General features: G+C 59.8%; 49 protein-coding genes and 3 pseudogenes (1 of these 52 only partly in view). 20 read left to right on the forward strand and 32 right to left on the reverse strand.

The window, feature by feature from the left end; translation table 11 throughout:
* Positions 1–83: 83 nt before the first annotated feature.
* A pseudogene (locus D8Y22_RS23545) lies at positions 84–224 on the forward strand (tyrosine-type recombinase/integrase); the annotation flags it as partial.
* A gap of 456 nt (positions 225–680) precedes the next feature.
* Here the strand turns inward: D8Y22_RS23545 and D8Y22_RS14785 are convergent.
* The 3 genes and pseudogenes from D8Y22_RS14785 to D8Y22_RS23400 form a co-directional block, all read right to left on the reverse strand.
* Positions 681–890 (reverse strand): hypothetical protein, encoded by a 210-nt coding sequence (locus tag D8Y22_RS14785; RefSeq protein ID WP_141465473.1) that lies wholly within the window; start codon positions 888–890, stop codon positions 681–683.
* A 12-nt stretch (positions 891–902) separates the two neighbouring features.
* Positions 903–1,151: pseudogene (locus tag D8Y22_RS23395) on the reverse strand (ParA family protein); the annotation flags it as partial.
* A 110-nt stretch (positions 1,152–1,261) separates the two neighbouring features.
* Positions 1,262–1,425: pseudogene (locus D8Y22_RS23400) on the reverse strand (ParA family protein); the annotation flags it as partial.
* A gap of 246 nt (positions 1,426–1,671) precedes the next feature.
* Here D8Y22_RS23400 and D8Y22_RS14800 point away from each other — a divergent pair.
* From D8Y22_RS14800 to D8Y22_RS14810, 3 genes are all read left to right on the forward strand, one after another.
* Entirely contained in the window at positions 1,672–1,932 is a 261-nt protein-coding gene (locus D8Y22_RS14800) for a PIN domain-containing protein (RefSeq protein WP_141465474.1), read from the forward strand.
* 116 nt (positions 1,933–2,048) lie between these two features.
* On the forward strand, positions 2,049–3,068 hold the full coding sequence (locus D8Y22_RS14805; protein WP_141465475.1) for a DUF1611 domain-containing protein: 1,020 nt from the start codon (positions 2,049–2,051) through the stop codon (positions 3,066–3,068).
* Between the two features lie 25 nt (positions 3,069–3,093).
* On the forward strand, positions 3,094–4,137 hold the full coding sequence (locus tag D8Y22_RS14810; protein ID WP_141465476.1) for a dipeptide epimerase: 1,044 nt from the start codon (positions 3,094–3,096) through the stop codon (positions 4,135–4,137).
* Between the two features lie 68 nt (positions 4,138–4,205).
* On the opposite strand, the gene D8Y22_RS14815 is transcribed toward D8Y22_RS14810, so the two are convergent.
* From D8Y22_RS14815 to D8Y22_RS14830, 4 genes are all read right to left on the reverse strand, one after another.
* Positions 4,206–4,709, reverse strand: coding sequence for an acyl-CoA dehydrogenase (locus tag D8Y22_RS14815; protein ID WP_141465477.1), 504 nt, complete (start codon positions 4,707–4,709; stop codon positions 4,206–4,208).
* Positions 4,706–5,701, reverse strand: coding sequence for a ParA family protein (locus tag D8Y22_RS14820; RefSeq protein ID WP_141465478.1), 996 nt, complete (start codon positions 5,699–5,701; stop codon positions 4,706–4,708). The genes D8Y22_RS14815 and D8Y22_RS14820 overlap by 4 nt, the downstream gene beginning before the upstream one ends.
* 1,343 nt (positions 5,702–7,044) lie before the next feature.
* The gene (locus D8Y22_RS14825; RefSeq protein WP_141465479.1) at positions 7,045–7,446 is read right to left on the reverse strand and encodes a VOC family protein; all 402 of its coding nucleotides are present in this window, start codon (positions 7,444–7,446) and stop codon (positions 7,045–7,047) included.
* Positions 7,447–7,669: 223 nt separating this feature from the next.
* The gene (locus D8Y22_RS14830) at positions 7,670–7,963 is read right to left on the reverse strand and encodes a PadR family transcriptional regulator (RefSeq protein WP_141465480.1); all 294 of its coding nucleotides are present in this window, start codon (positions 7,961–7,963) and stop codon (positions 7,670–7,672) included.
* A 129-nt stretch (positions 7,964–8,092) separates the two neighbouring features.
* Here D8Y22_RS14830 and D8Y22_RS14835 point away from each other — a divergent pair, with 129 nt between their 5' ends.
* Positions 8,093–9,397, forward strand: a complete 1,305-nt coding sequence (locus tag D8Y22_RS14835; RefSeq protein ID WP_141465481.1) for an MFS transporter — start codon at positions 8,093–8,095, stop codon at positions 9,395–9,397.
* Positions 9,398–9,620: 223 nt separating this feature from the next.
* Here D8Y22_RS14835 and D8Y22_RS14840 read toward each other — a convergent pair whose 3' ends face one another.
* The 3 genes from D8Y22_RS14840 to D8Y22_RS14850 form a co-directional block, all read right to left on the reverse strand.
* A complete protein-coding gene (locus D8Y22_RS14840) occupies positions 9,621–10,799 on the reverse strand; it encodes an acyl-CoA dehydrogenase family protein (RefSeq protein ID WP_141465482.1) in 1,179 nt (392 codons plus the stop codon).
* Position 10,800: 1 nt separating this feature from the next.
* A complete protein-coding gene (locus D8Y22_RS14845; RefSeq protein ID WP_141465483.1) occupies positions 10,801–12,003 on the reverse strand; it encodes an acyl-CoA dehydrogenase family protein in 1,203 nt (400 codons plus the stop codon).
* Positions 12,004–12,178: 175 nt separating this feature from the next.
* On the reverse strand, positions 12,179–13,723 hold the full coding sequence (locus tag D8Y22_RS14850) for a long-chain-fatty-acid--CoA ligase (protein WP_141465484.1): 1,545 nt from the start codon (positions 13,721–13,723) through the stop codon (positions 12,179–12,181).
* Between the two features lie 273 nt (positions 13,724–13,996).
* On the opposite strand from D8Y22_RS14850, the gene rdfA reads away from it, so the two are divergent.
* Positions 13,997–14,581: a rod-determining factor RdfA gene (gene rdfA, locus D8Y22_RS14855; protein WP_141465485.1), complete on the forward strand. Its 585-nt coding sequence runs from the start codon at positions 13,997–13,999 to the stop codon at positions 14,579–14,581.
* Positions 14,582–14,585: 4 nt separating this feature from the next.
* Positions 14,586–16,439, forward strand: a complete 1,854-nt coding sequence (locus D8Y22_RS14860) for an archaea-specific SMC-related protein (RefSeq protein WP_141465486.1) — start codon at positions 14,586–14,588, stop codon at positions 16,437–16,439.
* Between the two features lie 46 nt (positions 16,440–16,485).
* Here D8Y22_RS14860 and D8Y22_RS14865 read toward each other — a convergent pair whose 3' ends face one another.
* The 7 genes from D8Y22_RS14865 to D8Y22_RS14895 form a co-directional block, all read right to left on the reverse strand.
* Entirely contained in the window at positions 16,486–16,971 is a 486-nt protein-coding gene (locus tag D8Y22_RS14865) for an Lrp/AsnC family transcriptional regulator (protein WP_141465487.1), read from the reverse strand.
* Positions 16,972–17,037: 66 nt separating this feature from the next.
* Positions 17,038–17,841 (reverse strand): enoyl-CoA hydratase/isomerase family protein, encoded by an 804-nt coding sequence (locus D8Y22_RS14870; RefSeq protein WP_141465488.1) that lies wholly within the window; start codon positions 17,839–17,841, stop codon positions 17,038–17,040.
* 645 nt (positions 17,842–18,486) lie between these two features.
* Positions 18,487–20,031: a class I adenylate-forming enzyme family protein gene (locus D8Y22_RS14875; RefSeq protein WP_141465489.1), complete on the reverse strand. Its 1,545-nt coding sequence runs from the start codon at positions 20,029–20,031 to the stop codon at positions 18,487–18,489.
* Between the two features lie 90 nt (positions 20,032–20,121).
* A complete protein-coding gene (locus tag D8Y22_RS14880; RefSeq protein WP_141465490.1) occupies positions 20,122–20,895 on the reverse strand; it encodes an ABC transporter permease in 774 nt (257 codons plus the stop codon).
* Positions 20,892–21,749: an ABC transporter permease gene (locus D8Y22_RS14885; RefSeq protein ID WP_141465491.1), complete on the reverse strand. Its 858-nt coding sequence runs from the start codon at positions 21,747–21,749 to the stop codon at positions 20,892–20,894. Before D8Y22_RS14885 ends, D8Y22_RS14880 begins: the two co-directional genes overlap by 4 nt.
* A complete protein-coding gene (locus D8Y22_RS14890; RefSeq protein WP_141465492.1) occupies positions 21,746–22,798 on the reverse strand; it encodes an ABC transporter ATP-binding protein in 1,053 nt (350 codons plus the stop codon). Before D8Y22_RS14890 ends, D8Y22_RS14885 begins: the two co-directional genes overlap by 4 nt.
* Positions 22,799–22,803: 5 nt before the next feature.
* Complete coding sequence (locus D8Y22_RS14895) at positions 22,804–23,883, reverse strand: ABC transporter substrate-binding protein (protein WP_246084458.1); 1,080 nt, start codon at positions 23,881–23,883, stop codon at positions 22,804–22,806.
* 272 nt (positions 23,884–24,155) lie between these two features.
* Between D8Y22_RS14895 and D8Y22_RS14900 the strand changes: the two genes are divergently transcribed.
* Positions 24,156–25,238, forward strand: a complete 1,083-nt coding sequence (locus D8Y22_RS14900) for an ABC transporter substrate-binding protein (RefSeq protein ID WP_141465493.1) — start codon at positions 24,156–24,158, stop codon at positions 25,236–25,238.
* A gap of 74 nt (positions 25,239–25,312) precedes the next feature.
* Here the strand turns inward: D8Y22_RS14900 and D8Y22_RS14905 are convergent, their stop codons facing one another.
* From D8Y22_RS14905 to D8Y22_RS14915, 3 genes are all read right to left on the reverse strand, one after another.
* A complete protein-coding gene (locus D8Y22_RS14905) occupies positions 25,313–26,104 on the reverse strand; it encodes an enoyl-CoA hydratase/isomerase family protein (protein WP_141465494.1) in 792 nt (263 codons plus the stop codon).
* Between the two features lie 84 nt (positions 26,105–26,188).
* Positions 26,189–27,439 carry an acyl-CoA dehydrogenase family protein gene (locus D8Y22_RS14910; protein ID WP_141465495.1) on the reverse strand — a complete coding sequence of 417 codons (1,251 nt, stop codon included), beginning with the start codon at positions 27,437–27,439 and terminating at the stop codon, positions 26,189–26,191.
* 83 nt (positions 27,440–27,522) lie between these two features.
* The gene (locus tag D8Y22_RS14915; protein WP_141465496.1) at positions 27,523–28,542 is read right to left on the reverse strand and encodes a TIGR03617 family F420-dependent LLM class oxidoreductase; all 1,020 of its coding nucleotides are present in this window, start codon (positions 28,540–28,542) and stop codon (positions 27,523–27,525) included.
* A 327-nt stretch (positions 28,543–28,869) separates the two neighbouring features.
* On the opposite strand from D8Y22_RS14915, the gene D8Y22_RS14920 reads away from it, so the two are divergent.
* On the forward strand, positions 28,870–29,859 hold the full coding sequence (locus tag D8Y22_RS14920; protein ID WP_246084459.1) for an ABC transporter substrate-binding protein: 990 nt from the start codon (positions 28,870–28,872) through the stop codon (positions 29,857–29,859).
* A 129-nt stretch (positions 29,860–29,988) separates the two neighbouring features.
* On the forward strand, positions 29,989–31,191 hold the full coding sequence (locus D8Y22_RS14925; RefSeq protein ID WP_141465498.1) for an acyl-CoA dehydrogenase family protein: 1,203 nt from the start codon (positions 29,989–29,991) through the stop codon (positions 31,189–31,191).
* 123 nt (positions 31,192–31,314) lie between these two features.
* Here the strand turns inward: D8Y22_RS14925 and D8Y22_RS14930 are convergent, their stop codons facing one another.
* Entirely contained in the window at positions 31,315–32,430 is a 1,116-nt protein-coding gene (locus D8Y22_RS14930) for a phosphotransferase family protein (protein ID WP_141465499.1), read from the reverse strand.
* A gap of 138 nt (positions 32,431–32,568) precedes the next feature.
* Here D8Y22_RS14930 and D8Y22_RS14935 point away from each other — a divergent pair, with 138 nt between their 5' ends.
* Entirely contained in the window at positions 32,569–33,816 is a 1,248-nt protein-coding gene (locus D8Y22_RS14935) for an acyl-CoA dehydrogenase family protein (RefSeq protein ID WP_141465500.1), read from the forward strand.
* A gap of 148 nt (positions 33,817–33,964) precedes the next feature.
* On the opposite strand, the gene D8Y22_RS14940 is transcribed toward D8Y22_RS14935, so the two are convergent.
* The 3 genes from D8Y22_RS14940 to D8Y22_RS14950 all read right to left on the reverse strand — a co-directional run bounded on the left by D8Y22_RS14940 (position 33,965) and on the right by D8Y22_RS14950 (position 37,109).
* Complete coding sequence (locus D8Y22_RS14940) at positions 33,965–35,491, reverse strand: class I adenylate-forming enzyme family protein (protein WP_141465501.1); 1,527 nt, start codon at positions 35,489–35,491, stop codon at positions 33,965–33,967.
* A gap of 89 nt (positions 35,492–35,580) precedes the next feature.
* The gene (locus D8Y22_RS14945; protein ID WP_141465502.1) at positions 35,581–36,657 is read right to left on the reverse strand and encodes a phosphotransferase family protein; all 1,077 of its coding nucleotides are present in this window, start codon (positions 36,655–36,657) and stop codon (positions 35,581–35,583) included.
* Positions 36,654–37,109, reverse strand: coding sequence for a hypothetical protein (locus tag D8Y22_RS14950; protein ID WP_141465503.1), 456 nt, complete (start codon positions 37,107–37,109; stop codon positions 36,654–36,656). Before D8Y22_RS14950 ends, D8Y22_RS14945 begins: the two co-directional genes overlap by 4 nt.
* A 183-nt stretch (positions 37,110–37,292) precedes the next feature.
* On the opposite strand from D8Y22_RS14950, the gene D8Y22_RS14955 reads away from it, so the two are divergent.
* Positions 37,293–38,360 (forward strand): ABC transporter substrate-binding protein, encoded by a 1,068-nt coding sequence (locus tag D8Y22_RS14955; protein ID WP_141465504.1) that lies wholly within the window; start codon positions 37,293–37,295, stop codon positions 38,358–38,360.
* Between the two features lie 84 nt (positions 38,361–38,444).
* On the opposite strand, the gene D8Y22_RS14960 is transcribed toward D8Y22_RS14955, so the two are convergent.
* From D8Y22_RS14960 to D8Y22_RS14970, 3 genes are all read right to left on the reverse strand, one after another.
* Positions 38,445–39,218: an SDR family NAD(P)-dependent oxidoreductase gene (locus tag D8Y22_RS14960; RefSeq protein ID WP_141465505.1), complete on the reverse strand. Its 774-nt coding sequence runs from the start codon at positions 39,216–39,218 to the stop codon at positions 38,445–38,447.
* A gap of 171 nt (positions 39,219–39,389) precedes the next feature.
* Positions 39,390–40,382: an MBL fold metallo-hydrolase gene (locus D8Y22_RS14965; RefSeq protein ID WP_141465506.1), complete on the reverse strand. Its 993-nt coding sequence runs from the start codon at positions 40,380–40,382 to the stop codon at positions 39,390–39,392.
* A gap of 49 nt (positions 40,383–40,431) precedes the next feature.
* Positions 40,432–42,129, reverse strand: coding sequence for an acyl-CoA synthetase (locus tag D8Y22_RS14970; RefSeq protein ID WP_141465507.1), 1,698 nt, complete (start codon positions 42,127–42,129; stop codon positions 40,432–40,434).
* Positions 42,130–42,271: 142 nt separating this feature from the next.
* Here D8Y22_RS14970 and D8Y22_RS14975 point away from each other — a divergent pair, with 142 nt between their 5' ends.
* Positions 42,272–43,057 (forward strand): SDR family NAD(P)-dependent oxidoreductase, encoded by a 786-nt coding sequence (locus tag D8Y22_RS14975; protein WP_141465508.1) that lies wholly within the window; start codon positions 42,272–42,274, stop codon positions 43,055–43,057.
* 93 nt (positions 43,058–43,150) lie between these two features.
* Positions 43,151–44,212 carry an ABC transporter substrate-binding protein gene (locus D8Y22_RS14980; RefSeq protein ID WP_246084460.1) on the forward strand — a complete coding sequence of 354 codons (1,062 nt, stop codon included), beginning with the start codon at positions 43,151–43,153 and terminating at the stop codon, positions 44,210–44,212.
* Between the two features lie 75 nt (positions 44,213–44,287).
* Here D8Y22_RS14980 and D8Y22_RS14985 read toward each other — a convergent pair whose 3' ends face one another.
* Entirely contained in the window at positions 44,288–45,463 is a 1,176-nt protein-coding gene (locus tag D8Y22_RS14985; RefSeq protein ID WP_141465509.1) for a CaiB/BaiF CoA transferase family protein, read from the reverse strand.
* A gap of 75 nt (positions 45,464–45,538) precedes the next feature.
* The gene (locus tag D8Y22_RS14990; protein WP_141465510.1) at positions 45,539–46,327 is read right to left on the reverse strand and encodes an enoyl-CoA hydratase/isomerase family protein; all 789 of its coding nucleotides are present in this window, start codon (positions 46,325–46,327) and stop codon (positions 45,539–45,541) included.
* Between the two features lie 116 nt (positions 46,328–46,443).
* Here D8Y22_RS14990 and D8Y22_RS14995 point away from each other — a divergent pair, with 116 nt between their 5' ends.
* Entirely contained in the window at positions 46,444–47,442 is a 999-nt protein-coding gene (locus D8Y22_RS14995) for a TIGR04024 family LLM class F420-dependent oxidoreductase (protein WP_141465511.1), read from the forward strand.
* Between the two features lie 138 nt (positions 47,443–47,580).
* Positions 47,581–48,807: an acyl-CoA dehydrogenase family protein gene (locus D8Y22_RS15000; RefSeq protein ID WP_141465512.1), complete on the forward strand. Its 1,227-nt coding sequence runs from the start codon at positions 47,581–47,583 to the stop codon at positions 48,805–48,807.
* 20 nt (positions 48,808–48,827) lie between these two features.
* Here D8Y22_RS15000 and D8Y22_RS15005 read toward each other — a convergent pair whose 3' ends face one another.
* The 3 genes from D8Y22_RS15005 to D8Y22_RS15015 form a co-directional block, all read right to left on the reverse strand.
* Positions 48,828–50,405, reverse strand: a complete 1,578-nt coding sequence (locus tag D8Y22_RS15005) for a class I adenylate-forming enzyme family protein (protein WP_141465513.1) — start codon at positions 50,403–50,405, stop codon at positions 48,828–48,830.
* A gap of 154 nt (positions 50,406–50,559) precedes the next feature.
* On the reverse strand, positions 50,560–50,937 hold the full coding sequence (locus tag D8Y22_RS15010) for a metal-sulfur cluster assembly factor (protein ID WP_141465514.1): 378 nt from the start codon (positions 50,935–50,937) through the stop codon (positions 50,560–50,562).
* A complete protein-coding gene (locus D8Y22_RS15015; RefSeq protein WP_141465515.1) occupies positions 50,937–52,034 on the reverse strand; it encodes an amidohydrolase family protein in 1,098 nt (365 codons plus the stop codon). The genes D8Y22_RS15010 and D8Y22_RS15015 overlap by 1 nt, the downstream gene beginning before the upstream one ends.
* 233 nt (positions 52,035–52,267) lie before the next feature.
* Between D8Y22_RS15015 and D8Y22_RS15020 the strand changes: the two genes are divergently transcribed.
* The 4 genes from D8Y22_RS15020 to D8Y22_RS15035 all read left to right on the forward strand — a co-directional run.
* Positions 52,268–53,341: an ABC transporter substrate-binding protein gene (locus D8Y22_RS15020; protein WP_141465516.1), complete on the forward strand. Its 1,074-nt coding sequence runs from the start codon at positions 52,268–52,270 to the stop codon at positions 53,339–53,341.
* Positions 53,342–53,488: 147 nt separating this feature from the next.
* Positions 53,489–54,562, forward strand: a complete 1,074-nt coding sequence (locus D8Y22_RS15025) for an ABC transporter substrate-binding protein (protein ID WP_141465517.1) — start codon at positions 53,489–53,491, stop codon at positions 54,560–54,562.
* A gap of 163 nt (positions 54,563–54,725) precedes the next feature.
* Positions 54,726–55,892 carry an acyl-CoA dehydrogenase family protein gene (locus D8Y22_RS15030; RefSeq protein WP_141465518.1) on the forward strand — a complete coding sequence of 389 codons (1,167 nt, stop codon included), beginning with the start codon at positions 54,726–54,728 and terminating at the stop codon, positions 55,890–55,892.
* Between the two features lie 222 nt (positions 55,893–56,114).
* Positions 56,115–57,213, forward strand: the 5' portion of a protein-coding gene (locus D8Y22_RS15035) for an ABC transporter substrate-binding protein (protein ID WP_141465519.1). 269 nt of this gene lie beyond the right edge of the window; 1,099 of the gene's 1,368 nt are visible here — the first part of the coding sequence; the start codon lies at positions 56,115–56,117; its stop codon lies off the right edge, out of view.

Raw genomic sequence — 57,213 nt, forward strand, 5'->3', positions numbered from 1 at the left:
CTCCAGCAAACCCAGTCTCTTAGCCAATAGCTTCCCAATTAGGTACAGTCTCCGCTGAGATGCTACTTCACTCCGCCACTAAACTAGAACAGATGGCTGCAGAACAGGGTAGTAGCGATCCGCAGGTAGTCATGCGGAATTATCTTTCAGACTCACGATCTCGCCGCGTCCGCCGTGAATTCATGCGGGAACAGCTGGATGCAGCCTTCGGCGAGAGGAAATAACGGGCCACGCAGTCAGATGACGAGTTGTTTTTCGCCGTTTGAGTACTGGTATGACGGTCGAACATCCTCGAGGATATTCTTGACGATGTCCCAGGAGATCGCCGTTTGCTGCAGCCTAGTCTCTGAAGAGATGCTAATCTGAGGCTGATACTCCATTCGTGCTTACCCGACAGCATCGGGGTATTGCAAAGTGGTCGTGATTATTGGAGTAATCATGACCACTATGGATACTGCTAATCATCCCGAATTTGCCCACAAGAGAGACTCAAAGCCTATAAATTGACTTTGTAAACTTCATATTGCTATACAAAATTGTGGCTCTTGAAGGTTGAAACTACAGCGGGTTTAGCGGCCCTGTAGTGCGGAGATACAGGCGAATCAGTAAGTCGACACTGCTTCAGATCACCCCTCAATGACGAGAATCTCCTCTTTTCGAACTGCTTGATTCCAAGCGATTCACCTACTCACGCCGTGCTCGAGCACGAGTTCACCAACCCGTTCGGGTTCTTCGACTGCCAGCCGGAGTACAGCGTCGTGGAGTTCCCGTGTTTCTTCGTCAACGATATCATTCTCTGCGAGGAAGGGTCCAATCGATGTCTTAAGCTTTTTCTCGAAGTCATCCCACGTATTTGCTCGAGGCTGAGTTATCGTCGGCCTCGAGGTCATCGAACGGATTACTCATCGATCGATCCCTCCATTGGTGACGGTCGCTACAAGTTCCTCGTAGCACGCGATTTGGTCGTTCTCTAGATCGTAGTCCTGCAATGGCTGGTTTTCCTGGAGCGACTGTGAGAGCGCCGACCGATGCCGGATTCCTGGCTTCGGTGTCGCCAACTTGCCAGCATCGATCTGGTCGAACTCGTCAGCCGTTATCCGGACGAACTCAGGGACCGCCTCTTGGAGTGGCTGCCCAGGGTTGACCTCGTAATACTGTCGGACAGAAGTCAGTGACACGTCGGTCGCGAATTCGCGGCCGTCCTTACGGTGACGGCCGCAGTACTGCGACCGATCGTTGAATAGTTCTGTCCAACAGTATAACTAGCTGTATTCAGGTTCTTGTGTAGTTCTCGGTCTTCAGTCTGTGATCGATCCGGTCCGAAAGTTTGTTCGGTACGACGGCAAGCACGTCGACATCGATATACTCTCGAGCGGGTTCGATTAGCCGTTCTATTGTCCGTTTATAGCCGCCAATCGCACTCGAGCGTGCCGGGTTCGATCTCGAGAACTGGCCCTCGTACGCAGCTATTACCGACGCTGGTTATTCGGGTATCGCCCACACACTCCGCGAAAACCACGATATGACGCTTTCCGTATTTCTCGCGACGGTCGGCTCGCCGACCCCGATGCTGACGGGTCCTACCAGTGTGGTATCGACGACGAATCGATCATCGACGAACTCGAGTCCTACCTCAAGACCCTCGAACGTCGTCGTGGCCTCGCGGCGTCGATGATTCGAACCAAGCAGTCACGGTTGGCAACCTACGCCCGCCGGTATCGCGACGTCGACGGCCGGGCTGATCTGGTCGAACGTGTCACCACCGCGTCCGACGAAAGCGACGAGATCCGCCGTACGCTGTCGGTGTTCGACTGGTCACGGTCGGAACCCGACAACCCATCGCTGTCGAACGACCAGGTACGGCGGCTCTACGACGCTGCCGGCCAGCCGGCCGATGCACTCCTCGTACTCGCGCTGTGGCCTGGTGGATGATGACATACGCGACCGTAGACGGGTCCGCTTACACCGAGCGGTGTCACAAAGTGTCTATTACCTGCCAATTTCGGCGGACCCACGTATTTAAGACATACACTCGATTACCTCGAGACATGAACATCGCAATTCTCGCCCACGAGAAGTTTCCAGACCGGGCGAAGACGGCACTCGGTGTACTCCGGTACGGCGATTACGACGTTACTGCCGTTCTCGACCGGAACAACGACGGCTCTCGAGTCGGCAACTTCGTGTCGGACGTTCAGGACGCACCGATCGTCGCCGGAATGGACGACCTCGAGACGGACGAGATCGATGCGCTCTTGATCGGAATCGCGCCGATCGGCGGTAAGTTCGACGAAAGTTGGCGCGACGATGTCAGGACGGCGCTCGAGGGCGGTTGTGATGTCATTGCGGGGCTACACTACTTCCTCGAAACCGACGACGAATTCGCTCGGCTGGCGGCCGAACACGACTGTGAATTGCGGGACGTACGAAAGCCGCCTGCCGATCTGACGGTCGCGGATGGCGTCGCCGGTGAGGTCGATGCCGAGATCATCCTCACCGTCGGCACGGACTGTTCGGTCGGGAAGATGACTACGACGATGGAACTCGCTCGAGACGCGCGAGACGCCGGTTACGACGCTGCTGTCATCCCGACGGGCCAGACCGGCATCCTGATCGAAGGCTGGGGACACCCGATCGACCGGGTCGTCAGCGACTTCACCGCGGGCGCCGTCGAGGAGATGATCCTCGAAATCGGTGACGACCACGACTACCTCTTCGTCGAAGGCCAGGGTAGTATCGTCCATCCCGCTTACTCGGCGGTGACCTGTGGCATCCTCCACGGCTCGATGGCCGACCAGCTCGTGCTCTGTCACACCGCCGGCAAGGAGGTAATCCACGGTTACGAGTCCTTCGAACTCCCCGCACTCCAGACCTACGTCGACCTCTACGAGGGGCTCTCCGAGCCCGTTTCGGCTGCAACCGTCACCGCTGGCGTCCTGAATACCTCCGGCCTCGAGGACGAGGCGGCCGCTCGAGAGGCCGTCTCCGCTTACGCCACCGAACTCGGCGTCCCCACAACGGACCCTATCAGGTTCGGTACTGACGACGTGCTCGAGTCGCTCCTCTAACTGCTCTCGACCAATTCCAAGACTCATGACACTCAATACCTCGTTCGAACGACACTCTCTCCCCCTCGAGTACCCGTTTACGATCGCTCGCGGGACCCGAACCAAGACCGATGTTATCACGGTCCAAATCGAAGACGACACCGGCACGGTCGGTATCGGCGGGGCCGGTCCGTCCGCACACTACGGCGAGACCGCCGCGACCGTCGAAGCCGTCCTTCCCGACCTCCTCAAAGTCGTCGAGGATGTCGGAGATCCACATCAACTCGCCCGCATCGAACGCCGACTCCGCGAGACCGTCGAGCGAAATCCCGCCGCACGGACTGCCGTGAGCATCGCACTACACGACCTCGTCACCAAACGCCTCGAACTCCCACTGTATCGCTACTGGGGGCTCGATCCAACTGAGAGCCTCGAGACGTCCTACACGATCGGCCTCGACGACCCCGACACGATGGCCGAAAAAACCGAAACGGCTCTCGATCGCGGCTACAGTACGCTCAAGCTCAAGCTCGGCACCGATCGCGATATCGAAATCGTCGAGACGATCCGGTCGGTCGCTCCGGACGTCGACCTCTTCGTCGACGCAAACGAAGCCTGGACGCCCCGGGAGGCCGTCTCGCGAATCGAGCGCCTCGCGGACTTCGAGCTTGCGTTCGTCGAACAGCCCGTTCCAGCGGACGATCCCGGTGGACTCAAATTCGTCGCCGACCGCTCGCCAATGCCGATCGCTGCCGACGAGTCCTGTATTACGGTCGCGGATATCCCGCAGATCGCCGATCGCTGTGATATCGCAAACATCAAACTCATGAAGTGTGGCGGGCTCCGGGAAGCAAAACGGATGATTCACGCCGCCCGTGCCCACGGTCTCGAGGTCATGCTTGGCTGTATGACCGAATCGAACGCCTCGATTGCGGCCGCTTGTCAGCTCACGCCGTTATTAGACTACGCAGATCTCGACGGCTCGTTATTACTCGCCGACGATCCCTACGCCGGCGTTCCCATGCCAGACGGGGTAATCGACCTCGAGACGGTCGATCGTGCCGGAACTGGGGCTGTTGCTGATCGGTGACCTATTGGACGATACCGACCCCGTTCGTGGGGTATCGTCCCGAAACACAGCGGTCTGCCGGTTCGTCGTCAGTCGAGTGCCCCAAACCCTTCCTCTTCCATTAGTTCAGCGACCCGCTCTGGATGTTCGAACGCCAGCAATAGCGCGAATTCGCGGGCGTCCGTCTTTGCGATCTCGTTCGTCTCGAGTGCCGCTGCAACGTCGTTTCGAAATGCGGCCTCTTGCTCGGCGACTCCGTCCCGAACGTGGATCTCGAGGCGCGTGTCTCGTTCGTCGCCGACGTTGTTCCGCCGGACGAAGTACGGATATTGATCACGATTCGGTGACGGGTTGCTCCCAGTGTCGGCCGGCTCTCGCGTTGGATCCTGCTCGTCCGTCTCCCGCGTCGCACCGTTGGGTTCTGCTCGTTCTGTTGGGGTTGACGCCGTTGCAGCTGTGGCCGATTCTGTCTCGTCTGTGGACGTATTCGACGGGTCGTTTGGCGTCGATCCGTCCACTGTCTCGTCGGGGTCATCGTCCGTATCGCTCCCGCCGAAATCGAGGTCGCCGGAGCCGGATTTGAAGTTGCTCATGTCGTTTTCACCGGCGCTTTCTCGCCGTCTCGAAGATCGATTACGTTGGTCCCGTCGTCTTGAATGTTCAACTCGAGAACCGGATGAACGTCGGCGTCGAAGGTGTCGGTTGCGATAAACTGGGCCAGTTCGTACAGGCGTCGTAGCGTCTCGATTTCCCTGTCGCGGACGCGTCGTTGGCCAGCTTCGCTCACCATCTCGCCGTCTCGTTCGAAGGTCTTCCAGCGCTCTTCGACGACCTTGAACGCCGATCCTCTTGCTTCCCACATCGCGTCCATGAGACTTTCACGGTTGCCGATAGCGACCGGCGTCGCGAACGCTTCCGTCTCTTCGAACTGTTGTTGATACTGCTGATGGGCGTTGGTCTGTCCGACCCCGGACGGGATGACACACGACAATCCGATCTCGATATCGAGTTGGCGTTCCATGTTCCCGACGAGATCTTCGAGTCCCTCGAGGCTCAGGTTGCCTTTTCCGGCCGGCTTGACGGGTGCGACGAGCGTTCGGAGTGCAAAAATGGCGTTGTAGAGGAGGTCCTCCGCCCGTGCGTTCGGGTCGATGAGGACCGCGTCGTACTTTTCGTGGAGCTCTGCTTTCTCCCAGAGTAACTCGTAGAGCAGTTCGAATCGGGGATACTCCTCGCGGCTCATGTTCTTCATCCCCGTCTCGTAGGAAATCTTCTGCTCCAAGTTCGAGGTAAAGTCCCCGAGCATATCGTGACTCGGGACGATATCCACGCCCTCCGCTGTCGTTTCGATCAACTCGTCGAACTCTCCCTCCGGCATATCGAGAATGTGCTTGACGAGGTTGTCCGCATCCGGATCACTTCGACGTTCTCCGGCGTCGAAGAGGCTGGTCAGATTCCCTTCCTGTGGGTCGAGATCCACGACGAGCGTTCGCTGTCCCATCCGCTCGAGCGCAACCGCGATATTAGCCGTCATCGTCGTTTTGTACGTCCCACCGGACTCCGAGTACACTACGGCCGTAATCATATGAGGTGGAATTTCGTCTCTGATACCATAAATCTGTGTCAGACGTTTGTCCGTCTTTTCTGTAACATATATCTGTACCGAATGTCTGTAACAGATATTCACGGAATGGCTCTCGAGTGATGATGCTATAGTAACACACCGATTGCACAGGGCTATGCAGTGCTCACGCCGTTCCTGTCTGCTCGCGGGTCATGCGCGACCCAACAGGGTTTTGCGTTCGACACCGTTATCATACGGACCGTTGTAGTTCTTTATCGGTGATCACCGACCCCGTCCGGGTGATCACCGGTAAAACGCTACAACAATCCGTATCAGAACCCTTCGCTTTCTGTTCGGAACGCCCGTCAAGGAGTCTGTTTTCTCCGGCTTCTGTCGATCGTAGGAACGCTGTACTGAAATCACACACGTCTGTAACAGATGACTGTAGTTGACGTATGCGGGCCACTTGGTAGTGGCACCGGCCATGTTACTGCTACGACATCGTACCCGTGGCAAGTAGTCGAAATCTAGCTACACGATCGGTATAGACAATTGGTAATTCATCTCAATTATCTCGATCGGTCCTCGATAAGAAATTCCACCACCACGTTTGAACCGCCTTCGAAACAACTGACAGAGTATAGCAGCAGACACCCGCAACAGCCATATGTAATAAATGTCTGTAACAGCTGCCTGTGTTTATTCATATACTAGCTGTACCACCCGTTTCGGTTGTCGTGGTTCGTTCCACAAACACCAGTTATGTATATATGTTATGGATGTCTGCCACATACTTCTGTTATAGACCTTTGTCATAGTCCTCTGTCATAGATCTCTGTTATGGTATTCTATCACGAATTCCTGTCTCGGAATACTGGCACAGAGATATGGTGATGATGCGCGGAACCGATATCTGTACCGAATATCTCTTTTATTTGACGGCGCTTTCTGTCATGCGGTTTGTTCGGTATGGAGAATGTATACAGAAATCAATTACAGACGACTGTTACAGATATTTGGGATCGATGGTGGAGAGTCACACTGTCGGACAGCAGTCTGTGAGCAACGGTCGCGAATTTGCGGCCGTTCCCGAGGTCGACAGCCACAGTAGCGTGGTGGATCTTCAAAGAGTTCTGTCCGGCAGGATAGTAGCCACTGCAAGTCACTACACACTTGATCACACGACAGCTGTGCGATCAGTGTCTGGGTAGTTGCAGTTGTCAACGTATCGCTCAGAAAACGATTGGATCCGAACCGATTCGATACGAGTTCGAGTGTCCGCACTGTCACGAGCGAACCGTGGTCGATCGACTGATCCGATGAAGTCGCGGGGCTCGCCCCCCGATACTTCACACAGTGCTACACTACTCGAGATATTCGATGAGTTCGATCCGGATGTCCCCCGGCGCGACGAAAAACCCGATTTTCTTGTCACCGTATCGGGCTGGTTCCATGACTACCTCGACATCGTCTGCGGTGATGGTGCCGAAGGCATCTTCGATATCGTCGACGATGTAGCCAAAGTGGAGAAAGCCCGTGGGAAGTTCGTCGACGAGTCCTGCGGCTTCATACGGTGCCTGGTCGAACAGATACACCAGTTTGTCGGCAACTTCGAGGACGACTGCGTCGACAGCCATCTCACTGTCGCTCTCTTCGGCCCGCCGTCGTTCCACGACGTCAGCATCGAGGTGTGCCTGGTAAAACTCCGCAGCGCTGTCCGGGTCGTCTACCTTGAGTGCGACGTGGAAGAACGATTGAAGATCCATACGAAACCATACCGAAACTGTCCAATGAAGGTTTGGGGATTTTGGCTCCGCTGAAACCCTCTTCTTTAGTCGGTGTCGACACGACCGTCCGCACGGACCGTCACACCGTACCCACAGTTAAGAAACGAGATACTCATGTAGCGGCCGTCGACATCGCGTCCGGTCGGTCGAACTCACCACGTATTGTACAGCCCAGGAGATCGTCTCTACGGTAGTGCGAGCTTTACTCCGACGTTGCGAGTAGTTCGCCGACGTACTGGTCTTCCCACTCACGTCGAGCCTCGAGTTCGCGCCGGCCACGAGCCGTGACCGAGTAGTAGTTCGTCCGTCGATCTCGCTCACCTTTTTCGACGAGGCCTTTATCGACGATTTCGTCGAGGTTTGGGTAGAGACGACCGTGATGGATCTCTTTCTCGTAATAGTTCTCGAGTTCGTCTTTGATGGCGAGACCGTGTGGCTCCTCTTGTCCGGCAATCGTGTACAGCAGGTCCCGTTGGAACCCGGTAAGATCGTACATAGTTGAATGTTTATCTATCAGTGGATAAGCGTTCCGACACGATAGTCGTTACAGTTGGTACTGCAGGGACCCCGTGGACGGCAAACGGGAGTATCAAGACGGTGCTCTCTCAACTCCGTACTATCATAAATGAGAGCGTTACTTGCGGAGTACGCCGAAATCGAGCGACCTCGGAATGTCGGCCTCATCAGCTTCTCTCATGGAATCAACGAGTTTTACGGGCTCGTCATTCCACCGATCATTCCGCTGTTGGTGACGGATCTCGACATCACGTATGCAGCGGCGGGGCTGTTGTTGACGGTCTTCTACGCGATGTACTCCGTCTTCCAGTTACCGGCGGGGATGATCGCGGACCGAATCGGAAAGAAACGGCTCCTCGTATGGGGGCTGGTCGGGATGGCAATCGGATTGCTCGTCGCCAGTACGGCCCAGACCTACGAGGTTCTCCTGATGGCAAAAGTGCTGATGGGAATCGCCGGCAGCACCTACCATCCGGCTGGAATGGCGATGATCAGCGACAGCGAAACGTCGGAAACGGAGGGAAAGGCGATGGGCGTGTTCGGACTCGGCGGGCAAATTGGCGTCGCGAGCGCGCCGGTTATCATCGGCGGAATCGCCGCCCTCGTCGACTGGCGAACGGCGCTACTGGTCGCAGCTGGGGTCGGAATCGTCTTTACCGTCGTCTTCCAGTTCCTGTACCGTACCCCGCCGGCAACGATGTCAACAGAAGACCCGACCGACGAAGCGATCGATGGGGGAACTGACACGACAGACGACGAGTCGATTCGAACGGATGGGGATGGAAGCATTGCATCGCGAATACAGAGGCAGATCCAGGGAATACTACGATTCGAACTCACTACGGGGATTGTACTGGTTTCTCTCGTGACGTTATTAGTTTCGTTACAAATTCGATCGATTCAGACGTTCGCCACTGGATTCGTCGCCGATGGCGTTGGCCAAACGACCTCGATGGCAAACGGCGTCTTTTTCGTGATGCTGTCCGCTAGCGCGGTGTCGTCGATCTGGGTCGGGAGTCTGGCCGACCGATTCGACCGGGGCCGGTTGGGCGTCCTCGCGGCGACCACGACGTCGCTGTTGTTGCTCTCGACGATGCTCGTCGTCGCGCTCGAGGCGACACTCATCGACTGGATGGTAACTGGGCTGCTCGCCGTCGTGTTCGGACTTCTCGGTCTGGCGGTCTATGGCTGTACGCCGATCAAAAACGCGCTCATTTCGGAGTACGCAACGAGCGATGCCAGCGGCAGTATTTTCGGCGTTACGCAGACGGCGTCGTCGGCTGGCAGCGCGGCCGGCCCCGCAATCTTTGGCTATGTCGCGACCGAGTTCAGCATCGCTGTCGCGTTTCCCCTCATCGCGGTCGTTGGTGGAATTATCGCCGTCGGCTTCTACACGCTTTCTCGACAGCCCTGATACGAACTGCTGAAACTCCGTTTCGGTGCAGCCGTCGTTCCATGATCGGTCTGGCACTGACCGACGACGGTCTCTCCCACTCGAGAACAGCGCCCGAACGATCGGTCGGCAGCGAGCGCAACGACGAACCGGTACCGCCGCGAACTACTATAATATAAAATATAATTTCGTATTCCACTCGATTTTTCGAGATTTTTGAGCGGTCGAGTGGCTGTACCCGCCGTTACGATTCGCCTGACGGGGACTTCGCCGACTCTGTCGCGAGTCTGGCCGAAATTAGTCGCTCGCGGTTCGACTCCGGTGAGCCGAGGAAGTTGCGCCAACTTTTGGCCTGTTTGAGGTAGATGTGACCGTCGTGGTCCCAGGTAAAGCCCATGCCGCCGTGGTTCCAGATATCGTCGCTAAAGACGCGGTGCAGGCGGTCAGCGGCGTAGACTTTCGTCGCGGCGGCTGCACGTGTTGCGTCCGGTTCGTCGTTGTCGAGCGCCCACGCGGCGTAGTAGACCAGCGATCGAGCACTTTGCATATCGATCCACATATCAGCGATTCGGTGTTTGACTGCCTGAAAGCGACCGACGGGGTGGCCGTACTGTTCGCGCTCGGTCCCGTGCTCGACGGAGAGATCGACCGCTCGATCCGCTGCACCGGTCAACATGGCCGTCCCGGCGACGGTGAACCGATCGACCGCCGTTTGCAGCGCGCTGCCGCCGGCGTGTACCGGTCCGAGCAGTGCTTTGTCACCGACCTCGAGATCATCGACGGTGAGTTCGTACATCGGACGGGTCCAGTCGAGGCTGTCGAGTCGTTGCGTCTCGACGCCATCTTGATCGGTGTCGACGACGAACAGTGATATGCCGTCGTAGCCCTGCGAGTTTCGCGTTCGCGCCGCGAGGATAACCGCGTCGACGTCGTCACCGTAGGGTACAAGCGTTTTGGTGCCGTCCAATCGGAACGCTGACTCCGAGTCGCTCCCCGTCGGTTCGGCACGCATTTGGATCGCGTGGGGGAGCGATTCCGTTTCGTCGTCGTAGACGGCCACGCTCATGCGACAGTCGCCGTCCGCTATCGCCGGTAAGTAGGTCGACTGTTGGTCCTCGGTTCCGAGTTCGGTTAGCAGCGGGACGGCTATCGCTGCCGTTTCGGGAAGCGGTCCAGGAAGCGCGTAGCGACCTGTCACCTCGAGTAACGCGGTGAGATACACCATCCCCTCACCGAAGCCGCCGTACTCGAGTGGAACGGTAATCGCCGTATAGTCGAGGTCGGCCAGTTCGTTCCACAGGTCGTCGACGACGTTTTCGCCCTCGAGTTGTCGCCTGGCGAGTTCGATGCCACCCTCGGATTCGATGAAGTCGCGTGCGGTCTCCTGTACTCGTTGTTGTTCGTCGGTTAGTCTCGCGTCCATCTTACTCACCTCTGTGACTCGTTTTGCTCTTGATGTCCTTCGGGAGCCCGAGGACTTGCTCGCCGATGATGTTTCGCTGGATGTCGCCTGTGCCGGCGGCGATCCAACTGCCGTAGGAACGGATGTAGCCGGAGGTTTCGTCGACCGCTTCGTGCTCGTTATCCCAGAGCGCTGCGGCCGGACCCTTGATGTCGACGGCAAAGTTGAGGAGGTCCTTCCGGAGTTCGTCGCTGACGACGAGATCCATCGACGCCTCGGGACCGGGCGTCCCTGTTTCCATCTGCGTGCTTACGTTACGATAATGTGTCATTTTTGCAGCCTGGATCCGAGCATCGAGATCCGCTAGCTGCCGACGTACGTTGTCGTCTTCGATGAGCGGCGTACCGCCTCGCGTTTCTTCCTGACAGTATTCGAGGAGGTCCAGGTATTCCTGTTCGATCGAGTAGATCGAGGTCATGCCGTGTTCGAACGCCGACAGCGTCATGACGACGTCCCAACCCTCGTCGACCTCGCCGACGACCAGATCGTCGGTCGTCACCGCGTCGTCGAAGTAGACCTGATTGAAGGTGCGGTCGTCGTTGGCCTGGTGGATGGGCTCCGTACTGATCCCGTCTTGGTCCATGTCGACGAGAAACGCCGTCAGCCCTTCGTGTTTGGTTCCGGAGGAGTCCGTGCGGGCGACGAGGAAACACCAGTCGGCGATGTGGGCGTAACTGGTCCAGATCTTCTGACCGTTGATCACCCACTCGTCGCCGTCTTTCTCGGCTTTCGTCGTGAGACTCGCAACGTCGGACCCCGATTCGGGTTCGGAGTAGCCCTGACACCAGATCTCCTCAGCACTGAGGATATTCGGAACGAACCGCTCTTTTTGCTCCTCGGTGCCGACCTCGATCAGGGTTGGACCGATGAGATTGACTCCGATAAGATTGATCTGCGGTGGTGCATTGACGCGGGCCATCTCCTCGCGGTAGATCGTCTGTTCGATCAACGAGGCGCCGCGGCCGCCGTACGCCTCGGGCCAGTGGATACCCGCCCAGTTGTCGGCTGCGAGCGTCTGTTGCCACTCTTTGAAGAACGCGTTTCGCTCTTCTCGGTCCGAGGGTATCTCCGGATTCTCGAGCCAGCCATCCGGGAGGTTCTCCTCGAGCCAGTCCCGAAGCTCGTGTCGAAACGATTCTTGCGCTTCTGTATAACTGAAATCCATGGTGTCTGCGTGTCTGCCTCCAGGCTACTGTGACACTGTGAAGTGTCATAAGTGCAAGCGTATTTATTCATATAATTCGTGATGTATATTAACACACGATGTGAGACAACGCGTGCACAGAAACACCCACGATCGATTCGTGGGCGATAGCGTATCGATCGGCTTCTGGGCCTAGTCAGTCATCGGTTCGAAGCTTGAACTTCTGGACTTTGCCGCTGGGATTTTTCGGCAGTTCGTCGACGAGATAGTACTCACGTGGCCGTTTGAAGTTCGCGAGCGCGTCGCTGTCGCGGGCGTACCGTTCGAGTTCGTCGGCGTCGGTATCGCCGACGACGTAGGCGACGACGCGTTCGCCCCACTCGTCGTCATCCTCGCCGACGACCGCGGCCTCGGTGACGGCCGGATGAGAAAAGAGCACGTCCTCGACCTCGGTCGGGTAGATGTTCTCGCCGCCTGAGATGATCATGTCGTCCTTTCGATCGACGACGTAGAGATACCGATCGGCGTCGAGATAGCCGAGATCGCCCGTATAGTACCACGTCCGCTCGCCGTCGTCGCGAAGCGATGCGGCGGTTTCCTCGGGTCGGTTCCAGTACTCCGCCATCGTACACGGGCCGGTCAACAGGATTTCGCCGACCTCACCGCGCTCGAGTTCGGCCTCGGGTAGGCCGTCGGGTTCGACGATGCGGACGTCGTGATTGAGCGCCGGCCGTCCCGCGCTTCCCTGTTTCGTCAGTTGTTCCTCGGGCGTCTGGAAGACACCACAGGGACCGATCTCGGTCATACCGTAGGCCTGAAGATAGTCCTCACAGAGTTCGTCCATACATCGCTCGAGTATCTCTGCCGGCATCGGCGAGGCGCCGTACATGCCGAGCCGAAGTGACGACGTATCGGCGTCCATCTCGGCGGCTGCTTGCGCGAGACCGTTCCAGGCCGTCGGCGCTGCGAAGACGACCGATACCTCGTGCGTTTCGATCGCCTCCAGGGCCGCCGGTGGGTCGAACTCGTGGTGGATGACGTTCGTCGCGCCGCGATGGACTCGCGGGAACAGGTTCGCGTGTAACTCCGCACAGTGATACATCGGCAGCATCGAGAGCCCGATGTCGTCGTCCGTGAGGTTTGCCTCCGCGATGCAGAGCAGATTGTGCTCGACCATACTTCGGTGTTCGTGGACGACGCCTTTCGGCCGACCCGTCGTCCCCGAGGTATAGATGAACGCGTATACGTCGTCCTCCTCGACGACCGTCTCGGGTGCAGCGGGATCACCGGCCTCGAGTAAGCCGTAGAAATCGGCCGCGTAGTCGGGTACGTCGTCGTCGATGTAGAGGTAGTGCTCGATGGGTTCGAGGTCGTCGTGGGCCTGTTCGACGGTGTCTTTCGTCGCATTCTCGAACAAGAGTGCCTGTGCGTCGGCGTCGGTGACGATGTAGGTGAGTTCCTCGCTCGAGAGTCGGAAATTGAGCGGGGTGAAGACGGCGCCGAGTTTCGCACAGGCATAGACCGCGAGTGCCATCTCCGAGCCGTTGAACAGCAACGTCGCTACCCGATCGCCCTTCTCGACGCCGAGGTCGGCGAGGGCGTTTGCGAGCCGGTTGACGCGTTCATCGAACTCGGCGTAGGTCCAGCGGTGGTCCTTTCGGGGGTAAACGATCGCCGCCGATTCGGGCTGGCGCCGAACCGTTTGTTCTAAGGTATCACCTATCGTGGGATGCATACACACGATACTACCACAGAATTACTTAGCGTTTGTGTCGGATCGCACTCACCAGTAGTGGTGTTTCTCACCGCACTGTCGGGTCCGGTGGCGGCGTTCGATTCGGCCCGACAGTCGACGCGTGAGAATGTACTAGTATTGATTGATAGCACCGCTTGCCCACAACCTGTCGACTCATCTCGAGCGTTCGGTGACACGGGCGAATCGCGGTATGCGGAAGTGTTACTACCAATGTCAGTAATCGTAGTTCTTATTTATCTTCGAACGGAACTGAGAGCGATGAGTGAGTACGGCTGTAAAGTTTGTCGAGTACTAGATACGTACGGGATGGACCGGTACGAATCGGATCTCGTCTCCCAGTGGCAAGCCGACGGACCCCAACGCAAGGGGTACCGACAGTTGGCCGAATGGTTCAACGTGTTGTTGCTTCGGCGTGAGATGGATCGTGCGGGGCTCTCGACGCTTGGTGACGAAGCCGAATCGAAATACGAGCGCCTGACGGCCGATGGAACGGTTGCAGAAGAGGTTGCAAACAGCCTGGGGAACGACGGACTGCCAATCGAGCAACTTCGAGACGACTTCGTCTCCTACGGCGTTATTCGAACCCATCTCAAGGAGTGTCTCGGCGAGGAGGTCTCGTTTTCGGGTGGTGACTGGGAACAGGATACGATCGAGATCGTCCAAAACCACGCGGTGGACAAGATTGCAGAGGCAGTCAGCTCGCTTCAGAGCAAAGAGCAGTTGACTGCGGGAGGCGACCTCGAGATCGCTGTAACGGTCGAACTCGAGTGTGACAATTGCCACACCCGCATTCCGATCGAACGGGCCATGCGTCGCGGCCACGTGTGTACCTGTACCGAGTGATAGCATGGAGGAAGGACCACTCGAACTCAAACTAGAGAATGTCGGCGGTATCGAGGAACAATCGCTGACGATTACGGAGGAGACGACGTTTATACAGGGTCCAAATGCCGCAAACAAGAGTTCGTTTCTGAAGGGGTTGCTCTTCGTACTCGGTGCCCGATCGGTGCCGATTCGCAGCGGATCGACGGACGCACGGGTCGTGCTTTCGACGGACGACCGGCGAATCGAGCGGACGGCCCATCGTCGGAACGGGACCATCGAGCTATCGGACGACGCGTGGATCGACGACGCCGACGCCGTCGTGCTTCTCGAGCGGTTTGCAGCGCTGCTGGAGACGAATCCGCTCCGGACTGCTGTCGGACGCAACGACAGCGTCGAATCGCTGCTCAAGGAGCCGATGAACATCGAGCAACTCGAGGCGCGCCGCTCCGAAAAGATGCAACGCAAGCGGGAGTTGGCCGCCGAGCTCGAGTCGACCGACGACGTCGACGAGCGTCTGGCGGCTCGCGAACGCGACCTCGAGGCAAAACGCGAGCGCGTCGACTCGCTCGAAACCCGGCTCGAGGAACTCTACGACGAACAAGACGAGACGATTTCGACCGAGGACGACGAGCTCGAGGCGTTACGAGAACGACGCGCAGAATTACGCTCCGACGAGACCGAACAGACCAGCCAGATCGAGCAGCTCGAGTCCTCGATCGAACGTCTCGAATCGCAGTTAGCAGCGACGACCGAGTCGCTCGAGGACGCCCGTGACGCCGTCGACGGCACCGACATTGACGAACTCAAACGCGAACGGGAGCGCCGTCGCGCCGACCTCGAAGACGTAACGAAACGTCTCGAGGTGTTACAGACGGTGCTGACCGCAAACCGAGAGATGCGAGATTCGGAGCATACGGGAGCACTCGGCTACGATTCCGGACTCGTCGGCGACGAGTTAACGTGTTGGGCCTGTGGCGGTGAGGCGTCGATCGAAGATATCGACGAGACGATCGATGAACTCGCGGATCTCGTCGCCGACGACAAACGACGAAAGCGAGAGCACGAACCGGAGATCGAAGCGTTGACAGACCGGATCGACGAGATCGAATCGACGACGGCGGAGATCAAACAGCTCGAAGCGGACAAACAAGAGATCAAGCAAACGCTGTCGAACCGGCAGGATTCGCTCACAGAACACCGATCCCGGTTACAAGCGGTTCGAGACGAGATCGACGACCTCGACGAGGAAATCACAGCCGTCGAATCGGACCAGGCCACCGACCACGCCGACCTCGCCGACGAGATCGAGGAGACGCGAGTCGAGTTGCAGACCGTGCGCCGAGAGATCGAGCGTCTCGAGGATACCTGCAAGTCGCTGCGGGAGACGCGTACGGAACGTGAAGAGACGAAAGCGGAAATCGAGGCGCTCTCGGCGGAGATCCAGACGCTTACCGACCGGATCGAAAACCTCGAAAACGAGCTTCGGACCGTGTTCAACGACGCGATGGATGATCTCCTCGAGGTACTCGAGTTCGAACGAATCGAGCGCGTCTGGCTCGACGGCGAGTTCGAGCTCGTCATCGCACGACAGATCGACGGCCAAACCCGGACGGAACATCTCGACCACCTGGCCGAAAGCGAACGGGAGATGATCGGTCTAGTTCTTGCACTGGCTGGATATATTACCTACGATGTAAGCGACGTAACACCAGTGCTCGTCCTCGATTCGCTCGGCGCGTTCGATTCGGAACGAACGCGGCGACTGGTCGATTACTTCGCGGACGAAACGGAGTATCTCGTAGCAACGGCCCATCCGGAAGCCGATGTCGATTCAGAGTTCGAGACTGTCGCGTTCGAGTCATCCACGACCGAGTAGATCGTCTCGACACCGGGTACAGCGTAATTACAAATTTGCAAGATAGTCAGTTCACTGGGAGGTAGTTACTAATATTGACCGCACGATCCGTTTCGATGAAGTGATCCATCTCCACGACGGTCTCGAGTCCCCGAACCTCGGCAAGCAATGCGTTGATTTCGGTGTTCGACGGCGCGGTCGCGATCGCGTAGACGTCGACGGTGCCGAAGCCGTACGCGACGAACCAGAAGTTCATCTCCGCTATCGCCTCGAACGCATCCCGTTTCGGTTGTGGTCCGTCTTCGGTGCGAACGGTGACGACGACGAGCTCCCAGCTGTTTTTCTCCGGTCGTGGGAGAAAGAAGCTGGTCATATTGTCGAACAGGGTAGTCACTCGGCGGCGAACACCTTCGCTGCTCATTTGGATGTCGTTTTCGGCCAGTTCGTCGGCGATATCCGCGTACGGCTGTCGTGGGTTGTCCGCGAGAATCTCGAGGATTTGGCGATCGATTTCGTCGATGTTGAGCCGTCCGTCGTTACATTCGATCGACATACGTGAGTACAGAACGGTCGGCGATATAAATCCAATCGGTTCCGCCGTCGGCCGTGGGATCGATCGCTACCGGCCTTCGAACTCCGGTTCGCGGTCCTCTAAGCGGGCACTGAACCCTTCGGTATAATCGTGTGTGTCGTCCAACTGTTCGCCAAGCGCCTGTTCGTACTCGAGGCCTTCGTCGAGGGGCATCTCGAGGGCGGCGTTGAGCGCCTTTCGTGCGTTTTCGATCCCCAGCGGGGCGTTTGCCGCAAGATCGTCTGCAAGTGCTCGAGCGTGTTCGTCGACGTCCTCGGGGTCACAGACCTCGTTGACGAGCCCGATCTGTTTGGCTTCGGTGGGATCGATGAACTCGCCGCTCAAAACGAGCTCTTTCGCCTTTGCCAGGCCGATGAGACGTGGTAGACGTTGGGTCGCGCCGCCGTGGGGGAAGGTACCGAGCTTGACCTCGATGACGCCGTACTTGGCGTCGGTCGAAATAACGCGGAAGTCCGCCGGCAGTGAGAGTTCGAACGCGCCCGCGGGTGCTGCACGTTTGATCCCGACGACGGTCGGCACGCGCGCGTTGTCGATGGTTTCGATTACCTCACCGAGCTGGCTCGCGTCCCCTCCCTGGTCGTCGTCCGCTTGGGCCTGTTCGCCGCGCTCGAGCATCATGTCGAGGTCCATCCCTGCACAGAAGACTGGACCGTCACCGAGGAGTGTGATCGCGCGAACGGAATCGTCGGCGTTTACCGCCTCGATAGCCTGCTTGAGGTCCGACAGCAAGGCCTCGTTCATCGCGTTTCGTTTGTCCGGACGGTTCAACACGACATCAGCGCGGTGTCCATCGATCGATACGAGTACGTTACCTGTGCCTATCTCTCGCATACAGACAACTCGTTCATGACCACCTTAATAATATCGACGCCACGCGGCTGGCCGAACTCACTGTCGCCCCACGAGCGGCCAGCCGGTACTCGAACTCGTACTCGGGGGATCCTCCGGGGCCGCTCCTCGAGAGAACCACTGTCCATTTGGCTCGATTTATTGAACGTTGTCCACACACTACAGAGCGTATGCCAACACAACACACACTCCAGGAAAGATAACACACGTAGGGCGTTAATATTGCCGTCGATTTCGACGACCGATTGCCAGAGCAAATAATGTCACTCGGTCGTCACAGTTGCGGGACAGTTGTGCAACTCTCACCACCCCCAACGAATCAACGGTCCGCTGGAACGATGTCCCAGTGCGCCCGTGATCGGTTCTGCGAGCTCGCTTGATACGGTTTACTGTAAGTCGTTACCGCCGAAACCGCGACCCGTCTGCGGTTTCGCCGGTAAATTGTTACAGCAATCCGTATGAGACGGACAATATACAACGATGTCCCACGCCGACACTGCAGAGTCCACTCCAGCGCTGCGGATCGATTCGACTCTGCAGTCGATACGTAGAACGCGACTATCTTTGGTGAGACACACCTGATTGCGCGACGAAAACACGGGTCGTCGAGTGGGGGTACAAACTCGCTTACTCGAGTTCGATCTTCCGGACTTTACCACTCGCCGTTCGTGGGAGCTCGTCCATAAATTCGACCATGCGAGGGTGTTTGTACGCGGCGAGGTTGTCGAGTGCGAATTGCGTGATCTCCTCGGCCGTGACATCCTCGCCGACGGTCGTCGTCGGCGTCGGGACGACGAACGCTTTCGGTACTTCGTTGCGTCGCTCGTCCGGGATCCCGACGACGGCGACGTCGGCGACGGCCTCGTGTTCTCGCAACAGGTCTTCGACTTCGCTCGGGTAGACGTTGTAGCCGGCGGTAACGATGACGTCTTTTGCCCGGTCGATGATCTCGTAGTAGTTGTCCTCGTCACAGCGGGCGATATCGCCCGTCCGGAAGTAGCCGTTCTCGTCGAAGGCGGCGTCGGTCTCCTCGGGGAGATTGTGGTAGCCTTTCATCACGTGTGGGCCACGAATCAGTAACTCACCCTCTTCGCCCGGCGGGAGTTCGTTCCCGTCGTCGTCGACGATCTTGCAGTCGGTCATGCGAAACGGCTGCCCGATCGTCCCCAGTCGCGGCCCAAAGGTGGACTCGTTCCCGGCGTGGGTTGCGCCACTGGTTTCGGTGAGTCCGTACCCTTCGTGCATCTCGACGCCGGCGACCGCTTCGAACGTCTCCTGGACGGTTACTGACATCTTTGCCCCGCCTTCGCCAACGGTCTCGAGACTCGAAAGGTCGTGGTCGCCGAACGACTCGTCGTTGATCATGTCGACGAACATCGCGGTGACGCCGTTGAAGGAACTGATCTCGTGTTCTTCGATCGCCGCCATCGCGTCGGCCGGATCCCACTGGGCCGGATCTCGCAGATAGATGCACCCGCCCTTGATCAGCGGTTGCCACGTACAGTGGTAGACGCCGGTCGTGTGATACAGCGGCAAACTCACGAGGACACGTTCCTCGTCCGGGTCGTCGACGCCTGTTCCCAGCCCCGCGAACGCTTGCGTTCGCAGATTCTTGTGCGTCGAGAGGACACCTTTCGGCGCTCCCGTCGTTCCGCTCGTATAGAGCTGGGTTACCACGTCGTCGTCCTCGCGGTCGACACAGATCGGCTCGCCCTCGACATCCTCGAAGGAGATGTCGTCCGGGCGTCCCTCCCCCACGGTGATGACGAGGGGATCGACGCCGGTATTGTCGATCGTCTCCGCGACGACATCGCGAAGCTGTTCGTGGGTGATGATCGCTTTCGCGTCGGAATCCGTGAGTTGATGCTCGAGTTCCCGTGCGCGGTACTGTGGGTTCGCCGGGGAAACCGGTGTGCCAGCCCTGATACCGCCAAAGAACGCGATCAGAAACGCCGGACAGTTGGGAACGTACACCAACAGTCTGTCGTCCGGCTCGAGCCCGAGGTCGGCCAATCCACCGGCAAATCGTGCTGATCGATCTCGAAACTCGGCGTGGGTAAGCGTTCGGTCGCCCATCTTGATCGCTGGGTTGTCCCCGCGTTCGGCGGCTGTAACGTCGTACAACGCGCCGGCGTTGGCGCTTTCGACACTCCGAAAGTCAGTTCGTTCCATGTCTATCGTAGACAGTACACATGATTGTATGTGAAACTACCGTCTCTCGAACCACGAATACAGCACAAAAGATGCCCGATACTAGGTGCGTCAGCTGCCGATCCAGTCGCCGAGGATACTCACGATGACCATGATTACCACGAGCGTCGTCGCGAGCGCGCTAATCTCCGGACTGAGGCCGGTTTGAATCTGGTTGAAGATGATGATCGGCACCGTCGTCGTACTCGGCGTGACGAGGAACTGCGTCGCCGTGAACTCGCCAAAGGAGATGACGAACGCGATCAGCATCCCCGCGATCATCGCCGGGGCGATGACCGGAATCGTCACGTTGAACGTCGTCTCCAACCGATTCGCGCCCATGATCATCGACGCGTCCTCGAGCCGTTCGTCGAAGGTCAACAGCCTCGAGCGGACGATGAGAAAGACGAACGGCAGCGCCAGAATCGAGTGTGCCAGGATAATCTGCGGGTAGCCACGGGGGATCTGCAGGTAGCCACCGAACCGAAGGAACGCGACGCCGGTGATCACCGGCGAGATCATCAGGGGCAACAGCATGATCGTCGCGAGCGTCTCTTTCATCTTGAACTCGCTACGGACGAAGCCGAAGGCGGTGATCGTGCCGATGATGCCGGCGACGACGGCCGTCGCCGAGGCGACGATCGTACTCACGACCATCGCGTCAAGGAGACGCTGATTCTGGAACAGCTCCGCGTACCACTCGAGCGAGACGCCGTCGGTCGGTAGCGTCGGCGCCGACTGAACGGTAAACGAGGTCGCGATAACGATGACGATGGGGATCAGCAGTATCGCGTAGACAAGCAGTATGGCGGGAAAGAAAGCCAACCGACCGGAAAGTCGGCTCATAGGTCACTGAGCACCTCCGAGATGTTCGCGTAGTGATTGAAGATGCCGATGAGTATCAGCAAGGCGACGGTGAACACGACCGACAGCGCTGCTGCCAGCGGAATGCTGTAGGAGAACGATTGTTCGATGATATTCGCCATCATGAAGTCACCGGGACCGCCGAGAATCGCCGGTGCGAGGAAGGATCCGGCAGCGAGGATATACACGAACAACGCCCCGGCGATGATGCCGGACAGACTCAGCGGGAAAATCACCGTTCGAAGCGTCTTCAACGGCGTCGCGCCGAGGACCTGTGAGGCGTGGATGTACTCCTCGTCGATCGACTGCAACGCGTTGTAGATCGGGAGCGTCGCGAACGGCAACAACGCGCTCGTGAGCCCGATAATGGTCCCAGTTGTCGAAAAGAGGATTCCGAAATCGGTTCCGAACAGCTGTTGGACTGGGCCGGTCGGAAGGAAGAACAGCGAGACCCCGAAGTACCGGATAATGATCGCGATCCAGAGCGGCAAGAGGACGAACGCGAGCATCAACGTCTTGTGCTCGGCCTTGAACGCGATGTAGTAGGAAATCCAGTAGCCGAGGATCAGACACACGACCGTGGTTACGAAGGCGTAGGCCAGCGTTCGACCGAGCGTCCGCACGTACGTTCCACTCAGTGCCTGTCTGTAGTTATCGAGCAACGCACCGTCACCGAAGTTGAAACTCTCGAAGAGCAATACGATGACCGGAATAATGAAGAACAGCGACAACCAGCCGAGTCCGATCATTACCAACAGCTTCGGCATCGACCGGTCCCGAAGCATCGACGGTGGCTTGACGTTCGGGAGCCTGACGTTCCCAATCCCGAACTTCATAACACGATCACCTCGTCCGGATCGAACTGGACCGTGACATCGTCACCGACGGCTAGCTCCTGGGAGGTCCGGCTAAATGCGGTGACCGTCGTTCCGTCGTCCAGATCGACTTCGAGCTCCGCTCGGTGACCGAGATACTCTATGTGAGAAATCGACCCGGTGAACACGTTGATGTTGCCGTTCGTCCGTGCAGCCTGGTGGACGTCTATCTCTTCGGGACGGACGTACACGGACACGTCGTCGGGGTCGACCTGGCTCGAGTCGGTATCGTCGCCGACGTGAATCTCCGTCGACTCCGTTTGGACGACCGGCGAGCTCGTCTCGGCTAACTGTCCCTGGAACTTCGTCGACTGGCCGAGGAACTCGGCGACGAATTCGGTCGCTGGCTCGTCGTAGAGCTCCGCCGGCGCACCAGCTTGTTCCTTTTTCCCTTCACTCATGACGATAACATCGTCGGACATCGACAACGCTTCGGACTGATCGTGGGTCACGTGTAACGTCGTTACGTCGACCTCCTGTTGGATGGCTCTGATCTCGTTTCGCATGTCCTCGCGAAGCACGCGATCGAGCCCGGTCAGTGGTTCGTCCAACAGGAGGATATCCGGTTCGTAGACCAACGCCCGTGCGAACGAAATACGACGCTGTTGGCCGCCACTGAGTTCGTCGGGTTTGTGATCGGCGTGGTCCAACATCTGCACCATCTCGAGATACTTCTCGATCTGTGCCTCGTGATCGCCGTCGAAGCCCTGCATCTTCAGTCCGTATCTGAGGTTTTCTTCGACGGTCATGTGCGGAAACAGCGCGGAGTGTTGGAAGACCAGCCCGATATTGCGTTCGTACGGCGGCACATCGGAGACGTCTTTACCACGAAGATGGACCGATCCCGAGGAGGCATCGATGAGACCTGCAATCGCGTGCAGCGTCGTACTTTTTCCACAGCCACTCGGCCCCAGCAGCGTTGCAAATTTCCCCTCTTCGATGCGAAACGATACGTCGTCGACGGCGAGCAAATCGCCGTAGTATTTTGTAAGATTTTTGACTTCCAACATGATTTTTATGAAGCTTTGATTTCGTCGTGAGCCAGTTCGAGGTCGTCCTGAACCGGGAGTATCGCATCCCAATCGATCCAGGTGAGGTCGTCGGGATGTTCGGTGTAATCGGCTCGTTCAGTCATCTCTTCGGGCGGATCTTCGAACGGTATTGGGTACTGATGGCCGGTACTTAGTTGAATCGCGTTCTCCTCTTCATAGAGGAAGTTCAACAGATCGTGAACCTCCTCTCTCATATCCGTGCCCTCGACGATCGTGAACGCTGTCGACCACGTCACACACCCTTCGTCGGGGATAACGTACTCCATCGGATATCCGTCCTCTCGAAGGTTTTCGATTCGGCCACCCCAGGCACACGCAGCGTACGCTTGCTCCTCTCGCATCCACTGCATGAGCTGGTCACCGGCACCCCAGTATCCGAACGCGTTCTGATGCTGCTCTTCCATCTCGTCGATGACGTCATCGAGGAGATCGTCGTCTTGCGCTGCTTCTCCCGGATCAAGACCGAGATTTGCACACGAATTACCGAAGCGAGCAGGGGCACTGTCGAATAACGCCAGTTGCCCGTCAAGGTCATCGTCTTTGATATCGTCCCACGACGTAATCTCGTCGATCTCGTCCGTGTTGTACCCGATTCCCTGCGTCGAAATGTAGTAGAACGCGCCGTAATCACGGCCCTCGATAAACGGAGCATTCTGCCAGGGATCCGCAATATCGTCGTAGTTCGGTATCTGATCGAAATCGATCGGAGCAAACAGTTCTCCGTCGTGCTCTAACTCGTGAAGTGTAAACCCCCACGGAGCCGGGTTTGTGAGATCGAATTCGTCCGGGTTCTCCGCAATCAACGTGATCATCTCGGTGTCGTCGGCCACCTCCTGGTGTTCGATCTCGACGCCACTTTCTTCCGACCACTGTTCCATCACCTCTCGTTCTGTATCCTGTGTCGTCCCCCCGCGACTGATGTAACCAATCGATCCGTCGCCACCCCCACCCAGACAGCCGGCTACAGCGATGCCTGTGACGGTCGCCCCAGTCTGTAAAACGTGGCGACGTGACATGTGCTGGCCTTGGTTGACAGGCTTCATACGTTTTCGTGAATCTTCTGCCGCATATTAATCATTTTGTACGGTATATTATATTTATTATCTGTCATATCTGCAGCACCAAATTGTTGCTCCGTCCAGAGTTTACAAATGCGGCCATATCCACGGAAAGCACCGTCTTACAGACGCTTCTACTGACCGTCACAGTATCGAGAACGCAGCCGAACCGCGCAGTTCGATTACTGCACCGTCTCTGTTCGGACACAAATCGGTGAAAAACATTTTAACCGACCCATCCCATGGTATAGCAGGTCATGACTAGTGGCGACTCACTACCTTGCAACTCACGACGGCGAGTACTGCAAACGGGCGCTGCCATCGCTGGACTCTCAGTAGCAGGCTGTCTCGGCGGCGACGACGACGCGATTACGTTCCTCTCTCGAGGCGGATCGACCCAGGAAGCCGAACGAGAAATTATGGACGAATGGACCGAAGAGAGCGGTATTACCGTCGAACACCAGGAGGCGCCAAGCGATCAGGAGATGATTCAGTTGATCGCGGAGAATCCCGGCGCCATCGATTTCACCAACTTTTCTGCGTCAGGCCTCGGGTTGGCCCGCGGGGAACACGACGGTGAACTCCTGGCGGATATCGATTATGGCGAGATCCCGAATTATCGCGAGCACGTCCAAGACGAGTGGCAATCGGCTCAACCGATCGACGGTCACGACGATGGCCTCGCGTACCACATCTCGACGCATGGACTCGCGTACAATACCGAAATGGTCGACGAAGAGCCGACCTCGTGGGACGTTACGCTCGAGTCCGAGTACGACGAGCAAGTCGTCTTTTCGGATATCTCCTACGCTCGATTCGGCGTCGGTGCCGCACACGCCGGGTTGGACGTCAACGAGGCGCTTGCGGACGAAGAGCTTCGTAACGACGTCTACGATCAGTTGCGCGAACAACACGCGAACGTCCCGACGTACTGGACCAGCGGCGACGAATTCATGCGGCTGCTCCAGGAGGAACAGTCCGCCCTGAGTACCGCCTGGGGCGGCCGTATCGAGCAACTCCAGGAAGATGGGTACCCCGTCGACTATACGATCCCCGAGGAAGGTGCGCCGTCGTTCTCGAGTTTCATGGTCGTCACCGAGGAAAGCGAGAACAAAGACGCGGTCTACGATTTCCTAAACTGGTACTATGAGCCCGAGCACGCGGTCCAACACTCGCTCAACTACAACTACCCGACGCCGCTCGAGGACCCGCCCGAGGAGCTCACGACTCTCCTCGAGTACGTCGAGTCGCCCGACGAGTTGCTGTGGATGGACTTCCAGCTCGTCTTCGAGCATCTGAGCGAAATCGAGCAAAACTGGGACGAAATCAAAACCGAGTAGTCTCGACTCACAGTCGGCAATAGCTCCGACATCGTAACCGGGAAGAAATATTCGGTGTAGGTGGTTGTAACCGATCAGTAACCGACGAAATCGGGATCTCGTTTCTCCTTGAACGCTTGGACACCTTCGACGTAGTCCTCCGTCTGGGACGCCTTCGAGATCCGCTCGGTTTCGTGGGCGAGGTGTTCGGATAGCTGACGTGCGGAGGCTTCCTCGAGCTGGCGTGAAATCGAGCCAAGCGCCTTGGTCGGACCCGAGGCGAGGGAGGTTGCAAGCTCCTCGAGGCGATCGTCGAACGAATTTGCGTCTGCGACTTCGGTGACGAGGCCGATCTCCTCGGCCTCGGCGGGCGGGATCTTTTCGTTGAGCAACGCGATGCGTTTGGCCTCTTGGAGACCGACGAGATGCGGGAGGTAGTACGTCGCTGAGCCGTCGCCGGTCAGGCCGACGCCGGGGTAGCCAAACTGGAGGTAGGCGTCCTCGTGCATGAGCGTGATGTCGCCAAGCAGGGCGAGGGCGAATCCGGCGCCGACGGCCGGGCCGTCGATTCCCGTAACGACCGGGGTCTCGCCACGTTTCAACTGGTGGACGACATCGTTGAGGAACGACGCACCCCGTCGGAGCCGCGCCGCTGCACTCGAGTCCTCCTCGAAGGAAGTGATGTTACCGCCGGCACAGAACACACCGTCGGAGCCACGCAACACGATACAGCGGACATCGTCGTCCTCGTTGAGTTCCGTCCCGAGCCACAGCAGTTCCTCGGTCATTCCGTCGTTCAGCGAGTTCATCGCCGACTCGCTCTCGATCGAGAGATACGCGATCCCGTCCTCGGTCTGTTCTACCGCGAAGTTATCAAATTCTTTCATAATTACGAATTGATGATCGGTGGCCGATGGTTTATGTGTTTGGCTCCGAGCGAACGACCGCCCGCAGCCGATCGTCGTCCTCGCTTACTCGTCGAGGGCGTCGATGCGTCGTTCCTCGTCGAACCGAAGGACGTTCTCGAGTTCGTCCTCTTCGAGGTCCTCGAACGCCCAGCGGGCGATCGATCGGCGGTGGACCTCGTCCGGCCCGTCGACGATGCGGAACGGACGGACGTTCTCGTAGAAGTGTGCCAACGGCAGGTCCTTCCCGATGCCGTTCCCACCGCAACACTGGATCGCGAGGTCGATGATCTCGTTGGTGACGTTCGCGGTGAAGTTCTTGGCCATCGCGACCTCGATGCGGGCGTCGCTGCGATCGAGTTCGCGGGCGGCGTGACGGGACATCGTCCGCGCGGCGTGCAACCGCGTTTCGGCATCGGCGATGCGGTGTCTGAGTGCCTGTTTTTCGGACAGCGTCGAGCCGAAGCCTTCGCGTTCACTAACGTACGCTTTCGCGATCTCAAGCGAGCGCTGGGCCATCCCGGAGTAGCGCATGCAGTGGGTGAGTCGGCCGCCACCCAGTCGCATCTGTGCGACTCTGAACCCGCCGCCCTCCTCGCCGACCGTGTTCTCGACGGGAACGCGGACGTTCTCGTATTTCACCTCGGCGTGGCCGCCGGTCCGTTCGGTGATACCGTGGCCGCCGAGGTGGCCGACGTTACGGACGATGTTGACGCCGTCCGTGTCGGTCGGCACGAGGATGATCGACGTCCCTTCGTAGGGATGGGCCTCGAGGTCGGTGCGAGCCATCACCAGCAGGAAATCCGCGTCCTGACCGTCGGAGGTCCACCACTTGTGGCCGTTGATCACCCACTCGTCGCCGTCTTTCTGGGCGGTCGTCTGGAGCATCTTCGGGTCGGAGCCCCCACCCTGGAGCGGTTCGGTCATCGAGAACGCCGACGAAATCTCGCCCTGGACGAGCGGCCGCAGCCACTCCTCTTTCTGTGCTTCCGTGCCGACCATCTCGAGGGTGTGCATGTTCCCTTCGTGGGGCGCGTTCGCACGGATCGAGAGCGCGCCGATCAGCGACCGCCCGACCTGCTCGAACGATGGCAACATGTCCTGGAAGTCGAGCCCCTGCCCGCCGTACTTCTCGGGCATCTGCGGGGCGAAGAGGTCGCGCTCTTTGGCCATCTCCCAGAACTCCTCGATCTCGTCTTCGGTGATTTTCTCGCCGGTCCGAAGCGCCTCGCGTTCTCGAGGGATTACTTCCTCGTCCATGAACGATTCGACCCGTGTCGCTACTTCCTGTGCCGTCTCGGAGTCGTGGTACTCCATACCACGTCATCTATACACGGATTTGTAAATCTACCTAAGGAGGAACGATACCCAGGGCTCTATCGAAAACTGCTCGCCGGCGATCAGTCGTTCTTGAGGTCGTCGAGGACGTCGGCCCAGTAGTCGTTGCCGTCGAACGAGAGCTGGATGCGGTCGGCGATACCGCCGTACTTCTCGTCGATTTCGTCCGCGAGTTCCTCGGGTGGGGCTTCGATCGCGAACGCCTCGAGCATGTCGTCGGTAACCAGTTCGGTCATCTCACCCCACTTGCCCTCCTTCGAGAGTTCGTGCAGTTCCATCCCGACGTCCTTCCAGCCGTGGAGCTCGAGGACGTCGTGATAGGTTCTGGTCGAGCCGTAGAAGGCAATGCGCTGTTTCGCTTCCTGGCGCATCTCGGCGCGTTGTTCCTCGGTTTCGCCCGTAATGAGGAACGGGCTGGCTGAGAGAGTTACCTCGTCGGGATCGCGGTCGCCGATTTCGGCCCCTTCCTCGACCATCGGCCCGATGACCTCCTCGGTGTATTTTGGCGTGTTGAACGCGTGCATACAGAGGCCGTCGGCGACGTCGCCGGCCATCTTGAGCATGTATTCGCTGACGCCGGCGACCCAGATGTCCGGCGGACCGCTCTCGAGGGGACCGGGGTTGAACTCCTCGGTCATGAGCGAGAACTGGAAGAACTCGCCGTCGAAGTCGAGTTCGTCCTCGTTGCCTTGGAAGACGTCGAAGATATGGTTGAGCGCGAGGACTTCCTCGCGAAGGCGCGAGCCCGGACTCTCCCACTCGAAGTCGACCGAGAAGCGTCGTTCGTTGTGCCCCTTGACCTGGGTGCCAAGCCCGAGGATCATGCGCCCGTCGGAAAACCGCTGTAAGTCCCACGCCTGGTAGGCAAGCACCATCGGCGATCGGGTAAACGATGTCGCGATCCGAGTTCCGATTTCGATGTCATCCGTCCGCTCGGCGACGAGCGGAAGGGGGAGGAACGGGTCTTCGTCCGTCTCCGGTGTGAAGACGCCGTCGAAGCCGAATTCCTCGGCCTGAGCCGCGAGTTCCGCCGATTCCGTCGACAATCCTTTCACTGCCGTATCGATTTTGAGGTCTGTCACGTTCGAGTGCACTATTGGCAGGCAGGAAAATAATAGTACCGCTAAGAACTGCTCTGCCGGCGACACGGCAGTCGACGGACGAGTCGGTCCGTCGTACCGACAGCCGGTGCAACCGCGACTCGTTCTCCGATCGTACCGTCGACCACCACTGGTAATTCCCACGCCGACAGAATGGATAATTATGCAAATCATTTAATAAGGTTCTCCAGAGAACGTAGTACGATGCCACGGAGTAACAAGAGTCAGGGTTCTCGAGGCGGACGAATAACTCGACGCCGGGTGCTACAGACAGGTGCTGTCGCGACCGGTGTGGCCGTCGCCGGCTGTATGGGGAGTGACGATGAGACGCTCAGCTTCATCAGTCGTGGGGGGACGACTCAGGACGCAGAACGGGAGCTGTTCGAACAGTGGAGCGAAGAAAGCGGTGTCGAGGTCACCCACCAGGAGGTGGCCGACGACACCGAGATGATGAACCTCATCTCGGAGAATCCCGGCGAATTCGACTTTACGAATCCGGCCCAGTTCGGATTGGCACTCTCGCGGATCGAATTCGAGGGGGAACTGTTTACGGATATCGACACGGGCGAGATTCCGAATTACGAGGAACACGTCCAGGACCAGTGGAAGAACGCGCCACCCATCGAAGGACAGGACGACGCGATATTTTATTACATGTCCTCCCAGGGAATCGGCTACAACCGTGAATACGTCGACGAAATTACGTCCTGGGACGACCTGAAAACTGACGAACTCGATGGCAACGTCGCGCTGTTCTCGTCGGCACCAACTCGATTCGGGAACGCGTGCGCGGCAGCCGAGGTCGGAGTTGCCGAGGCGCTCAACGACGAGGATATACTCGACGACGTCTTCGAGGAAATGGAAGAACAACACGAGTACGTGTTCAATTACTGGGACGCCGGCGACCAGTTCATGCAGTGGATGCGAGAGGATCAGGCCTACGCCTGCTCGGCATGGGGCGGTCGCGTGCAGGTGATGAACCAGGAAGGGATGGACGCCCAGTACGTCATCCCCGATGAGGGCGCAGTCGCGCATACGAACTACTTCGTCATAACCGAAGAGAGCGAGAACAAAGACCACGTCTACGACCTCTTGAACTGGCTCTACGAGCCCGAAAATGCCGTCGAGCTGAGTACCACTCACAACTACCCGATGGCCATGCAGGACCCATCCGAGGACCTCACTTCGCTGTTCGAATACGTCGAGAGCCCCGACGACCTCCTCTGGATCGACTGGGACGAGATGATCCCGAACCTAGATATGATCACGGAACGCGTCAACGAAGTGATGGCCGGCTAACGCCGCCACAGCTCCGAGTTTGCGACTCGAGCGTACGGCTTTCGGTCGACGCCGAGCTGTCAGTGGCCCAGCGGCCGTACACTGTCATCCGATACCATGATTTAAGTAGTAGTTCAATGGACAGTTCGTATGGATTTCAGCGAACCAGCCGAAGCCACACAGCTCAAATCGGAACTATCGGCGTTCATCGAAACCGAAATACAGCCGCTCGAGGCGGAACACGAGCGGTTTCTCGGTCCGGACGCCGAACGCCACATCTTCGACGACGAGTTCAGGCAGGTGCCGGAATATCTCGAGTTGAAAGCGACGATCCGTAAGCGCGCTGCGGAGGCCGACTTCTGGGGCATGAACATGCCGGAATCGGTCGGCGGACGGGGAATCGGAACGCTCACTGACGCGATTGTGGCCGAGTATCTGGCGAACCAGCCACCGGGATTGCACACGTATGCGGTCAGGGGTGCCGGCGGCGGTCCGACGCCGATTCTCCTCAATTGCGACGACCAGCAGCGCGATCGGTATCTCGAGCCGCTCATGGCCGGCGAAAAGACGACGTGTTTCGCCCTGACCGAACCCGACGCCGGCAGCGATCCACACTTCCTGGAGACGACGGCCGAAAAAGAGGGTGACGAGTGGGTGATCGACGGCCGAAAGTCCTGGATCAGCAACGCACCGTACGCCGACTTTGCGATGGTCTTTGCCCGAACGAGCGGCGAGCCGGGCCAGATCGACGGTATCTCGTGTTTCCTCGTCGATACGGACACGCCGGGACTGTCCGTCGGCGACATCCACCGGCCGATGGGCCACGCCTGGGTTGCGCCGGCGGAACTCGAACTCGAGAACTGTCGCGTCGGCGACGACGCCCTTCTCGGGGCCGAAGGGAAGGGCTTCTTCCAGGCGATGGAGTGGATCGGCAACGCGCGGTTAGGCGTCGCGGCCGGCTGTGTCGGATCGGCCGAGTTCCTCCTCGAGAAGGCCGTCGACTACGCCGAAGAGCGCGAGACGTTCGGCAACCCGCTCGTCGAGCGCCAGGGTATCTCGTTCCCGCTCGCCGAGGTCGCGATGGACATCGAACGAACCCGACAGCTCTACCGGTATGCGGCCTGGAAAGTCGAGCAAGACCAGGACGCCCGCAAGGAGACGGCGATGGCAAAACTCGCCGCGGCAAAACTCGAGAATCGGGCGGCCGACGTCGCGATGCAGGTCCACGGCGCAACCGGCTATTCGCGCCGAGAGCCGATCGAGAAGCGCTACCGAACCAGCCGAGGGAAACGACTCACGGAAGGATCGGACGAGATGCAGAAACAAACGATCGTTCGCGAACTACGCGACTGACGATCCACGCGAGTAGTTCGAGATCGAGTTGCCGTCTTCAGCAGACGGTTTCCCGTCCGTCAGTTCCGGTGCACCCGCGACCCGTGCGGTGGGTGCGCCGGGACATCGGTACAGCAATCCGTATCAGTCCTCGCCCGCGATGATCCGCAGCGCCTGTCGAGCCAGTTCCGGCACCCGCTCTTCCATGAGCGGGTACCGGTCGTCGTCGGCGTTGCCCTCGAGGTGGCGACGGAAGAACATCTCGCCGATACCACCCAGCTTGTAGTAGGCGAGCGCGCGGTAAAAGCGATCGTTCGCGAAGGTATAGCCCGTCGCGTCCTCGTAGCGTTCGACGAGTTCGGACCGGGTGTGATAGCCGTCTTGGAGCAGGTACTCGGCGTCGCCAGCGGTGCCGACCTTGGTCGTGGCATCGTCTTCGTCGGGCCAGTACGACAGCAGCCAGCCGAGATCGGTGAACGGATCGCCGATCGTCGACATCTCCCAGTCGAGGACGGCGACGATCTCCGGCGGCTGCTCGCGGGCGTCGCCCGCTCGCTCGTTCGGGGACCCGTCGCGTCCCCCGGCCGGGCCGAACATCACGTTATCGAGTTTGTAATCGCCGTGGACGAGCGTGTGTGGATACTCCTCGGGCACGTTCGCCTGCAGCCACTCGGTTAGCTCGTGGACTTCGGGAATCTCGCGCGCGTCGGTCGTCACCTCAAACGCCCACTCGTACTGCTGTTCCCACCTGTCGACCTGGCGCTGTGTGAATCCGTCCGGGCGGCCGAACTCCTCGAGGCCGACGGCCTCGTAGTCCACGTTGTGAATCGCGCCGAGGGTGTCGACCATCTCGGCTCCTAACTGCGTGCGGTCTGCCGGCGTCTCGATCTGGTCGGGTTCGCCCTCGCGGATGACGATCCCGTCCAGTTTCTCCATGACGTAGAAATCCGAGCCGATGATGTCGTGGTCCTCGGTCGCGACGACCGTCGTCGGGACGGGAACCTCGGTATCCTGAAGCGCGTCGATGACGGTGTATTCGCGGATGACATCGTGTGCGGTATCGGCCGTTTCGCCGGGCGGCGGACGGCGGATAACGAGATCTTTGTCGTCCCACGTGACGAAGAGCGTCTCGTTGGAGTGGCCACCCGGGTGACGATCGACCCCGAAGTCGTCGGCCGGACCGAGGTGGTCGGCCAGAAACGCCTCGAGGGCGTCAAGATCGACGAGTCGATCGAAGTAGTCGGTCTGTTCTTCTGACATTCGTTGTGCCTCTATGCGTACCATTCGGATACACCCTTAAAATCTCTCTCGTATCGGCGGGACGCTCCGTCAGATCGGTGACCCTGATACTGGGAATCAAGGATAATTTTTTGGTACCGTACGAGAAACCGCATCAGCATGGATATCAGTCCATCCGAACAGTTGCAATCATACCTAGACGATCTCGACGAATTCATCGAGAACGAGATCAGGCCACTCGAAGAAGAACACATCGAGTACTTCGACGAACGTCGCGAACACGCCCGAACCGACTGGGACTCGGGCGGTGAGCCCGAAGAGGAGTGGGTAGAACTGCTCCAGGAGATGCGAGAGCGCGCCGACGAAGCGGGGTTCTACCGGTTCGCGCTTCCCGAAGAAGTCGGCGGTGACGAGGGATCGAACTTCGCGATGGCGGTGATCCGTGAGCACCTAGCGAACAAGGGAGTCGGGCTGCACAACGTCCTCCAGAACGAAGCGTCCGTCGTCGGCAACACTGTCTTCCCACAGCTTCTGCTCCGGTTCGGCACCGACGAGCAACAGGAGATGATCGAAGACGTCATCACCGGTGAGACCGGCGTCGCCTTCGGGCTTACCGAACCCGACCACGGCAGCGACGCGACGTGGATGGATACGACGGCCGAGAAAGACGGCGACGAGTGGGTTATCGACGGCGCCAAGCGCTGGAACAGTGGGATGCACGCCGCGGAGTACGATCTCGTGTTCGCCCGGACGAGCGGCGAGGACGGCGACGCCGACGGTATTACGGCGTTTCTGGTTCCGACGGATACCGAGGGTTTCGAGGTCGACTACTTCTGGTGGACGTTCAACATGCCGACCGACCACGCGGAGGTGTCGATCGACGGCGCTCGCGTCCCCGATTCGGCGATCCTCGGCGAGGAAGGGCAGGGGCTACACATCGCGCAGTTCTTCGTTCACGAGAACCGCATCCGGCAGGCCGCGGCGAGTCTCGGCGCCGCGCAGTTCTGTATCGACGAGGCCGTCGACTACGCGAACGAACGGGAGACGTGGGGCAAACCGCTCTCGACCAGACAAGCGATCCAGTTCCCGCTCGCGGAGCTACACACGGAAGCGGAGATGCTTCGCAATACGATCCGAAAGACCGCCCGGCTGTTAGACGACGAAGGCGAGATGGTAACCGAGTCGGACTCCTCGATCAGCCAGCTCGTCGCAATGTGTAACTACAAGGCAAACGACCTCGTCTGCCGGGCAGCCGACCGTGCGATGCAGGTCCACGGTGGCGTCGGCTACAGCCGGCGCAAGCCCTTCGAGCACATCTATCGCCACCACCGCCGGTATCGCATCACCGAAGGTTCCGAAGAGATCCAGAAACGCCGCGTCGCTGGTCACCTGTTCGACTTCATCTGATACGGTTTACTGTAAGTCGTTACCGCCGAAACCGCGACCCGTCTGCGGTTTCGCCGGTAAATCGTTACAGCAATCCGTATGATACGGTAGCTCGCTCGAGACCCGATCAAACACCGCCATCACCGGAATCCTGCCCGAATAAACGCACCTAGGCGAGTTCGGATTTGAGTACTTTTCCGGTCGGGTTTCGCGGGAGTTCCGACCGGAACTCGACCGATCGAGGCTTCTTGTAGCCGGCGATCCGTTCGTCGACGTGAGAGACGATTTCGTCGGGCTCGAGGTCGGCCGCGTCGTCTTCGGGGACGACGACGGCTTTGACGCGCTCGCCCCAGGTGTCGTCGGGAACGCCGACGACGGCGACTTCGTTGACGGCCGGATGTTCGTGAATCACTTCTTCGACTTCGGCCGGGTGGACGTTCTCGCCGCCGGAGACGATCATATCGTCGGCGCGACCGACGAAGTAGACGAAGCCCTCGTCGTCTCGTTTGATGAGGTCGTCGGAGACGAACCAGCCGTCGTCGAACACCTCGTCGGTCTTCTCGGGCATGTTGTGATAGCCGTCGAACACCGTGGGTCCCTTGTAGGCCGCGCGGCCGACCTCGCCGCTGGGGAGTCGATTGCCGTCTTCGTCGACGACTTTCATCTGGAGTGACAGCGCCGGTCGGCCGACACTATCTGCCTTTTCGAGGGTTTGTTCCGGCGGGAGTCGAGTCGCTAACGCTTCGGTCTGGCCGAAGCTCTCGACGAGGTTGGTGTCGAACGTGTCCATGATTTCACGTTTGAGTTCCGCGCCCGACGGCGCAGCGCCGGTGCCGTAGCTCTCGAGCGCCGAGAGATCGTACTCTTCGACCCCCTCGACCGACAGGAGCATCCGACTCTGTGTCGGGACGAAGTACGAGGAGTTGATCGACTCCTCTTCGAGCAGTCCCAGGACGCGTTCGGGATCGAATCCGTCGGTGACGATCGTCGTGCCGCCAACCGAGAGGTTGGTGATGAAGGGGACGAACGCGCCGACGTGAAACAGCGGCGTGACGATCAGGTGGCGGTTGCCCGGCTCGAGATAGTCGCCTTCGTAGACGCCGTCGGCCGCGAGCGACAGCAAGTTGTCGTGGGTGAACCGACACCCTTTCGGCCGTCCGGTTGTCCCGCTCGTGTACATGAGCGCTGCCTGATCCTGGCGATCCGGAACGATGTCGACGGCATCGTCTGACACGCCCTCGAGGAACCGCTCGTACGATCGAGCGAACGCCGGAGGGTCTTCGCCCACGTAGAGGAACGTCTCGACGGGGACGATGGGATCGTCGTGGATCTCGCTGATCGTGTCCGCGCCGAAAGCGTCGACTATCGCGACTTCAGGGCCGCTGTCGTCGAGGACGTAACTCACCTCCTGGCCTTTGAACCGGTGGTTCACCGGGACCGGCCGCGCACCGATTACCATCGCGCCGACGAAACACTCGAGCGTTTCGACGTTGTTCTTCATATACAGCGCGACCGTATCGCCGGCGTCGACGCCCAGATTCCTGAGCCCGTTCGCGACGCGGTTGACTCGGGATTCGAATTCGGCGTAGGTGGAGGCGGCGACACGCTGCCCATCGGATCGGTGAACGGTCGCTTCTTGCTCCGGATGCTTCCGTGCGTTTCGCCGTGCCAGGTGACCGACAGTCAACCCACTCATATGTTGGCAATTGACATCCTTCGAGATAGGTGTTATGTTGCGTCCGGACCGGCGAGCGTGTCAGCAAACCAATAGCGACCGACTCGAGTCTACGTCCGGTCGGCTTCGATTAGGTCGAGCATATCTTCGATCAGCCCGGGAACGATGTACTGGAACCAGGCGCTACGAACGTCGTCACTTTCTCCTGTGTGGTATCGGTAGGCGCCGCCGATACCGCCGTTCATCATCCGGAGGGCACCGAAGACCCGCCAGTATCGCAGGCGGTCGCGATCGACCGTTCGGCCGGTCCGCTTCTCGTACTCGTCGTAGAACCACTCCCGGTCGGCGACCGCGCCGACCAGGTTCGGTCGTTCGATCGGATCGACGAGCTTCCCGGCGAAGTACTTCAGCGACGAGTAGGCGACATCGAACATCGGGTCACCGATCGTCGACATCTCCCAGTCGAGCACGGCCGAGACCGACTCCTCGTGTAGCAGCATGTTTCCGATGCGGAGGTCGCCGTGGACGAGCGTCGTTTCGGGTACCTCGGGCTTGTTCGTCTCGAGCCAGTCGATGATCTCGTTGACGGCCGGTTCGTCGACGATCGCCATCTCCTCGAAGCTGCGTCGTTGCAAGTCGAGCGTCTCGTCGACGTACGTCTGGGGATCTCTCGCCTCGAGGCAGGGGACGTCGTCGGCGTCGAGTTCGTGGATGTTCGCGATGACGTCGACGAAGTGGTTTGGCAGGGGCTTGCCGTCGCGATCCCAGGAGTCGTACAAGGAGTTGCGGTCGCGAGGGTTCCAGGTAACCGGCGCCGTTCCCGGCCGGTGACTGACCAGGAAAAACGGGCCGCCAAGCACCGACTGGTCGTCCTCGAACCAGTACGGGTCCGGGACGGGGACGTCGATATCGGCTTCGGACACCGACCGCATGGTCTCGAACTCGGTCTGGATGTCGTTACGGATATCGAACGGCCGCTCTTCGTCCTGACCGGGATCGACGCGTGCGACGAGTCGTTCCGACCGCTCGTCTCCGTCCGCCATCCAGGTGGTCGTAAACGACATCGTCTGTCGGGACCACCCCTCCGTGTGGCGTTCGAGATCGGTCACCGTTACGTCGCCGTCGGCCAGTCGCCCCGAGAGATACGGCTCGAGTTCGCCCGTGATATCGTCGACCTCGAGGGTCATGCTGTATCACGTCCGAGCATCTCGAGCTGTCCCTCGACGCGTACTCGTAGAAAGTCATACAGCGGTTTCCGCGCCTCGTTTGCCGCGTCGCCCTCGAGTTCCGCGTTGATCGTGTCGAGAACGTCGTTGCACGTCGAGACGAGGACGGGTTCTAGGTCGTCTCCATCGGCCTCGGACGCGTGCTCGATCCGTTCCCGCGCGTCTGCGGCCGCGTCAGTGACGGCCGATTCCTCGCAATCGCGTTCGACGGCCTCGAGCGCCTCGAGCAACGCGGCTCGTTGTCGGCGTGTGACCGCGCGTTGCTGGCGCAGTTGGGTAGCCAGATACCGCATCGTACTCGACATCGATCCCACCTGTCCCTCGACGAACTCGTCGTCGATTTCCGCTCTGACATCGTCCTGGAGGAACGATGCGAACTGCTCTATGACCTGGGCTGGTTCCAAATGTGGCATCCTTTCACAACAATCGATTAGCACGCAAAAAGGTGTTTCGCCCGGCGAACAGTGATCGGGTTCCGATCACGTTCGACTGGTGTGGTATACTGTTGAACAGAACTACGCGAAGCCGATCGTTCTGTCGCCGGAGAGACACTAATGAGAGGATTAATAATGCACAATAATGTGTGGGGAAAATACATGCGAGATATTAACACACGCGGAACGACGCGCCGACACGTCTTACAGACGGGTGCCGTCGTTACGGGGATCGGTATCGCCGGGTGTACTGGAAGTGACGACGAGAGCCTCAGTTACATCAGCCGTGGTGGGATTACACAGGACGCAGAGCGCGAGATCATGGAACAGTGGTCCGAAGAGAGCGGGATCGACGTCACCCATCAGGAAGTCGCGGACGACACCGAAATGATCGAGCTCATCGCGGCGAACCCCGACGACTTCGACTTCACGAATCCGGTCTCGTGGGCGTTCGAACTCAACCGACTCGAGCACGACGAGGAGCTGTTCGCGGAGATCGATCTCGACCAGGTGCCGAACTACGACAACGTCGACGACGCCTGGCACTCGGCGCCGCTCGTCGAGGATAATCCGTACGGAATTTTTTACTATATCTCTTCACAGGGAATAATTTACAATACCGATCATGCTGATCTTTCGTCGTGGGACGATATCAAAGACGAGGCCTACGACGGCGAAGTAACGCTACAGGACAGTGCCGTCTCCCGATTTGGAAACTCGTGTGCGAGCCTCGGGTACGATATCACGGAAGCGGCAAACGACGACGAACTCTACGAGGATGCTATCGAAGAGATGGAGGAACAACACCAGAACGTGTTCACCTACTGGACTGCCGGCGACGAGTTCATGCGGTTGCTCCGGGAGGAACAGGCGACCGTCTCCGAAGGGTGGGGTGGGCGTGCGGAAAACCTCCAGGAAGACGGCCACCCGGTCGAATACGCTATTCCGGAGGAAGGGTGTATCACCTGGTCGACCGCGTTCGCCGTCGTGGAGGCAAGCGACATGAAAGAGGAGGTCTACGACCTCATCAACTTCATCTACGAGCGAGAGAACGCCGTCGAGTTGACCCTCGAGCACAAGTATCCGATCCCGCTCGAGGACCCGCCCGAGGAGATTTCCGACCGCGCCGAGTACACCGACCATCCCGACGACCTCGTCTGGATCGACTGGTCCGACATCGTCCCGCTCCAGCAGGATCTCGAGCAGCGCCACAACGAAATCCTGAGTTGACGGTCGAACGCAACAGTACTCTCCATCCGGAATAGCGCCGTCGTGAGGTGAGAAACGATGTCTTGTGCCGGTGGACGAGCGTCGTTACTCTCCGAGCTGTGGGACGCCCTTTATCGTAATCGTCTCACCGACGATATACGATGACGCCGGACTGGCGAGGAACTGTGCGAGATCGGCGACCTCTTCGGGACGACCGATCGTCCGGTTGGCTCTCGTGCGATCGATCGCGTCGGCGTCGTCGTCGATTCCCATCTGCGTTCGAACGCCCTCCGTCGCGACGAGGCCCGGGGCGATACAGTTGACCCAAACGTCGTCTTCGGACCACTCGTCGGCGACCGACGTGGTGTAGTTGATGACGCCCGCCTTGGCTGCCCCGTAGTGGCTCATGCTTCTGGAGCCTCGCTGGCCGGCGACGCTTGCGACGTTGATGATCTGGCCGCCGCCCGAGTCGCTCAGCTCTTCGTAGGCGACCTGCGAACAGTTGAACGTCCCGTGGAGATTGATATCGACGATCGTCTTCCAGCCGTTTTCGCTGATCTCGGCCGCTGGGGCCTGGAAACTCGCGCCGGCATTGTTGATGAGTATATCGAGCCCGCCGAACTCGTCGACGGTCGTGCTCACGAGTTCCTCGACGGCGGCCCGATCGGTGACGTCACACTCGAGTGCAAGCGCCTCGCCCGACGCGTCGCTGTCGTTGATCCCGTCGGCGACCGGTTCGACGTTTGCTAGCTCTCGCGATGTCACGACGACGTTCGCACCATCCTGGGCGAACCGTTCGACGATCGCTTTGCCGATGCCGCTGGAGGAGCCCGTCACGATGGCCGTCTTGCCGTCGACGCTAAACTGCGAGCGCGTCATCGTGATCCCTCCGTCGTGGCTGGGCGGTTCGTGTCTGACCGGTCCTGACTGGCGCGAATCGTGTGGTTCGGTACCATCGTACTGACTTGTATGTCACCGCTAATAAAATCTCGCTCCGTCCACCGATTTGCCGGGTAATAGCGAGGAGACGCGACGAGTGAGGTGAGTCGATCACGTCGGCGAATAGTATCGGATGCCGCCGTCGAGCGTCGAACTGACGCGACCGTCCGCCTCGAGATGGGCCAACATACCGACCGTCTCGACGAGCAGTCGCTCGATGTCGTGTTTTCGCCCGGTTCGCTCGGTCACCAACTGGAACGCCGTCGTTCCGCTTGGCGAGAGCGACTCGTGGATCGTCTCGAGTCGGGACTCGAGGTCGCGAATCGATCGTGCGATCACGTCGTCGTAGTCGGTGTGTACTGGGCCGTGACCGGGATAGACGCGGTCGATCTCGGAGGACTCGAGGCGTCGAAGCGTCTCGAGGAACGTCGAGACCGACTCGCGGACGCCGTCGTCGAAGTTGACCAGCAGTGCCGGGGCGCGGAACGGTTCCATCGCCACGTCACCGGAAAACAGCGTTCGCTCGCCGTCGATCTCGGTGCGATAGCAGTACTGCGAAATGTGGTGGCCCGGCGCGTGGATCGGTTCGATATCGAGGGGACCGACGGCGACTGATTCTCCGTGGTCGATCCAGACGTCGACCGCATCAAGCGGAACCAGCTCGCGGACGGTCCGATGGAAGCCGACGAGGCGCTCGGTTGCGGTCTCGATCACGTCGTCGTCGACCCCGGCCTCGACGAGGTTCCGTCGGGTCGCCGTCGCGACCTCGTCTATCGTGCGCTGGTATCGGTTGGCGATCTGTCGGGGCGCATACACCGTCGGCGATCCACGCTCGAGCAGCGTTCGAAGCTGGCCGACGTGATCTCTATGGGCGTGGGTGAGCACGACGTGGTCGACATCTCGAGGGGCAGACTGAACGCCGGCGAAGCCGTCGACGAGTTCCGTGCTGGCATCGTCGCCAGGCGTCCCGGCGTCGACGAGTACCGATTCGTCGGCCTCGAGTAGATACGCCGCTGCGTGTCCCGGCGGCCACTCGACGGTAAACTCCAGTCGATGGACGCGTCGCTCGATCCCACTCGCAGCCGTTCGATCCACATCCGCCATGAACTGTCGTTTGCGAGCGGGGTATATAAGTACTCGTCGTCGAGGCCGATCAGAACGGCTCCAGTCCCTCGCGCTTGCGGAGGTCGAGGCGTCGAACCTTGCCGGTCGTCGTCTTCGGCAGTTCGTCGACGAACTCGATCGCCCGGGGATACTGGTACTTCGCCAGGTTCGAGCGGACGTGCTCCTGTAACGTTTCTTTCATCGAGTCGGAGGCGTCGCTGTCGTCTCGGAGCACGACGAACGCCTTCGGGATCTCGCCTCTCGTTTCGTGGGGGACGCCGATGACGCCCGAGGACGCGACTGCCTCGTGCTCGGCGAGACTCTCTTCGATCTCCGTCGGCCCGATCTTGTAGCCGGAGCTGATGATGACGTCGTCGGTCCGACTTCGGAAGGAGAGATAGCCGTCCTCGGAGCGCACGCCGAGGTCCTCGGTTCGGAGCCAGCCGTCCTGGACCTTCTCGGCGGTGGCCTCGGGTCGCTTCCAGTACTCCTGGAAACACATCGGATTGTCCTCGTACTCGAGGGCGATTTCGCCGACCTCGCCCGGCTCGAGGGGCTCGCCAGTGTCAGGGTCCTGAATCCGAACGGTGTGGCCGGGCGCGACTTTGCCCATCTTGCCGAACTCGTGGTTGACGCCGAGTGCCGTACAGTCGGCGACGAACTGCAGCGCTTCGGTCTGGCCATACACCTCGTGGATGACGGCGTTTTCGAAGACATCTGTCAACTGCGTGGCGGTGTCCCGATCGAGAGCTTCGCCACCCTGGACGATGACCCGGACGCTCGAGAGATCGTACCGGTCCGCGCTGTCGGCCTGGATCAGCATTCGGAGCGCGGTCGCGGGGCCCCCGGTCGAGGTCACCTCGTATCGCTCGATCAATTCGAACTCCCGTTCCGGATCGAACTCGCCGTCGGCGTCGATGACCGTCGGCGTGCCGAAGTACAGCGCCGGGAACAGACTGAGATACAGCGAGCCGATCCAGGACCACTCGACGACCGTGCGGTTGACCTCGTCCGCGCGAACCTCGAGATTGTATTGTCCCATCAACACCGCTGGCAGTGCGCCGAGCATGCTGCGATGGGCGTGGAGCACGCCCTTCGGATTCCCGGTGGTTCCGCTCGTGTAGATCATCATCGCTGGATCTTCCGCCGCCGTCGAGACGCTCTCGAACGTCGAGGACTGGCCCTCGAGAGCGTCCCAGAACGCGGTCTCGCTCTCCGTCGGTGACTCCTCGCCGACGACGAGGGTCGTCTCGAGCGCCTCGAGGTCGGCGGCGACGGGACGGAGCGCCTCGAGGCTGTCGTCGTGGGCGACGAACGCCGTCGTCTCGCTGTCCTCGAGGCGAAACTGCATCGCGTCCGGACCGAGGAGAGCGCTCAACGGGACCGAGACGGCGCCGAGTTTCCACGCTGCGACGTGGGTGACGAGCATCTCGACACGCTGGGTCCCGCTGACGGCGATGCGGTCGCCGCGTTCGATCCCGCGGTCTGTCAGGGCGTTCGCGAGCTGGTTGGCGTACGCGTCGAGTTGATCGAAGCTGTAGTGTGTGTCCCCACCATCGGCCTCGACGGCGAAGAGGGCAGTGCGATCCTCACCGGTGGCCCACCGTTCACAGAGGTACGTCGCCATGTTGAACGCGTCCGGAATCTCCCACTCGAAGGACTCGCATAAGTCATCGTACCCGTCCCACGCCTCGCGGTAAAACCGGTAAGCGTCCAGTCGCGGCTCGATGTGGCTATCGTCGATCATCCGTACGTTCGTAGAGGTCCAACCCCATGTTAAACATTCCCTTGGAACGTAGTTCGGGGAAATTGCTGCGGCGACGAGTCCGACAGTCGCCGCTTTCCTGAAGGGGAACTGTTATTATGGTAGACAGTAACTCACGAAACGCATGGACTTAGGTATTGCCGATAGGACTGCAGTCGTTACTGGTGGCGGTGGACGTATTGGCGGTGAAGACTGTCGCAAACTCGCTGCAGAAGGCGTCAACGTCGTGCCGTTAGACGTCGACGTCGACGGCGCTCAGGAAGTAGCCGAGGAAATTAACGAAACTGCCGGCGGCGGCGACGCCTTGGCAGTGGAGTGTGACCTCACCGATCGAGCCGAGGTGAGCGAGTCGATGGACGCGGTTCGAGACGAGTTCGGCGGCGTCGACATCCTCGTCAACAACGCCGCGATGGTCGATGCGAGAAACCGCATCGCCAACTTCGAGGACGACGTCTGGGACCGCGACGTCGAGATCAACCTCACGGGTACGTACAACATCAGCAAGGAAGTCTTCCCGAATATGTGTGAGCGTGGCTGGGGTCGCGTGATCAACATGTCCTCGATGGCCGGCTGGCAGGGCGGCTTCGGGCAGTTCTCCTATTCGGCGACGAAAGCAGCGATGATGGGCGTCGGCAAGACGATGGCCCTCGAGGGTGCCCAGGCGGGCGTCACCTCGAACATCATCGCGCCGAACATCGTCGTCGGGGAGTGGTCGGGCATGAGCCCCGACGAACTGCGGGAGAACGTCGACCCCTATTTCGCACGAATTGCCGAAGCGACGCCGATGCGTGCGCTGGGCAGCGAAGAGGATGTCGCCGACATGATCACCTACCTCAGTTCCGAACAGGCTTCCTACGTCACCGGCCAGGTAATCGGCGTAACCGGCGGCGTCGACCTCTTCTCGTTCTGAAGACTATCGTCGAATTTCGGTTTTATCTTCGCAACGCCAGTCAGTTACTCGAGCACAACTCCTATTATGGAGCGCTCTGATTGTATAGATGTTATGGGTAAGCATACCACAGGTAGAGTTACACGTCGTCGGCTCCTTCAGTCCGGCGCCGTCGTAACCGGCGTCGCAATTGCTGGCTGTGTTGGCGGGGGCGAGGACACGATACAGTACATGGGCCGCGGCGGTGCGACCCAGGACGCGTTCAGAGACGTTCTGGAAGAGTGGGAGGAAGCAAACAGCGTCGACGTACAGCATATGGAAGTCGCGGACGACACGGAGATGCTCAGCGTTCTCGAGGGGAATCCGGGCGAGATCGACCTCTGTAACCCCTCGCCGAACGGGTTCGCCCAATTTCGCGATGCCGACGTTCTCGCTGATCTCGACTACGGCGAGATACCGAACTACGACAACCTCGACGATCCGTGGCACGACGCGCCGTTTCTCGAGGATCACGAGGACGGCGTCTATCGATACATTTCGACGCAGGGGCTCGCGTACAACACTGAACTCGTCGACGAGTTCGATTCCTGGGACGAGATCGAACGGGAGGAGTACGACGGCCAGATTTCGCTGTTCGCGGGGCCGGACGCGCGCTTTGCCAACGCCGCGGCCGCCGCGGGCGAGGATATCAACGAGATTGGCGATGACGACGTCTTCGACGCGATCGTCGAGAAAGCCGAGGACCAACACGAGAACATTTTCCAGTACTGGGCATCGGGCGATCAACACATGCAATTCCTGCGCGAGGAGCAAGCGCTCATCTCCTCGGCATGGGGCGGTCGCGTCCTCTCCCTGCAGGCGGATGGCCATCCGATCGAGTACTTCATTCCCGACGAAGGCGCCGTCACCCACAGTGAAGGGTACGCGATTCCCGCAGATAGCGAGAATCAGGACATCGCTCACGACCTTCTCAACTGGCTCTACGAACGGGAGAACCTGATAGAGCTCTCGACGAATATCGATTATCCGATTCCGATCGAAGATCCACCGGACGGGATTACCGAGCTACCCGATTACACGGAACACCCGGACGATCTCACCTGGATCGACTGGGACGTCGTGTTACCACATCAAGAGGAGATCGCACAGGCGTTCGACGAAATCCGCAGCGGGTAATCCGTCCGCGACGATTCGTTCTCGCTCCGGCCGCCGCGCGCTACGCGCGGCGGTCTCGGCGATCCGGTGGCGTCGTCACCGGATCGCGTCCCCGTCCCGAAGCGCCTCGAGTTCCGCCTCGGTGTAGCCGACCGACGAGAGCAACGAGTCGGTGTGTTCGCCCTGAGCAGGGAGATCTTCGCCCGTACTCGAAGGTGCTTCACTCGAGCGAGCGGGAAAGCCGATCCGGGCCGGCGCGTCGTCGGGTCGTTCGACCATGTCACGGGCGTTGAGCTGTGGATGGTCGACCATCTCCGCGGGGCTGTAGACGCCGCCGAAGGCAGCATCGACATCGCCGAGTGCGTCTTCCCACTCCTCGCGGGTTCGCTCTTGGAACAGCCCCTCGAGTTCCTCGGTCACGGCCGCGAACGTCTCCGGATCGTGGTCCTCGTGGGCGTCGACGAGGTGGTCTTTGCCGACGGCCTCGCAGAACGCGCGCCAGAACTTCGGCTCGAGGGCGGCGAGGGTGATCCACTCGCCGTCGGCCGTCTCGTAGCTGTCGTACCAGGGGAAGGTACCCGACAGCGCGGTCTGGCCGGGCCGCGGTTCGGCGGGGTCGCCGGTGAGGGCTTGATAGGCCACCGACTGCGAGAACGAGGCGACGACGTCGCTCATCGCGACATCGATGTACTCGCCGCCGGTGTTGCCGAGTTCGCGCGACAGCAGCGCTTCGGTGATCGCGAACGCGGAGAACAGTCCCCCACCCATGTCGCCGATCGGGTAGCCGGGCATCTGTGGCTTGTCCTCGGGCGACTCCCGTGTCATGTCGAGTAAGCCGGCCAGGCCGATGTAGTTCAGGTCGTGGCCCGCGCGATCGGCCCACGGTCCCTCCTGACCGTACCCCGTTAGCGAACAGTAGATCAACTCGTCGTTGTACGACCGAAGCGTCTCGTAATCGATCCCGAGTCGATCGACGACGCCGGGCCTGAACTGTTCGAAGACGACGTCCGCCGATTCGACGAGCCGGTAGAAGGCCTCGGTCCCGTCGTCGGATTTGAGGTCGATCGAGACGCTCTTTTTCCCTCGATTGACCATTTCGAAGACGGCGCCGACGTCCCGCTCGGAGCGGGGTTGGCCGTGTCGAGCGTAATCACCGGCACCCGTGTCTTCGACTTTGATCACTTCCGCACCGGAGTCGGCGAGCAGTTGCGTCGCGTACGGGCCCGGAAGCAAGCGTGTAAGGTCGAGTATGCGTACTCCGTCGAGTTGCATAGTGTAGCATACACGTTCCCGTACTTCAACATAGGGTTTGGGGACGATTCGACAATCCAGGTCAGTGGCGTTGGGTCAGCGGCCGTTGAACTCTGGCTCGTAGTCGTCTTCGGCGAACGCGCGAGCGCCTTCTTTGTGATCCTCAGTCGCTAGCAGCGGCTCGAACAGTTTGTTGTCGTAGGCGATTCCCTCCTCGAGCGTGGTCTGGGCAGCGGTCTGCGCGGAGTCTTTGATCGCCTGGATCGCGAGCGGTGGCTTCGACGCGATCGTCTCGGCGAACTCCTGGGTCGTCGCCTCGAGGTCGTCGGGAACGCGGTTGACGAGTCCGAGCTCGTCCGCGCGGGCGGCACTGATGTGATCGCCGGTCATAGCGATCTCGCTGGCCGCTGCAGGGTTGGACAGGTTCGAGATGTACTGGACGCCGCCGGCGCCCGGAATAAGTCCCAGATCGACTTCGGGAAGACCGAGACGTGCATCCGCGTCCGCAAATCGGATGTCGCAGGCCATCGCCGTCTCGAGGCCGCCGCCGAGACAGTAGCCCTCGATCTTCGCGATGACCGGCACCGGGAACTGCGAGATGAACTCGAAGTGTGTTCGTGCGGCGCTGGCTCCAGCGGCGGAATCCTCGAACTCGGTGATGTCGGCGCCGGCACAGAAGTTGCCTTCCGCACCCTCGAGGACAACCGCTCGAAGCGCGATCTCGTCGTCGTCGTTGTGGTCCTCGAGCAGCCGGAGGCTCTCGACGATGTCGTCGCGTAGTTGTCCGCTCAACGCGTTGAGCGCGTCGGGCCGGTTCAGCGTGATGCGTCCAACGCCGGTGTCTTCGTCGAACTCGACTATCGTCGTGGCTAACGAGTCTTGCATACAGAGCTTACGTCGTCGTGGCAATACATAACAATGTCGGTGAGTGACACGGGAGACTGAATCGGCGAGTGACGCGGGTATAGTTTTATGAGGAGCGTCTGCAACTGTACTGTCGTATGACAGAACGAGACGTCTTTCTGCCAGTCGGCGCACAACCGACCCTGGATGCGCTCGTCGAACAGGCGATCACCGCGGAGGAACTCGGCTACGACCGGGCGTGGTTCCCGGAATCGTGGGGCCGAGACGCCGTGACGGCGATCACCACGGCCGCAGAACGAACCGACGAGATCGGGCTCGGGACGAGCATCGTCAACGTCTACTCGCGCTCGCCAGCGTTGCTTGGCCAGACCGCAGCGACGTTACAGGAAGCGACCGACGGCCGATTCCGCCTCGGGGTCGGGCCGAGCGGACCGATCGTCATCGAGAACTGGCACGGCATGGAGTTCGGGAACCCACTTCGGCGAACGCGAGAAACGATCGACATCGTCAAACAGGTCCTGGACGGCGAGCCCGTCCAGTACGACGGCGAGTACTTCGACCTCGACGGATTCAAACTGCGGTGTGGCGCGCCCGACCCGGCGCCGCCGGTCGACGCTGCGGCGCTCGGTCCGAAGATGGTCGAACTGGTCGGTCGCTTCGCCGACGGCTGGCACGCCGTCAACTACACCAAAGACGGCATCGCCGAGCGACTCGAGGACCTCGAACGCGGCGCCGAACTCGGCGACCGCGACATCGACGACCTTCGCGTCACCCTCTCGGTCAGCTGCTGTGCGCTCGAGGACGAACAGCGGGCCAACGACCTCGTCGCCCAACACATCGCCTTCTATATCGGCGGTATGGGAACCTACTACCGAGATAACCTCGTCCGCCAGGGCTACGACGATCTCGCGAACGAAATCTACGACGCCTGGCAGGAAGACGAACGCGAACACGCGATCGACCTCGTCAAATCGGAGCTTCGCGAACAGATGGGGGCTGCCGGCACACCCGAACAGGCTCGCACACAGGTCGAACAATACGAGGCCATCGATGCCGTCGACGCCGTGTATATCTCGTTCCCACGTGGCGCGACGACGGACGAGATTCACGAGACGATGACCGCCCTCGCGCCCTAACGCCCTCGAGATCCCGAATCGCTCGCCTCGCTCCGGTACCGACGTACAGCAGTCCGTGTCAGGTAACCACGAGGCGACAACGAAATTACACGAACCAGTGATCTTTATATGGGTATTTCGACAACGTTGTAGCTGGTAATGGCGCAATCAGTAGACGGTAATCCAGGCGTCTCTTTCGGCGTCGATCAGGAAACGGAGCTCATCTTACAGAGTATCGACGAGTTCATCGAACAAGAAGTGAAACCGATCGCCGACGATCTTGGCGAGACGTTGACGAATCCACGACTCGGCCACGAACCGAACGGACGACTCACCGACGAGGTCCTCGAGGCCCAACAGGAGGTGCGGCGAAAGAGTGCGGAAGCGGGATTCTACGCGATGAACCTGCCCGAGGAGGCCGGCGGACAGGACGTCTCGATGATCACCTGGTATCGGGCCAACAAACACGTCGCAAAGTCCGACGTCCCACTGGCGACGAACGTCCTCGCCGGGCCCGAAGGGCCGAAGCCGCTCCTTGCACAGGCGGAGGGCGAACAGGTCGAAAAGTACCTCGAGCCGGCAGTACGCGGCGAGAAGTCGACGGCGTTCGGTCAGACCGAGCCAGCCGTCGGATCGGACTCGCCGAACATGGAGACCCACGCCGACAAAGACGGAGACGAGTGGGTGCTCAACGGCCAGAAACAGTGGATCACGAACGCCCCCTACGCGGACTTCATCCAGGTGTTTGCCCGAACGACGCCACAGGAGGACGCCGGCAGACACGGCGGTATCACGTGTTTCATCGTCGAACCCGACGAGTACGAGATCGGGTCGCTGAACAACGCCGTCGGCGCGGAGGGTGTCCAGGCCGAAGTCCACTTCGACGACGTTCGACTCTCCGAGGATCGCGTGCTCGGGACCGTCGACGCCGCCTTCTACGAGGCGATGTCGTTCCTGGGTCTCGGCCGGGTCGAGATCGGCGCGACGGCGGTCGGCCACGCCGAGTGGCTGCTCGACAAGGCGACGGAGTACGCCAACAGCCGGGACGCCTTCGGCAACAATATCGGCAAGTACCAAGGCGTCTCCCACAAGATCGCTCGCGGCCGGGCAAACGCGTTCGCCGCCGACACCGTCGGCCTCAAGTGCGCGTGGTTGCTCGATCAAGGCGACCAGGCGATCGCCGAGTCGTCGATTCTCAAGTGGTTCGCGACCAACACCGTCTGGGAGATCGCCGACGACGTCGTCCAGATTCACGGCGCGAACGGACTCGCCGAAGAGAACCCCTACATGGACCACCTCCACGGGGCACGCATTCAACGGATCGTCGAAGGGACCGACGAAATCCAGCTCAACACGATCGCAAAACAGTACGGCGTTGAAACCTAAGCTCGTCAGAACTATCGGAGCTATGACTCCCAGCCGACCATCTCGCCGGCTTCGTCCTCGAGGGGCTGTTTGAGGACTTTTCCGGTCGGATTCCGTGGCAACGACTCGAGGAAGACGAACTCCCGTGGTTTCTTGTAGTCCGCGAGTCGCTCACCGACGTACGTCTGTAACTCCTCGGCCGATGGCTCCTGTCCGTCCTGTGGGACGATCGCCGCCTTGATGCGTTCACCCCAGGTGTCGTCGGGTGCGCCGACGATCGCGACCTCGTCGACGGCCGGATGCTCGTGGAGGGTCTCCTCGATTTCGGCCGGGTAGACGTTCTCTCCGCCGGTGATGATCATGTTGTCGGCACGACCGATGAACTCGACGAACCCGTCTTCGTCCTGGCGGACCAGATCGCCCGAGATGAAGAAACCGTCCTCGTCGAAGACCTCGTCGGTCTTCTCGGGCATCCCGTAGTAGCCGTTGAACATCGTCGGGCCGCGATAGCAGACCTGACCGATTTCGCCGGGTTCGACCTCCTCGTGGGTGTCCGGATCGATGACCTTGAACAACACGTTGATGACTGGCTTGCCGACGGTGTCGGCGTGGTCGAGCGCCTGGCTGGGCTGGAGCAGTGTCGTCACCGGCGACATCTCGGTTTGCCCGAAGGCTTCCTGTAGTTCGGCGTCGAACGCCGCCGAAATCGTCGCTTTGAGTTCTTTCCCGGACGGCGCAGCACCGATGCCGAACTCCTCGAACGCCGAGAGGTCGTACTCCTCGAAGTCCTCGACCGCGAGGAGGGCTCGAGCCATCGTCGGGACGAAGAAACCGGCGGTTACCGCTTCGTCCTCGAGCACGCTCATGACCCGGTTCGGTTCGAACCCGTCCATCAGGACGGTCGTCGCGCCCGCGTAGTAGTTGTTGATGAACATCCCGAACGCGGAGATGTGAAACAGCGGTGTGACGATCATCCCCCGTCCGTCGACGTCGACGTCGCGTCCCTCGAAGGCCTTCTCGACGATCCCGTTGACCGACATCTGGATGACGTTGTCGTGGGTGAGCAGACAGCCCTTCGGATCGCCGGTCGTCCCCGACGTGTACATCAACATCGCCTCGTCAACCCGCGAGGAGACGATCTCGACGGCGCTCGTCGCGGACTGCTCGCGGAAATCGACGTAGTCGTCGGCGTACGCCGGTCGGTCCGTTCCGTAGAATAGCATCTCGTCCGGCGTCGTCGGTTCGTCGTGGATCTCGTCGACGATGTCCGCAGCTTGGTCATCGAACAAGAGGAGTTCTGCGTCGGAATCCTCGAGGACGTATCGAACCTCGTCGGCTTTGAATCGGTGGTTGACCGGCACCGGCAACGCGCCGATTCGCATGGCCCCGAGATACATCTCGAGGGTCGGAATCGAGTTGGTCGTGTAGACGGCGACTTTGTCGCCGCGGTCGATGCCACGCTTTCGTAACCCGTTGGCAACCTGATTGATCCGCTCGTCGAACGTGGCGTTCGTGATCGCCGTTCGACCCCCTTCGACGGGCGTCATGACGATCGCCTCCTTCTCGGGGAACTTGTATGCGTTCCGCTCGGCAAGCCAGCTAAGGGTTAGCCCTTGCATGGGATGTGCAAACACACGTTCCGACATAGATATTTCGGTTAACACGATAGGGGCCCTCGAATGGCCGAGGAGTGGTTGCGACCCGCTCGCTCGTCGGGCCGCTGTACCGATATTCCGGCACGACAGGACGGTCGCGGTCGTGCCGGACGTGATATCAGTCGTCGCTCGGGGTGCGTTCACCGCTAGCTTCACGTTCGCGATACCGATTCGCCCGGGACTGTTTTCGTTGTTCGCGCTTCCGACGTGCCTCCTCGGACATCATGTCCTGGTGCCACTCGACTCCCGAATCGGTCTCGAGCGTGACGGTATCGACGCCCTCGAGGGATCCGACGCGGTCTTCGACCTCGTCGATGAAGAACGGAATCTGCATGCAAAACGGCGTCGTCAGGTGCATCGAGACGGTGACGTGGCCGTCGTCGATATCGATCTCGTCGATCAACCCCATCGACACGATGCTGAGGTCGGTTCCGTTGGCCGCGCTACAGGGGTCGACGATCTCGTCGAGTCGCTCGCGAACGCGGGCGTCGTCCATCAGGCCACCTCCTCGGTGGCGTCCGTCGTCGAGTAGGGGTCGGCGAGTCCGTCCTCGGCCCGGTGCGTGGCGAACTCGTCGTCGGCAATTTTCGACTGTGCGTCGTCGATATCCAGCCCGATGAGGTCGGCGTAGTTCTCGCCGAGTATCTTCCGTTTGTGCTCGTCGGTGATCTGTGGCAGTTCGCCCATCGCGCTCGTCTGCTTCCGTATATCGTCCGGAAACTCGAAGTCGCGAAACGCCTCGAGTTGCGGTTTCGGGTGGACCGACATCGCGCCCGAACTCCAGAACAGCCGATCCATGCCGTCCTCGCCGAGCAAACTGATCAGTTCGGCCAGTATTTCGGCGAACCGGCGCTCGTTGCCCAGCAGGATCGGCGGCACGCCCTCTAAGTTGACGTAAACGTTCGGGAACCGCGCGAGCTGCCAGGCGGTCTCCTCGGTGAACGCGAACCCGCCGTGGACGATACTGAAGGTGAGGTCCGGAAAACTCTCGGCGGCAACATCGACGTCACGCGGGTGGTACGGCCCACGGGGTACCGGGCCGAACGGAATCGCTTTGTGGATGTCGATGAGGTCGATACCGAGGTCGATCGCTTTTTCGAACACCGGAAACGCCACGTCAGGATCGCCCATGCTCCACCCCTCGTGATGGTCCGCGCTCCAGTGAGAAGGATAAAGTTTGACCCCGATCGGATCAAACGCCTCGACTTGTTCTTCTAACGTTTCCTCCCACCCGTCTCGGAGCGGGTCGACGGCGGCGTACGATCGGAACCGGTCAGGCCAACGGTCGACGACCGCGTCGGCCTTCTCGTTGGCGACCAGTCCGTCGTGAAACGCGTACATCGGGACGGGATGGAACGTCGACATATCCGTGTAGCTCTCCCGAAACAGCATGTTCGCAGTCTCCTCGACGCCCCAATCGCGAACGAACGCCTCGGGCTCGAGGCAGTACTCGTCGGGCATGATGCCGTCGACGTTTCCGTAGAGCATCTCCGTGATCCCCTCGGCGTGTTGTTCGTTGCGGTAGTTCGAGGGTGCCATATTGTACGCGTGCGTAATGGCGTCGTAGACGAACGTCTCCTCGAGGTCGATCATCGCGTCTCCCCTCGTACGTCGTGTGTTACTCCGCTAGTCGACGATCTACGGCCGGAACTGTCATTTGATACCATGCAACGCGACCCACCACTGCCGTCGACAAAAACCTATTGACTGGTTGTAACGACAATCGTCGTTGGGTTTTCACGGTTGTATGATAGGAACTCGTTGAGCGAAGGTCCCCACGAAATGTGGGTAGGTTTATATGTGGTGGGAGTCAGATACAGCCACGGATGCGTACTGTTAGCAACACGCGAGCAGTCAGTCGTCGACGGCTGCTCCAGACCGGTGTCGTAGCCAGTGGTATCGCCATCACGGGATGTCTGGGTGGAACGGATCAAACGCTCGGATACATCAGCAGGGGTGGTATCACCCAGGAGGCAGAGCGAGACGTCATGGAACAGTGGTCCGAGGAAAGCGGCATCGAGGTCACCCACCAGGAGGCCGCGGACGATACCGAGATGCTCGAACTCATCGCGGAGAATCCCGAGGAGTTCGACTTTACGAACCTCGTCCCTGCAGCCTTCTCGCAGCATCGGGTGTTCCATGACGAAGAGTTGTTCGCCGAGATCGATTACGGCGAGATTCCGAACTACGACAACATCAAAGACTCCTGGCAGGACGCCCCGTTTCTCCAGGGCCACGACTACGGGACGTTTTATTACAACAACTCCCAGGGGATCGCGTACAACACCGAACACGTCGAACCGACCACCTGGGAGGAGTTGAAAGACGAGGAGTACGAGGACGTCATTTCCTTACATGACAACGCCGTGTCACGATTCGCCAACACCTGTGCGATGGCCGATATCGATCCCGCCGAGGCCGTACACGACGATGAATTGTTCGACGAGGTGTTCGAGGAAATGGAGGAGTTCCATCCCAACGTCGTCACCTACTGGGCGGCCGGCGACGAGTGGATGCGGCTGCTCCGCGAGGAACAGACCTACGCCGTCGAAGGATGGGGTGGTCGGACCGAGAATCTACAGGACGACGGGCTCCCCATGGAGTACGTTATCCCCGACGAAGGCTGTCTCACCTACTCGACTGGCTTTGCCATCGTCGAGGAAAGCGACATGAAAGACGAGGTCTACGACCTGCTAAACTACTTCTACGAACGCGAGAACGCGGTCGAACTCACGCTTGGCCACGGCTATCCGGTCCAACTCGAGGATCCACCCGAGGAGATCACCAACCGGCAGGACTACACCGATCATCCCGACGACGTGCTCTGGTTCGACTGGGATCAGATCTATCCGGAACTGGAGCGTATCGAGCAACGGTTCAACGAACTCAAAGCGCAGTAGCTCGAGACGCTCGGTGTGAGCGCTCGCGGACGCGACTGGAATCGCGCGCTGCTGAAGGCACCGATAGCTGATTGGGAGGGAGAGACTGTCCGTCCGCCGTGATCGTCGAACCTAGTTTTATATACTAACTCATTGTGTGACAATGTCATGAGTGTTGGTGACAACCATCAGTCAGTAACGCGGCGGCAGGTGTTACACACCGGCGCCGTCGGCGGCGCTATCGCAGTAACCGGTTGCGTGGGTAGCGGCGACGACTCGATCTCGTACATCAGTCGCGGTGGTGCCACCCACGACGCCGAACGCGAGGTAATGGCGGAGTGGTCGGACGAATCCGGTATCGATGTCACGCACCAAGAAGTCGCAGACGACACGGAAATGCTCGAGCTTATCGCGGAGAATCCCGACGAGTTCGACTTCACGAACCCGAATCAGGCGGCGTTCGCCCAGCACGGGCTGTTGTACGACGAAGAACTGTTCACCGAGATCGATTACGGCGAGATTCCGAACTACGACAATATCAAGGACGACTGGCAGGACGCGCCGTTCCTCCAGGGTCACGATTACGGGACGTTCTACTACAATAACTCCCAGGGGATCGCGTACAACACCGAGCACGCGGACCCGACATCGTGGGAGGACATCAAGGACCCGGATCATGAAGATGTCCTCACCCTCCACGACAACGCGATCGCGAGGTTTGCGAACACGTGTGCCCAACTCGACCTCGACCCGGCCCAAGCAGTGAACGACGACGCGCTGTTCGAGGACGTATTCGACGAAATGGAGGCGTTACACGAGAACGTCTTCACGTACTGGGCGGCCGGCGACGAGTGGATGCGGTTGCTCCGGGAAGAGCAAGCGTACCTCGTGGAGGGATGGGGCGGTCGAACGGAGACGCTCATGCAGGACGACCATCCCGTCGGGTACGTCATCCCCGAAGAGGGGTGTCTCACCTACGCGACCGGTTTCGCCGTCGTCGAGGCAAGCGATATGAAAGACGAGGTGTACGATCTGCTCAACTTCCTCTACGAACGAGAAAACGCCGTCAGCCTGTCACTCGGGCATAGATACCCGGTCCAGCTCGAGGATCCGCCCGACGAGATTACCGGCCGCTACGATTACGTCGACGATCCCGACGAGGTCGTCTGGTTCGACTGGGACGAGATCCTGCCGATACAGGACGAACTCGAGGAACGGTTTAACGAAGTTAAATCGCTGTGAGTCGATCGTAGCGATCGGACGGCAAACACACGAGCGGAGCGGTTCATCGTTCGGAACTGCACCGCCGAACTAGCCATTGTCGACCATCGATCGGCGTTACATTCGCCCGTGCAGACGGAGTATTATCGGGTTGTTTTATTACGGATCCTGACGAGTAACCAACATGCAGACGCCCGAGACGGACATCCACGAACTGATCCGCGATTCGGTACAGGACCTCGCTGCCGACTTCGATTCGAACTACTGGCGCGAGCACGTCGAAGAGAAACGCTTCCCCGAGGAGTACTGGGAGGCACTCGCCGATAACGGCTGGCTCGGCGTCGCCATCGACGAGGCCTACGGCGGCGAGGGGATGGGCATGCACGAGATGGCCATCGTTATCGAAGAGTTGGCCCGCGGCGGCGGCCAGGGTGGCATCATCTTCATTCTGACGCCGGTCTTCGGCGGCATTAGCATCCAACGTCACGGCACGGACGAGCAGCAATCGACGTATCTACCCCAGATCGTCGACGGCGACATGAAGTTCTGTATGGGGCTGACGGAGGCGAACGCGGGGACGAACACGCTCTCGATCGAGACGACGGCCGAGAGGGACGGCGACGAGTTCGTGATCCACGGCGAGAAGACGTTCATCAGCAGCGTCGAAACCGCGGACGAGATGTTGCTCGTCGCTCGAACGTCGCCGTTCGATCCGTCGAACCCAGTCCACGGCGGCACGCTCTTTTTGATCTCGGATCCGGCCGAACGCGACGCCGTCTCGCTGTCGACGCTCGATACCGCGGTGCCGTGGTTCGAACACCAGTATCAGGTCAGTATCGACGGCCTCCGCGTTCACGAGGACGACGTTCTCGGGGCGGTCGACCACGGGTTCAAACTCATGTTCGATACCCTCAACACCGAACGCATCGCTGGCGCGGCCAGCGCGCTCGGCGGCGGACTGCGAGCAATCGACCTCGCCGTCGAGTACGCGAACGACCGAGACGTCTTCGGACAGCCGATCGGCTCTCACCAGTCGATCCAACACCCCCTCGCCGAGTCCTACGCCAAACTGCTGGCCGCTCGAGAAATTACCTACAGCGCGGCCTCGAAGTGGGACGCCGGCGCGGACTGCAGCATGGAGACCAACGCCGCAAAACTGCTGACGAGCGAGTTCAGTACCGAGGCGGCGTCTCGAGCGATCCAGACCCACGGCGGGAACGGCTTTACGAAAGAGTACGAGGTCTACCAGATCTGGCAGAACTCCAGGCTGACACAGACCGTCCCGGTCTCGAACGAGATGGCGAAAAACCACATCGCGGAACATCACCTCGGACTCCCTCGCTCCTACTGATACGGATTGTTGTAGCGTTTTACCAGTGATCACCGACCCCGTCCGGGTGATCGCCGGTAAAGAACTACAACGGTCCGTATGAGACGGTCTGCTGTATCGTGTTATCGGCGCGACCGCAGACGAGTCACGATGGCAGCGATAAATCGGTACAGCAAACCGCCCGAACCGCTACGGAGACAGCGAGACAACACCTTTATCACGTATTGTGTTATCTGTTATCGTATGTCATTTGATGGCATTACTCGCCGGGAAACACTCGGAGGGATCGGTGCTGGAGGTGCGAGCGTCCTCGCCGGTTGTTTCGGCGGTGGGTCCGACGACGACGACGATGCACTTCACATACTCACCGACCTCTCGAGCGACGAGTGGCAAGAATACTGGGATAACGAACTCATCCCAGGCTACGAGGAGGAGTACGGCCTCCCCGTCGACCACGAGTACACCGGACTCGACGAGGTCGGCCGACAGCGACTGGCGACGCTGATGCAGGCGCAGGATCCGCCCGGCATTTTCCACGCGAGCCTTCCCGAAATCGGCGATCTGGTCAATCAAGGACAGCTCGCCGAAGTCGGCGACGTGCTCGCCGACCTCGAGGATGAGTGGGGCGAGCCGGTGTTTCGCTACCTCCTCGAGCCGGTCGACGGGCAAATTCTGAGCATCCCGCACGGTCCCTACATCGGGTGCCTACAGTACCGCGAGGACCTCTACGACGAGTTGGGACTCGAGGTTCCGGAAACGTGGGACGACCTCCTCGAGAACGCTCGTGCGATCGACGAGATGGACAACGAGGTACGCGGGTTCGGACTGCCAGCAGGTCCCGCAGGTAAGCCCGACGCCGACTTTTCGTGTTGGCTCGCAAACGCTGGCGGCGATCGATTCGAGTGGGGTGACGACGACGAGGTCGAGTTAGTGTACGAGGAAGACGACGTGCTGGCCGTCTTCGACTTACTCCAGGAGCTCGCCCAGTACTCGCCGGATCCGACGAGTCTGGATTACGGGACGACGATCGAGTACTGGGCCAGCGGTCGCATCGGCCAGTGTATCATGCTCAACGCGTGGGTCTGCTCGGCGGCATACGCCGCCGGTGCAGAAGAGGTCGCGCTCAACACGAAACAGGAAGTCGTCCCCCGCCGGGATGGCGTCGATCCGGACGGTCGTGGCTTCGTCGTAATGACCGGTGCGGCGGTACTCGAGGGCGCGACCCACACCGAAGGGGCCAAAGACTTCAACCGGTATATGTACGGGCCCGAACGCCACATCGAGGTTAGCCTGATGGAGCCCATGCGATTCCTGCCGCCGTACGAATCCATCCTCGAGCACG

Source organism: Salinadaptatus halalkaliphilus (genome assembly GCF_006543045.1).
In the GTDB taxonomy this organism is placed as follows: domain Archaea; phylum Halobacteriota; class Halobacteria; order Halobacteriales; family Natrialbaceae; genus Salinadaptatus; species Salinadaptatus halalkaliphilus.

What these genes read in the sequence shown, in the direction of transcription:
- rdfA (WP_141465485.1), top strand. Translation starts at nt 13,997, where the DNA reads ATGAGTGAGTACGGCTGTAAAGTTTGTCGAGTACTAGATACGTACGGG.
- D8Y22_RS14895 (WP_246084458.1), bottom strand. Translation starts at nt 23,883, where the DNA reads ATGAAGCCTGTCAACCAAGGCCAGCACATGTCACGTCGCCACGTTTTA.
- D8Y22_RS14970 (WP_141465507.1), bottom strand. Translation starts at nt 42,129, where the DNA reads ATGATCGACGATAGCCACATCGAGCCGCGACTGGACGCTTACCGGTTT.
- D8Y22_RS14880 (WP_141465490.1), bottom strand. Translation starts at nt 20,895, where the DNA reads ATGAGCCGACTTTCCGGTCGGTTGGCTTTCTTTCCCGCCATACTGCTT.
- D8Y22_RS14875 (WP_141465489.1), bottom strand. Translation starts at nt 20,031, where the DNA reads ATGGAACGAACTGACTTTCGGAGTGTCGAAAGCGCCAACGCCGGCGCG.
- D8Y22_RS14965 (WP_141465506.1), bottom strand. Translation starts at nt 40,382, where the DNA reads ATGGCGGATGTGGATCGAACGGCTGCGAGTGGGATCGAGCGACGCGTC.
- D8Y22_RS14810 (WP_141465476.1), top strand. Translation starts at nt 3,094, where the DNA reads ATGACACTCAATACCTCGTTCGAACGACACTCTCTCCCCCTCGAGTAC.
- D8Y22_RS15025 (WP_141465517.1), top strand. Translation starts at nt 53,489, where the DNA reads ATGAGTGTTGGTGACAACCATCAGTCAGTAACGCGGCGGCAGGTGTTA.
- D8Y22_RS14825 (WP_141465479.1), bottom strand. Translation starts at nt 7,446, where the DNA reads ATGGATCTTCAATCGTTCTTCCACGTCGCACTCAAGGTAGACGACCCG.
- D8Y22_RS14805 (WP_141465475.1), top strand. Translation starts at nt 2,049, where the DNA reads ATGAACATCGCAATTCTCGCCCACGAGAAGTTTCCAGACCGGGCGAAG.
- D8Y22_RS14830 (WP_141465480.1), bottom strand. Translation starts at nt 7,963, where the DNA reads ATGTACGATCTTACCGGGTTCCAACGGGACCTGCTGTACACGATTGCC.
- D8Y22_RS15005 (WP_141465513.1), bottom strand. Translation starts at nt 50,405, where the DNA reads ATGCAAGGGCTAACCCTTAGCTGGCTTGCCGAGCGGAACGCATACAAG.
- D8Y22_RS15015 (WP_141465515.1), bottom strand. Translation starts at nt 52,034, where the DNA reads ATGATCGACCTCGAGGAGACGTTCGTCTACGACGCCATTACGCACGCG.
- D8Y22_RS14785 (WP_141465473.1), bottom strand. Translation starts at nt 890, where the DNA reads ATGACCTCGAGGCCGACGATAACTCAGCCTCGAGCAAATACGTGGGAT.
- D8Y22_RS14980 (WP_246084460.1), top strand. Translation starts at nt 43,151, where the DNA reads ATGGGTAAGCATACCACAGGTAGAGTTACACGTCGTCGGCTCCTTCAG.
- D8Y22_RS15020 (WP_141465516.1), top strand. Translation starts at nt 52,268, where the DNA reads ATGCGTACTGTTAGCAACACGCGAGCAGTCAGTCGTCGACGGCTGCTC.
- D8Y22_RS15010 (WP_141465514.1), bottom strand. Translation starts at nt 50,937, where the DNA reads ATGGACGACGCCCGCGTTCGCGAGCGACTCGACGAGATCGTCGACCCC.
- D8Y22_RS14990 (WP_141465510.1), bottom strand. Translation starts at nt 46,327, where the DNA reads ATGCAAGACTCGTTAGCCACGACGATAGTCGAGTTCGACGAAGACACC.
- D8Y22_RS14885 (WP_141465491.1), bottom strand. Translation starts at nt 21,749, where the DNA reads ATGAAGTTCGGGATTGGGAACGTCAGGCTCCCGAACGTCAAGCCACCG.
- D8Y22_RS14935 (WP_141465500.1), top strand. Translation starts at nt 32,569, where the DNA reads ATGGATATCAGTCCATCCGAACAGTTGCAATCATACCTAGACGATCTC.
- D8Y22_RS14870 (WP_141465488.1), bottom strand. Translation starts at nt 17,841, where the DNA reads ATGCGAGAGATAGGCACAGGTAACGTACTCGTATCGATCGATGGACAC.
- D8Y22_RS14930 (WP_141465499.1), bottom strand. Translation starts at nt 32,430, where the DNA reads ATGTCAGAAGAACAGACCGACTACTTCGATCGACTCGTCGATCTTGAC.
- D8Y22_RS14925 (WP_141465498.1), top strand. Translation starts at nt 29,989, where the DNA reads ATGGATTTCAGCGAACCAGCCGAAGCCACACAGCTCAAATCGGAACTA.
- D8Y22_RS14995 (WP_141465511.1), top strand. Translation starts at nt 46,444, where the DNA reads ATGACAGAACGAGACGTCTTTCTGCCAGTCGGCGCACAACCGACCCTG.
- D8Y22_RS14845 (WP_141465483.1), bottom strand. Translation starts at nt 12,003, where the DNA reads ATGGATTTCAGTTATACAGAAGCGCAAGAATCGTTTCGACACGAGCTT.
- D8Y22_RS14910 (WP_141465495.1), bottom strand. Translation starts at nt 27,439, where the DNA reads ATGGAGTACCACGACTCCGAGACGGCACAGGAAGTAGCGACACGGGTC.
- D8Y22_RS14890 (WP_141465492.1), bottom strand. Translation starts at nt 22,798, where the DNA reads ATGTTGGAAGTCAAAAATCTTACAAAATACTACGGCGATTTGCTCGCC.
- D8Y22_RS14950 (WP_141465503.1), bottom strand. Translation starts at nt 37,109, where the DNA reads ATGCCACATTTGGAACCAGCCCAGGTCATAGAGCAGTTCGCATCGTTC.
- D8Y22_RS14945 (WP_141465502.1), bottom strand. Translation starts at nt 36,657, where the DNA reads ATGACCCTCGAGGTCGACGATATCACGGGCGAACTCGAGCCGTATCTC.
- D8Y22_RS14800 (WP_141465474.1), top strand. Translation starts at nt 1,672, where the DNA reads ATGATTCGAACCAAGCAGTCACGGTTGGCAACCTACGCCCGCCGGTAT.
- D8Y22_RS14905 (WP_141465494.1), bottom strand. Translation starts at nt 26,104, where the DNA reads ATGAAAGAATTTGATAACTTCGCGGTAGAACAGACCGAGGACGGGATC.
- D8Y22_RS14960 (WP_141465505.1), bottom strand. Translation starts at nt 39,218, where the DNA reads ATGACGCGCTCGCAGTTTAGCGTCGACGGCAAGACGGCCATCGTGACG.
- D8Y22_RS14860 (WP_141465486.1), top strand. Translation starts at nt 14,586, where the DNA reads ATGGAGGAAGGACCACTCGAACTCAAACTAGAGAATGTCGGCGGTATC.
- D8Y22_RS14955 (WP_141465504.1), top strand. Translation starts at nt 37,293, where the DNA reads ATGCGAGATATTAACACACGCGGAACGACGCGCCGACACGTCTTACAG.
- D8Y22_RS14865 (WP_141465487.1), bottom strand. Translation starts at nt 16,971, where the DNA reads ATGTCGATCGAATGTAACGACGGACGGCTCAACATCGACGAAATCGAT.
- D8Y22_RS14840 (WP_141465482.1), bottom strand. Translation starts at nt 10,799, where the DNA reads ATGGACGCGAGACTAACCGACGAACAACAACGAGTACAGGAGACCGCA.
- D8Y22_RS14900 (WP_141465493.1), top strand. Translation starts at nt 24,156, where the DNA reads ATGACTAGTGGCGACTCACTACCTTGCAACTCACGACGGCGAGTACTG.
- D8Y22_RS15000 (WP_141465512.1), top strand. Translation starts at nt 47,581, where the DNA reads ATGGCGCAATCAGTAGACGGTAATCCAGGCGTCTCTTTCGGCGTCGAT.
- D8Y22_RS15030 (WP_141465518.1), top strand. Translation starts at nt 54,726, where the DNA reads ATGCAGACGCCCGAGACGGACATCCACGAACTGATCCGCGATTCGGTA.
- D8Y22_RS14975 (WP_141465508.1), top strand. Translation starts at nt 42,272, where the DNA reads ATGGACTTAGGTATTGCCGATAGGACTGCAGTCGTTACTGGTGGCGGT.
- D8Y22_RS14920 (WP_246084459.1), top strand. Translation starts at nt 28,870, where the DNA reads ATGGGGAGTGACGATGAGACGCTCAGCTTCATCAGTCGTGGGGGGACG.
- D8Y22_RS14985 (WP_141465509.1), bottom strand. Translation starts at nt 45,463, where the DNA reads ATGCAACTCGACGGAGTACGCATACTCGACCTTACACGCTTGCTTCCG.
- D8Y22_RS14940 (WP_141465501.1), bottom strand. Translation starts at nt 35,491, where the DNA reads ATGAGTGGGTTGACTGTCGGTCACCTGGCACGGCGAAACGCACGGAAG.
- D8Y22_RS14820 (WP_141465478.1), bottom strand. Translation starts at nt 5,701, where the DNA reads ATGATTACGGCCGTAGTGTACTCGGAGTCCGGTGGGACGTACAAAACG.
- D8Y22_RS14835 (WP_141465481.1), top strand. Translation starts at nt 8,093, where the DNA reads ATGAGAGCGTTACTTGCGGAGTACGCCGAAATCGAGCGACCTCGGAAT.
- D8Y22_RS14815 (WP_141465477.1), bottom strand. Translation starts at nt 4,709, where the DNA reads ATGAGCAACTTCAAATCCGGCTCCGGCGACCTCGATTTCGGCGGGAGC.